54 protein-coding genes, 7 tRNA genes and 2 riboswitches (1 of these 63 only partly in view) are annotated in these 57,671 nt (G+C 32.3%); of the genes, 40 read left to right on the top strand and 21 right to left on the bottom strand.

Going from position 1 to position 57,671, the window contains the following annotated elements; genetic code table 11:
• A protein-coding gene (locus B4A23_RS15740) for a C40 family peptidase (protein WP_038334971.1) crosses the window boundary here: on the bottom strand, positions 1-415 show its 5' portion. Its footprint begins 218 nt before the window's first position; the window shows 415 of its 633 coding nt (coding positions 1-415); its start codon is at positions 413-415; the stop codon falls past the left edge of the window.
• Between the two features lie 218 nt (positions 416-633).
• On the opposite strand from B4A23_RS15740, the gene B4A23_RS15735 reads away from it, so the two are divergent.
• The 5 genes from B4A23_RS15735 to B4A23_RS15715 all read left to right on the top strand — a co-directional run bounded on the left by B4A23_RS15735 (position 634) and on the right by B4A23_RS15715 (position 1,665).
• A tRNA-Glu gene (locus tag B4A23_RS15735) sits at positions 634-705 on the top strand.
• A 94-nt stretch (positions 706-799) separates the two neighbouring features.
• Entirely contained in the window at positions 800-1,054 is a 255-nt protein-coding gene (rpsT, locus tag B4A23_RS15730; protein WP_038334974.1) for a 30S ribosomal protein S20, read from the top strand.
• Between the two features lie 12 nt (positions 1,055-1,066).
• Positions 1,067-1,138, top strand: a tRNA-Glu gene (locus B4A23_RS15725).
• Between the two features lie 286 nt (positions 1,139-1,424).
• A tRNA-Glu gene (locus B4A23_RS15720) sits at positions 1,425-1,496 on the top strand.
• 97 nt (positions 1,497-1,593) lie between these two features.
• A tRNA-Glu gene (locus B4A23_RS15715) sits at positions 1,594-1,665 on the top strand.
• Between the two features lie 130 nt (positions 1,666-1,795).
• Here the strand turns inward: B4A23_RS15715 and B4A23_RS15710 are convergent.
• Positions 1,796-3,532, bottom strand: coding sequence for an ABC transporter ATP-binding protein (locus tag B4A23_RS15710; RefSeq protein ID WP_291121526.1), 1,737 nt, complete (start codon positions 3,530-3,532; stop codon positions 1,796-1,798).
• A gap of 177 nt (positions 3,533-3,709) precedes the next feature.
• On the opposite strand from B4A23_RS15710, the gene B4A23_RS15705 reads away from it, so the two are divergent.
• A complete protein-coding gene (locus B4A23_RS15705; protein ID WP_180905690.1) occupies positions 3,710-5,131 on the top strand; it encodes a hemolysin family protein in 1,422 nt (473 codons plus the stop codon).
• Between the two features lie 50 nt (positions 5,132-5,181).
• Here the strand turns inward: B4A23_RS15705 and B4A23_RS15700 are convergent, their stop codons facing one another.
• Both B4A23_RS15700 and B4A23_RS15695 read right to left on the bottom strand, forming a co-directional pair.
• Complete coding sequence (locus B4A23_RS15700) at positions 5,182-5,889, bottom strand: 3'-5' exonuclease (protein WP_291121303.1); 708 nt, start codon at positions 5,887-5,889, stop codon at positions 5,182-5,184.
• Positions 5,864-7,069, bottom strand: coding sequence for a serine hydrolase domain-containing protein (locus tag B4A23_RS15695; RefSeq protein ID WP_291121301.1), 1,206 nt, complete (start codon positions 7,067-7,069; stop codon positions 5,864-5,866). The genes B4A23_RS15700 and B4A23_RS15695 overlap by 26 nt, the downstream gene beginning before the upstream one ends.
• Positions 7,070-7,204: 135 nt before the next feature.
• Here B4A23_RS15695 and B4A23_RS15690 point away from each other — a divergent pair, with 135 nt between their 5' ends.
• From B4A23_RS15690 to B4A23_RS15680, 3 genes are all read left to right on the top strand, one after another.
• Complete coding sequence (locus B4A23_RS15690; RefSeq protein WP_286501497.1) at positions 7,205-7,807, top strand: superoxide dismutase; 603 nt, start codon at positions 7,205-7,207, stop codon at positions 7,805-7,807.
• 69 nt (positions 7,808-7,876) lie between these two features.
• Positions 7,877-8,233: a dihydroneopterin aldolase gene (folB, locus tag B4A23_RS15685; RefSeq protein ID WP_286473837.1), complete on the top strand. Its 357-nt coding sequence runs from the start codon at positions 7,877-7,879 to the stop codon at positions 8,231-8,233.
• 52 nt (positions 8,234-8,285) lie between these two features.
• Positions 8,286-8,356: transfer RNA gene (locus B4A23_RS15680), tRNA-Cys, on the top strand.
• Positions 8,357-8,832: 476 nt separating this feature from the next.
• Here B4A23_RS15680 and B4A23_RS15675 read toward each other — a convergent pair.
• Together B4A23_RS15675 and B4A23_RS15670 are read right to left on the bottom strand one after the other, a co-directional pair.
• Complete coding sequence (locus tag B4A23_RS15675) at positions 8,833-9,231, bottom strand: DUF4296 domain-containing protein (RefSeq protein WP_286512826.1); 399 nt, start codon at positions 9,229-9,231, stop codon at positions 8,833-8,835.
• Positions 9,228-9,950, bottom strand: coding sequence for a polyprenol monophosphomannose synthase (locus tag B4A23_RS15670; RefSeq protein ID WP_286512825.1), 723 nt, complete (start codon positions 9,948-9,950; stop codon positions 9,228-9,230). Before B4A23_RS15670 ends, B4A23_RS15675 begins: the two co-directional genes overlap by 4 nt.
• Before the next feature lie 66 nt (positions 9,951-10,016).
• Between B4A23_RS15670 and B4A23_RS15665 the strand changes: the two genes are divergently transcribed.
• The 3 genes from B4A23_RS15665 to recJ are packed head-to-tail and all read left to right on the top strand — an operon-like array spanning position 10,017 to position 13,197.
• Positions 10,017-10,691: a DUF4271 domain-containing protein gene (locus tag B4A23_RS15665; RefSeq protein WP_180905712.1), complete on the top strand. Its 675-nt coding sequence runs from the start codon at positions 10,017-10,019 to the stop codon at positions 10,689-10,691.
• A 7-nt stretch (positions 10,692-10,698) separates the two neighbouring features.
• The gene (locus B4A23_RS15660) at positions 10,699-11,448 is read left to right on the top strand and encodes a uroporphyrinogen-III synthase (protein ID WP_019974792.1); all 750 of its coding nucleotides are present in this window, start codon (positions 10,699-10,701) and stop codon (positions 11,446-11,448) included.
• A gap of 48 nt (positions 11,449-11,496) precedes the next feature.
• Positions 11,497-13,197 (top strand): single-stranded-DNA-specific exonuclease RecJ, encoded by a 1,701-nt coding sequence (recJ, locus tag B4A23_RS15655; protein ID WP_114998194.1) that lies wholly within the window; start codon positions 11,497-11,499, stop codon positions 13,195-13,197.
• Here the strand turns inward: recJ and rsmI are convergent.
• The 4 genes from rsmI to B4A23_RS15635 form a co-directional block, all read right to left on the bottom strand.
• Positions 13,194-13,868 (bottom strand): 16S rRNA (cytidine(1402)-2'-O)-methyltransferase, encoded by a 675-nt coding sequence (gene rsmI / locus B4A23_RS15650; RefSeq protein ID WP_286486958.1) that lies wholly within the window; start codon positions 13,866-13,868, stop codon positions 13,194-13,196. The genes recJ and rsmI overlap by 4 nt on opposite strands.
• Positions 13,869-13,928: 60 nt before the next feature.
• On the bottom strand, positions 13,929-14,423 hold the full coding sequence (locus tag B4A23_RS15645; RefSeq protein WP_286486960.1) for a DUF4252 domain-containing protein: 495 nt from the start codon (positions 14,421-14,423) through the stop codon (positions 13,929-13,931).
• Between the two features lie 61 nt (positions 14,424-14,484).
• Entirely contained in the window at positions 14,485-14,757 is a 273-nt protein-coding gene (locus B4A23_RS15640; RefSeq protein ID WP_291121296.1) for a hypothetical protein, read from the bottom strand.
• Positions 14,757-16,493, bottom strand: coding sequence for a 1-deoxy-D-xylulose-5-phosphate synthase (locus B4A23_RS15635; RefSeq protein WP_291121294.1), 1,737 nt, complete (start codon positions 16,491-16,493; stop codon positions 14,757-14,759). The genes B4A23_RS15640 and B4A23_RS15635 overlap by 1 nt, the downstream gene beginning before the upstream one ends.
• Positions 16,494-16,564: 71 nt before the next feature.
• Here B4A23_RS15635 and B4A23_RS15630 point away from each other — a divergent pair, with 71 nt between their 5' ends.
• From B4A23_RS15630 to B4A23_RS15615, 4 genes are read left to right on the top strand one after another with little or no spacing between them, the layout of a single operon-like run.
• Positions 16,565-17,143 carry a DUF3109 family protein gene (locus B4A23_RS15630; RefSeq protein WP_038336749.1) on the top strand — a complete coding sequence of 193 codons (579 nt, stop codon included), beginning with the start codon at positions 16,565-16,567 and terminating at the stop codon, positions 17,141-17,143.
• A gap of 11 nt (positions 17,144-17,154) precedes the next feature.
• On the top strand, positions 17,155-18,816 hold the full coding sequence (locus tag B4A23_RS15625) for a DUF6909 family protein (protein WP_291121292.1): 1,662 nt from the start codon (positions 17,155-17,157) through the stop codon (positions 18,814-18,816).
• A 5-nt stretch (positions 18,817-18,821) separates the two neighbouring features.
• A complete protein-coding gene (locus B4A23_RS15620; protein ID WP_291121290.1) occupies positions 18,822-19,826 on the top strand; it encodes a Gfo/Idh/MocA family protein in 1,005 nt (334 codons plus the stop codon).
• Positions 19,807-20,202: an acyl-CoA thioesterase gene (locus tag B4A23_RS15615; RefSeq protein ID WP_038336752.1), complete on the top strand. Its 396-nt coding sequence runs from the start codon at positions 19,807-19,809 to the stop codon at positions 20,200-20,202. The genes B4A23_RS15620 and B4A23_RS15615 overlap by 20 nt, the downstream gene beginning before the upstream one ends.
• Positions 20,203-20,250: 48 nt before the next feature.
• On the opposite strand, the gene B4A23_RS15610 is transcribed toward B4A23_RS15615, so the two are convergent.
• Positions 20,251-20,772, bottom strand: a complete 522-nt coding sequence (locus B4A23_RS15610) for an acyl-CoA thioesterase (protein ID WP_038336756.1) — start codon at positions 20,770-20,772, stop codon at positions 20,251-20,253.
• A gap of 174 nt (positions 20,773-20,946) precedes the next feature.
• Between B4A23_RS15610 and B4A23_RS15605 the strand changes: the two genes are divergently transcribed.
• The 4 genes from B4A23_RS15605 (at position 20,947) to B4A23_RS15590 (ending at position 27,213) form a co-directional block, all read left to right on the top strand.
• Entirely contained in the window at positions 20,947-21,348 is a 402-nt protein-coding gene (locus B4A23_RS15605; protein ID WP_114998170.1) for a hypothetical protein, read from the top strand.
• 155 nt (positions 21,349-21,503) lie between these two features.
• Positions 21,504-22,586, top strand: a complete 1,083-nt coding sequence (locus tag B4A23_RS15600; protein ID WP_291121288.1) for an efflux RND transporter periplasmic adaptor subunit — start codon at positions 21,504-21,506, stop codon at positions 22,584-22,586.
• Positions 22,587-22,604: 18 nt separating this feature from the next.
• A complete protein-coding gene (locus B4A23_RS15595; RefSeq protein ID WP_291121286.1) occupies positions 22,605-25,772 on the top strand; it encodes an efflux RND transporter permease subunit in 3,168 nt (1,055 codons plus the stop codon).
• A complete protein-coding gene (locus tag B4A23_RS15590) occupies positions 25,765-27,213 on the top strand; it encodes a TolC family protein (protein ID WP_291121284.1) in 1,449 nt (482 codons plus the stop codon). Before B4A23_RS15595 ends, B4A23_RS15590 begins: the two co-directional genes overlap by 8 nt.
• A 79-nt stretch (positions 27,214-27,292) precedes the next feature.
• On the opposite strand, the gene B4A23_RS15585 is transcribed toward B4A23_RS15590, so the two are convergent.
• Positions 27,293-28,447, bottom strand: coding sequence for an SPOR domain-containing protein (locus tag B4A23_RS15585; RefSeq protein ID WP_286512814.1), 1,155 nt, complete (start codon positions 28,445-28,447; stop codon positions 27,293-27,295).
• Between the two features lie 88 nt (positions 28,448-28,535).
• Between B4A23_RS15585 and dprA the strand changes: the two genes are divergently transcribed.
• The 6 genes from dprA to B4A23_RS15555 all read left to right on the top strand — a co-directional run bounded on the left by dprA (position 28,536) and on the right by B4A23_RS15555 (position 35,089).
• Positions 28,536-29,633 (top strand): DNA-processing protein DprA, encoded by a 1,098-nt coding sequence (gene dprA, locus B4A23_RS15580; RefSeq protein ID WP_291121282.1) that lies wholly within the window; start codon positions 28,536-28,538, stop codon positions 29,631-29,633.
• Positions 29,634-29,691: 58 nt separating this feature from the next.
• Positions 29,692-31,959, top strand: a complete 2,268-nt coding sequence (locus B4A23_RS15575) for a two-component regulator propeller domain-containing protein (protein ID WP_291121280.1) — start codon at positions 29,692-29,694, stop codon at positions 31,957-31,959.
• Positions 31,959-32,678 (top strand): DNA repair protein RecO, encoded by a 720-nt coding sequence (recO, locus tag B4A23_RS15570; protein WP_038336765.1) that lies wholly within the window; start codon positions 31,959-31,961, stop codon positions 32,676-32,678. The genes B4A23_RS15575 and recO overlap by 1 nt, the downstream gene beginning before the upstream one ends.
• Positions 32,679-32,986: 308 nt before the next feature.
• Positions 32,987-34,138, top strand: a complete 1,152-nt coding sequence (locus tag B4A23_RS15565) for a cystathionine gamma-synthase (RefSeq protein WP_291121278.1) — start codon at positions 32,987-32,989, stop codon at positions 34,136-34,138.
• A 125-nt stretch (positions 34,139-34,263) separates the two neighbouring features.
• Positions 34,264-34,431 carry a hypothetical protein gene (locus tag B4A23_RS15560; protein WP_291121276.1) on the top strand — a complete coding sequence of 56 codons (168 nt, stop codon included), beginning with the start codon at positions 34,264-34,266 and terminating at the stop codon, positions 34,429-34,431.
• Positions 34,432-34,483: 52 nt separating this feature from the next.
• A complete protein-coding gene (locus tag B4A23_RS15555; RefSeq protein WP_291121274.1) occupies positions 34,484-35,089 on the top strand; it encodes a hypothetical protein in 606 nt (201 codons plus the stop codon).
• Between the two features lie 4 nt (positions 35,090-35,093).
• Here B4A23_RS15555 and B4A23_RS15550 read toward each other — a convergent pair whose 3' ends face one another.
• Positions 35,094-35,678, bottom strand: coding sequence for a hypothetical protein (locus tag B4A23_RS15550; RefSeq protein WP_291121272.1), 585 nt, complete (start codon positions 35,676-35,678; stop codon positions 35,094-35,096).
• 27 nt (positions 35,679-35,705) lie between these two features.
• Positions 35,706-36,185: a hypothetical protein gene (locus B4A23_RS15545; RefSeq protein ID WP_291121270.1), complete on the bottom strand. Its 480-nt coding sequence runs from the start codon at positions 36,183-36,185 to the stop codon at positions 35,706-35,708.
• A gap of 48 nt (positions 36,186-36,233) precedes the next feature.
• On the opposite strand from B4A23_RS15545, the gene B4A23_RS15540 reads away from it, so the two are divergent.
• Complete coding sequence (locus tag B4A23_RS15540) at positions 36,234-36,980, top strand: alpha/beta fold hydrolase (protein WP_291121268.1); 747 nt, start codon at positions 36,234-36,236, stop codon at positions 36,978-36,980.
• Here the strand turns inward: B4A23_RS15540 and B4A23_RS15535 are convergent.
• Positions 36,977-37,417 carry a nucleoside deaminase gene (locus tag B4A23_RS15535; RefSeq protein WP_286473803.1) on the bottom strand — a complete coding sequence of 147 codons (441 nt, stop codon included), beginning with the start codon at positions 37,415-37,417 and terminating at the stop codon, positions 36,977-36,979. The two genes, B4A23_RS15540 and B4A23_RS15535, sit on opposite strands and share 4 nt — an antisense overlap.
• A 77-nt stretch (positions 37,418-37,494) precedes the next feature.
• Here B4A23_RS15535 and B4A23_RS15530 point away from each other — a divergent pair, with 77 nt between their 5' ends.
• Positions 37,495-38,400 carry an EamA family transporter gene (locus tag B4A23_RS15530; protein WP_291121266.1) on the top strand — a complete coding sequence of 302 codons (906 nt, stop codon included), beginning with the start codon at positions 37,495-37,497 and terminating at the stop codon, positions 38,398-38,400.
• 36 nt (positions 38,401-38,436) lie between these two features.
• Here the strand turns inward: B4A23_RS15530 and B4A23_RS15525 are convergent, their stop codons facing one another.
• Positions 38,437-39,513, bottom strand: a complete 1,077-nt coding sequence (locus B4A23_RS15525; RefSeq protein WP_291121264.1) for a DUF5074 domain-containing protein — start codon at positions 39,511-39,513, stop codon at positions 38,437-38,439.
• Positions 39,514-39,519: 6 nt separating this feature from the next.
• Entirely contained in the window at positions 39,520-41,328 is a 1,809-nt protein-coding gene (locus B4A23_RS15520; protein WP_291121262.1) for a TonB-dependent receptor plug domain-containing protein, read from the bottom strand.
• A 34-nt stretch (positions 41,329-41,362) separates the two neighbouring features.
• A riboswitch (cobalamin riboswitch) is annotated at positions 41,363-41,505 on the bottom strand.
• Between the two features lie 175 nt (positions 41,506-41,680).
• On the opposite strand from B4A23_RS15520, the gene B4A23_RS15515 reads away from it, so the two are divergent.
• The 5 genes from B4A23_RS15515 to B4A23_RS15495 all read left to right on the top strand — a co-directional run bounded on the left by B4A23_RS15515 (position 41,681) and on the right by B4A23_RS15495 (position 47,757).
• Entirely contained in the window at positions 41,681-41,932 is a 252-nt protein-coding gene (locus B4A23_RS15515) for a TM2 domain-containing protein (RefSeq protein WP_291121260.1), read from the top strand.
• Positions 41,933-42,089: 157 nt separating this feature from the next.
• Complete coding sequence (locus B4A23_RS15510) at positions 42,090-43,067, top strand: pyruvate dehydrogenase complex E1 component subunit beta (RefSeq protein WP_114998120.1); 978 nt, start codon at positions 42,090-42,092, stop codon at positions 43,065-43,067.
• Positions 43,068-43,144: 77 nt separating this feature from the next.
• On the top strand, positions 43,145-45,682 hold the full coding sequence (locus B4A23_RS15505) for a DUF5686 family protein (protein WP_291121258.1): 2,538 nt from the start codon (positions 43,145-43,147) through the stop codon (positions 45,680-45,682).
• A 30-nt stretch (positions 45,683-45,712) separates the two neighbouring features.
• Positions 45,713-46,195 (top strand): inorganic diphosphatase, encoded by a 483-nt coding sequence (locus B4A23_RS15500; protein ID WP_038336778.1) that lies wholly within the window; start codon positions 45,713-45,715, stop codon positions 46,193-46,195.
• Positions 46,196-46,320: 125 nt separating this feature from the next.
• Positions 46,321-47,757, top strand: coding sequence for a M28 family peptidase (locus B4A23_RS15495; RefSeq protein ID WP_291121256.1), 1,437 nt, complete (start codon positions 46,321-46,323; stop codon positions 47,755-47,757).
• A 40-nt stretch (positions 47,758-47,797) separates the two neighbouring features.
• Here the strand turns inward: B4A23_RS15495 and B4A23_RS15490 are convergent, their stop codons facing one another.
• Entirely contained in the window at positions 47,798-49,174 is a 1,377-nt protein-coding gene (locus B4A23_RS15490) for a tryptophanase (RefSeq protein WP_291121253.1), read from the bottom strand.
• 119 nt (positions 49,175-49,293) lie between these two features.
• Positions 49,294-49,707, bottom strand: a complete 414-nt coding sequence (locus B4A23_RS15485) for an acyl-CoA thioesterase (protein WP_114998110.1) — start codon at positions 49,705-49,707, stop codon at positions 49,294-49,296.
• Between the two features lie 129 nt (positions 49,708-49,836).
• Positions 49,837-49,923: riboswitch (adenosylcobalamin-variant (AdoCbl-variant) riboswitch) on the bottom strand.
• 128 nt (positions 49,924-50,051) lie between these two features.
• Here B4A23_RS15485 and B4A23_RS15480 point away from each other — a divergent pair.
• The 5 genes from B4A23_RS15480 (at position 50,052) to trxA (ending at position 52,823) form a co-directional block, all read left to right on the top strand.
• Positions 50,052-51,203: an LOG family protein gene (locus B4A23_RS15480; RefSeq protein WP_291121251.1), complete on the top strand. Its 1,152-nt coding sequence runs from the start codon at positions 50,052-50,054 to the stop codon at positions 51,201-51,203.
• 157 nt (positions 51,204-51,360) lie between these two features.
• A tRNA-Met gene (locus B4A23_RS15475) sits at positions 51,361-51,433 on the top strand.
• A 6-nt stretch (positions 51,434-51,439) separates the two neighbouring features.
• Positions 51,440-51,512 (top strand) — tRNA-Met (locus B4A23_RS15470).
• Between the two features lie 84 nt (positions 51,513-51,596).
• Positions 51,597-52,232 (top strand): suppressor of fused domain protein, encoded by a 636-nt coding sequence (locus tag B4A23_RS15465; RefSeq protein ID WP_038337160.1) that lies wholly within the window; start codon positions 51,597-51,599, stop codon positions 52,230-52,232.
• Positions 52,233-52,466: 234 nt separating this feature from the next.
• Positions 52,467-52,823: a thioredoxin gene (gene trxA, locus B4A23_RS15460; protein WP_084106970.1), complete on the top strand. Its 357-nt coding sequence runs from the start codon at positions 52,467-52,469 to the stop codon at positions 52,821-52,823.
• Between the two features lie 62 nt (positions 52,824-52,885).
• Here trxA and B4A23_RS15455 read toward each other — a convergent pair whose 3' ends face one another.
• Positions 52,886-54,319: an amino acid permease gene (locus B4A23_RS15455; protein ID WP_291121523.1), complete on the bottom strand. Its 1,434-nt coding sequence runs from the start codon at positions 54,317-54,319 to the stop codon at positions 52,886-52,888.
• A gap of 190 nt (positions 54,320-54,509) precedes the next feature.
• On the opposite strand from B4A23_RS15455, the gene B4A23_RS15450 reads away from it, so the two are divergent.
• Entirely contained in the window at positions 54,510-55,664 is a 1,155-nt protein-coding gene (locus B4A23_RS15450; RefSeq protein WP_291121249.1) for a hypothetical protein, read from the top strand.
• An 89-nt stretch (positions 55,665-55,753) separates the two neighbouring features.
• Entirely contained in the window at positions 55,754-56,656 is a 903-nt protein-coding gene (locus B4A23_RS15445; protein ID WP_291121246.1) for a ketopantoate reductase family protein, read from the top strand.
• 37 nt (positions 56,657-56,693) lie between these two features.
• Here the strand turns inward: B4A23_RS15445 and B4A23_RS15440 are convergent, their stop codons facing one another.
• Positions 56,694-57,608 (bottom strand): hypothetical protein, encoded by a 915-nt coding sequence (locus B4A23_RS15440; RefSeq protein WP_291121244.1) that lies wholly within the window; start codon positions 57,606-57,608, stop codon positions 56,694-56,696.
• Between the last annotated feature and the right edge of the window lie 63 nt (positions 57,609-57,671).

Raw genomic sequence — 57,671 nt, 5'->3', positions numbered from 1 at the left:
CTTCTCTTGCCTGATCTGCAGATACACGAGGTAAATTTTTATTGAAAGTCTCGAAAACGTTTCTAACAAAGGCAGAACAATCAATACCACTTCTTGTTGTGCCTCCGTATCGGTAAGGTGTACCAATATACGTTTCTGCTTCTTTTAATAAAAATCCTGCAAACAATTCATTCGTTTCTTCTAAAACACTGTTTAACACAACCATAGATTTCGCTTCATCGTTAATTTCTATTGGTGTAACATCTAAATTGGCATGTTTATTGATTATTTTAGCTTGAGCTTCAATAGCTCTTGGTTTCGGTACGAAACTTCTCGAAGAATATTCTGTAGCTTCACTAACTGGGGTTAAAGATGAACATGATGTTATAAACATCGTGCAAACCACTGCAGCTACACCTAATATCGATGCTTTCATATATTGAGTATTCGTTTGTATAAATTTTAATAGCACCGCTAAAGTAATTGTTAAAAATATAACTCATTATATATAAGAGATGTTTTGACAAAATATTAACTTCCTTAACATTTTTTAACAAAAATCTATTCAAAAAAACTTTTAAATAAATTTGGAAGTTCAAAAAATAGTTCTACATTTGCACTCGCTTTTCACAACAAGTGGTTAAGCCGTCATGCGGCCCATTCGTCTAGTGGTTAGGACATCAGGTTTTCATCCTGGAAACAGGAGTTCGATTCTCCTATGGGCTACATAAAAGTGTTTTAGAAAATTATTAAATTAATTTGGCGAGATAAAATATTTGTTTATATCTTTGCCGAACTAAAATAGAAAGAGATTTAAGTTATGGCAAATCATAAGTCAGCATTAAAAAGAATTAGACAATCAGCGGTAAGACGCGATCGTAATAAATATTATCACAAATCAGCTCGTACAGCTATTAAAGCTTTAAGATCTGAATCTGATAAAAATGAAGCAGAAACAGTTTTTCCAAAAGTTTCTTCAATGATTGATAAGTTAGCAAAAAGAAACATTATTCACAAGAATAAAGCTTCAAACTTAAAATCAAAGTTAGCGAAACATATTGCGGGATTAGCTTAATAAAATAAAAGTGGTCCCTTCGTCTATCGGTTAGGACACTAGATTTTCATTCTAGAAAGAGGGGTTCGATTCCCCTAGGGACTACAAATTAATAGATGGATTGCATTATTGCAATCTTTTTTTTCCTTGTTCATAGTTGTTGATTTTTTAAACAACCAGTAGAATACTGTGTAAAGGAAATTGTTTTTTGTGTTTTGTTTGTAAAGGTTAATCATAATGTTTAGATGATTAATCGGGAATGAAAATGTCGCTGTATAATTCAACTTGGTTCAAATTATTAGAATTATACATCGACTTTTCTACAACTCCCAACACAAAATGACGTTCATTCAAAATAAAGAATATTCGAATTAATTAATTCATATTAAGTGGTCCCTTCGTCTATCGGTTAGGACACTAGATTTTCATTCTAGAAAGAGGGGTTCGATTCCCCTAGGGACTACAATTTGACTTGATTAAAAAAATAGTATAAAATTTTCGAAAATTGTTTGGTAATAAAAAATAAACGTTTATTTTTGCACCACAATAATACGAAAGGAGGTCCCTTCGTCTATCGGTTAGGACACTAGATTTTCATTCTAGAAAGAGGGGTTCGATTCCCCTAGGGACTACAAAAAAGCATTCAGATTTGAATGCTTTTTTATTTTGAAATAGTTTAGTTTATATTGATTTATTGCGATCAATAAAAAAGCGTTTGAGGAAATAAACTTCAAACGCTTTTTGCTTTTATACGGGTTCTTTTTATAGCTTTGGAATTGCTTCTATCAATTCTTTGGTATAGTTTGTTGTCGGATGCGCATAAACCTTGTCTGCATCGTCCAATTCTTTCATTTCTCCATGTTGCATCACCAATAATTGATCACTCATATATTTTACAACAGCCAAATCGTGCGAGATAAATATATAGGTAAAACCAAATTCGGTTTTCAAATCATTTAACAAATTCAAAACTTGCGCCTGAACAGAAACATCCAACGCAGAAACCGATTCATCACAAATGATAAATTTAGGATTTAAAGCCAAAGCACGAGCAATCCCGATACGTTGACGTTGCCCACCAGAAAATTCATGCGGATATTTGTTCAAATCTTGATCTGATAAACCTACTTTTTGTAAAAGAGATGAAGCCGTTTGTAATCGTTCCGATTTATTCTGACCAATTTTATGTACTTGCATTGGCTCCGTAATAATTTGCGCAACGGTTTGTCGAGGATTCAAACTTGAATATGGATCTTGGAAAATAATCTGAATTTCTCTTCTTAATTTACGAATTTCCTCTTTTTTCAGTTTCGTAATATCTATACCATTATAATATATTTCGCCAGCAGTTGGTTTTTCTAATAACAAAACCGTTCTACTCAAGGTTGTTTTTCCAGAACCCGACTCGCCAACCAAACCCATTGTTTCACCTGGATAAACTTTGAACGAAATATCATCGACAGCTTTTACATTCGGGATGATTGCATTTCCAAATAAAGTCGAAGGATAGAAGTATTTCTTCAAATTCTTAACCTCTAAAATTGGAGGATTTGCATAAATTTTTTCGTGAAAAGCTTTGCGCTCTTCTTCTGTATAAATTTCAGTTTCGAAATTTGGGTTTTCTAAGAAGTCTTTTACCGTAGGTAAACGTTTCGCGCGTTCATCCAATCGAGGTCGACAAGCAATTAATCCTTTTGTATAATTTTCTTTCGGATGATTAAAAATTGTTTCTACATTTCCTTGTTCCACAACATCACCACGAAACATCACCAAAACTTCTTCACAAACATTCGCAATCACGCCCAAATCGTGAGAAATAAACAACATGCTCATGTTATTTTTTTCTTGCAATTCTTTCAACAAATCTAACGTCGCTTTTTGTACCGTAACGTCCAAAGCAGTTGTTGGTTCATCTGCTATCAATAATTTTGGTTCGCAAGAAATCGCCATTGCAATCATTACACGTTGCTTTTGTCCACCAGATAATTCGTGCGGATAGGCTTTATAAATACGTTCGGGATTTGGTAATTTTACTTGTTCAAAAAGATGAAGAACTTTCTTTTTAGCTTCTTCTTTCGATAAATTTTGATGTAAACGAATCGCTTCCTCCACTTGTTCTCCGCAATGCAAACTTGGATTTAGAGAAGTCATTGGTTCTTGAAAAATCATTCCGATTTCATTTCCTCTTATTTCTTCCAGTTCTTTAGGCGAAAGTTTAAGCAAATCTATCATTTTATCATCTTGACGAAAAAGAATTTCACTTTCGGGATGAATTGTAGCATTAGGAGATAATAAACCCATAATAGCTAATGAAGTTAACGACTTTCCAGAGCCAGATTCTCCAACAATTCCTAATGTATCACCTTGTTCTACTTTGAAATTGATGTTATTCAGAACTTGTTTATCTCCAAAAGAAATTGATAAATTTTTGACTTCGATAATATAATGTAAATCTTGCTTTTGCATGGCAAATTGTTGCTTGGTAAATGAAGTGGAAATTTAGTGATTTTTTAGTCATTTTCTCGAATCAATAATTTCTAAGATTTTGTATTTATAAATTTTGTAATTTTGCTACGAATCAAAACGTTGTGATTTTTAATTTTTTTTATTAATTTAGATGTATTGATTTACTGACTTATAAAAACTTATAACAAGTCAGTCTTTTAAATTCGAAGAATGGATACATACTCCCAGATTTCGACATTGTTTTTAGTCGCTAATCACAATGTCGCCGATGAAATTTCTGTAGCAAAACTTTTGCTTACAATTTTCCTTGTTTTATTAAATGGTTTTTTCGTTGCAGCCGAGTTTGCAATTGTAAAAGTACGTTCGTCACAAATTGAAGTTAATCAAGATATTAACGAAAGAACTTCAAATGCTGCAAAACGAATCGTTAATCATTTAGACTCTTATCTTGCCGCAACACAGTTAGGTATTACATTAGCTTCGCTTGGTCTTGGTTGGGTTGGAGAAAGCTCTTTAACGCCTGTAATCGTAAAACTTTTTGAAGTAGTTGGTTTAACTTCTCCTTCATGGACAGCGATTGCGCATAATGTTGCGTTTCCAGCAGCTTTCGTTATCATTACTATTTTGCACATTGTTTTTGGTGAATTAGCACCAAAATCTATCGCAATTCAGTATCCAACGAAAACTACATTTACAGTAGCTTGGCCACTTCGAGCATTTTATTTTGTTTTCAAACCGCTTATTGTGTTAATGAATGGTTTGGCAAATGTAATTCTTCGTGCGATTGGAATTCATCCTATTCATGGAGGTGAAATTCACACAGAAGAAGAGTTGAAAATGATTATTACAGAGAGTTCTGAAGGTGGAGCTATTGAGGAGTCTGAGCGTAATTTAATTCAAAATGTGTTTGAGTTTGATGATCGTCGTGTGATGAATATTCAAACTTTACGAAAAAATGTTTCTGCAATTAATATTAATACTTCTGTAAAAGATGCATTAGATTATGCGATTAACGAAGGTTATTCGCGTTATCCAGTTTACGAAGAAGAATTTGATAATATAAAAGGTGTCATTTACGCAAAAGATTTAATCAAGCAATTGTTAGAAAATCCAAATCAAACTGAAATTGAAGGATTGTTGCGTGAGCCAATTTTTATTTCAGAAAATGCGTTGATTAAAAATGTAATGAAACAATTTCAGAAAAAACATATGCAAATTGCAATTGTAACAAATGAAGTTGGTGAAGTTGCAGGGATTGTTTCGATGGAAGATATCTTGGAGGAATTGGTTGGAGAAATTCAAGACGAATATGATAACGAAGATCCTATTGTTTCTCGTGTTTCTGAAGGTGTTTATAATATAAATGCACACAATGCAATAAGCGATATTAATCGTTTAGTGCCGTTTAGATTCGAAGAAAGCGAACATTATGATACGTTGGCTGGATTGATTTCTGAATGTTATCCTGATAAGGAATTAACGGAAGGAGATTTGATTGATTTGGAAGAATATACAGGAACAATTATCAAAATGTACCGAAACTCTGTTGAACAAGTACAATTGAAAGTGAAAGATGAATTGATTGAAAACTTCCGCGATGAACCAGATTCTGCGGAAGATGATGAAAATTAATCATTAAATATAAAAACAAAAAAATCCGCTTTATAGCGGATTTTTTGTTTTTATAAATCTTCTTTTCGTTGTAAAGGTTGATCGTAGCGCATTTTCCTGAAAACATTAATCAAGGTTACAACATCTTTTTCACAATAATCTTTGATGCGTTCTACATTGTTTTCATCGTAATATACACGCGCAACTTGCGAACCATCGATATCATCTTTCGGAGTAGGAATTTCGAAAACATTTGCCAATAAATCTAATGATGTAAAGTTCTTGTAATCACCAAATTTCCATAACTCCATTGTGTCTAAATGCTGAACTTCCCATGGTTTTTTACCAAATAATTGCAAAATAGCTGGAATTTCAATTTGATTAATCATCATTCGGCGAGCGATGTACGGAAAATCGAATTCTTTTCCGTTGTGCGCACATATAATATGATCAGGCTTGAAAAAGTTTTCAATTAACATTGAATTAAAATCTTCTAACAATTTTTTCTCATCATGTCCATAAAAACTTTTGATGTGAATAAAAGAATCTTTGACAACAATTCCGACCGAAATACAGACTATTTTCCCGAATTCAGCCATAATTCCAGCGCGTTCGTGGTAAAATTCTTCAGGAGAAACTTCATTATTATTGCGTTGATAAGCTGTTTTCTTTTCCCAAAGCGCTTGTGTTCTTTCAGACAAAAGATTCCAATCATCGGTTTGTGGAACCGTTTCGATGTCTAAAAATAATATTTTACTGTATGGAATTCGTTGGATCATTTTCTTTCACTTTTTGATTAATTCTCATCGCTTCGTCTACCAATCGATAAACATCACCATCTGCAATTGGACGATTATTTGGCTGATCATTATGCGTTTTTCCAGTTCGAACTACAACTAATTTTTCTGAAGGAATTACAATGATACGTTGTCCTAAATGTCCTAGCATCGCATAAAAAGGCGTTTTGTAATTGTAATCCATCCAAACTGAATAACCATAAATTTGCGGTTCATTTGGTCCGAATGCTTTTTTGTTTGGTAAAACCATTTTCTGAACAAATGTTGAATCCAAAATTTGTTTTCCGTACCAATTTCCATCATTCAATAATAATTGTCCAAGTTTGGCAAAATCTCGAGCTGTCGCATTGAAGCAACAATAGGTTTTCTCCATTCCTTTCGGATTATCTTTCGACCATTGCGCATCTAATTCCATACCCATAGGCTGCCAAAATTCTTCTTGAAAATATTGTGATAACGATTTACTTTTTAACGCGCGTTCAATCACAATTCCTAATAATTGAGTGTCACTCGATTGATATTTGAAATGTCCGCCAGGTTGAGAAACAAATTTTCGATCTAACATTTGTTTAACGATATCATCGCCGTAATACGCTTTTGCAGTAGGATTGAGCGGAAAATAATAATCTTCGTCCCAATCATAACCAGATGTCATAGCAGATAAATCACCAACTGTACATTCAGCTCCAAATTTATCATCTTTAAATTCGGGAATGAAATCTGTTATTTTTTGATCTAAACTTTTGATATAACCTTGCTCAATCGCTTTTCCTAACATCATTGTTGTGAATGTTTTCGCCATCGAAAAAGAATTGGTAATATCATTTTGCGCATATCCATTAAAATAATATTCGCTCAAAATTTGATTATCTTTTATAATAACCAATCCAGCAGTTCCGAAATCGTTCATCTCTTTTTCGAAATTAGCTGACAACGGAAATTGATTATAATCTAAATGTTGATGCCAAACTCGCGGTGCACCTGCCAAAATTACATTGTTATCAAAATCTTTGTAATCGTTGATATTTGCAGTGCTTTCACCTTTCATATAGGTTAATTTTACGCCACGAAAAATGTAGTCATTCCCTGTTGCATAAAGAATTAGGATTAATACACAAATGATTATGATGAACCATTTTATTATTTTCCAAAGTATTTTCATTTCAAAAATTTAGAATCTTTTACTAAAATAAGCTTTTACTATTAAATAATGTTAAAATTCTATCATTTCGGAATCATATTTGTTGAGTTATTGTGTATCTTTATACAAGAAAATTAAATCTAAAAAATAAATATTATGGCTTTTGAATTAGCAAAATTACCTTATGCATTTGATGCATTAGAACCTCATATTGACGCAAAAACAATGGAAATTCACCATGACAAACACCATGCTGCGTATACAAATAACTTGAATGCTGCTATTGAAGGAACTGATTTAGCAAACGCTACAATCGAAGAAATTTTAGCAAAAGGAACTGACAAACCAGCTGTTCGTAACAATGGTGGTGGTTTTTACAATCACAATTTATTCTGGGAAATTTTAACTCCAGGTGGTGCTAATCAACCAACTGCAGAAGTTTCTGATGCAATTAACGCTGCTTTTGGATCTTTTGAAGCTTTCAAAGATGAGTTTTCTAAAGCTGCTGCAACACGCTTTGGTTCAGGATGGGCTTGGTTAATCGTAAAAGATGGAAAATTAGTTGTAACATCAACTCCAAATCAAGATTCTACTTTGATGCCAGTTGCTGATGTACAGGGATTTCCAGTTTTAGGATTAGATGTTTGGGAACATGCTTATTACTTAAATTACCAAAACCGTCGTCCTGATTATATTGAGGCTTTCTTCTCTGTAATTAACTGGGATAAAGTTGCGGAAAGATTTGCATCTGCAAAATAATAAGGTTTAAAAAATTAAACAATACAAGACTTGTGTAGAAATACGCAAGTCTTTTTTTATCTTTGGACTATGGGAATAATTATTTTAGAAAATATAAAAATATATTCGAATCACGGATGTTTAGATGAAGAAGCACGCATTGGTTCTGATTATTTGGTTGATTTGGAAGCGCATGCTGACTTTACAAAAGCAACAGAATCGGATGAATTGGTTGATGCTTTGGATTATGTTTCGTTAAATAAAATTGTGAAGGAAGAAGTAGGTATTCGTTCAAAACTTTTGGAACATGTTTGTAAAAGAGTGTTAGATCGTATAGGTCAGGAACTTACGAGTGTTACGTATGCAAAAGTAAAATTATCAAAGCTGAATCCTCCTATTGGTGGGCATGTAGAAAAAGTGAGTGTTATTTTAGAAAAATCGTATTAAACTTTTTTTTTCTGAAATTATTGCTATATTTGCAGTCCAAAAGAACGGGAATGGTTCCTTGACCGAGAGGCTAGGTAGCGGTCTGCAAAACCGTCCACAGCGGTTCGAATCCGCTAGGAACCTCAAAAGCTCTAATCAAATTGATTAGAGCTTTTTTTATTTTTATTCATTTACTTTTCTACAAAAAAAGCCTCACAATAGTTATCGAAAGGCTTTTAAATCTATCAACTATTAACTACCTGTGAGTAGTTATTACCTTATGCAATATTGCGAAACTAAGATGATTTCCTTTAAGATAAATACAGGGATTTGTTCGTTAAGAATTCAAAAATATTAAGATGGTTAAAGCAGCTATTATAATTAAAATAGAAACGATAACGACGTCTTTATAATTGATTGTTTTCGAACCAAATCCAACTTTCTTTGATTTACTTATCTTTTTAGATTGCATCAGAAGGATTTTTTAGTTGATACAAATATAGATTATAAATTTAATTGATTAAGAAGTTTATAATTAAATAATTGTAAAAATTACAATATAATTATAAGGTAAATTATAACAAACAAAAAACCTCAAGCGATTCACTTGAGGTTTTTTGTTATTTTTCTGCTTCTATAGTATTATTTAAGCTATTCTTTTGATTTTTTTGACGCTCTTTTTCTTCATCAGATAATTTATCTTCAAGATTTTTTTTCACATCATTCAGCATTTCTTTGAATTTTTCGGGCTGCATCATATAATATTTGTAGCTCTCAGAAAATTGATGAAACGTGATATCATAACTTTTCATAATATCTACCGCATCATTTGCTAAATCTATACTTTGATCTTGGTTTTGAGTAGGAAACATCTGCAAACCTTGTTGACTGATATATAAATCAGTAAGAATATCAATCATTTCAGATTGATTGATGAGATCTTTTGGTTTGTCGTAATTTTTTGGTGCGCAACTAAAAATACTCAAAAAAATCAGTGATAAAAAGATCAAGTTTTTCATAATTTACCAAATATTTTTCTTAATCGTAACGAAATTACACCAAAAACGGCTTCTCCAATAATATCAGAACTAATTTTTGATTCGCCTAAAGTTCTGTCTGTAAAAATAATCGGAACTTCTTTTAGCTTAAATTTCTTAATCCACGTTTTATACTTCATTTCAATCTGAAAACCATACCCTTTGAACTGTATTTTATCCAAATCCAAAGATTTCAACACGTTTGCTCTATAACCAACAAATCCTGCTGTAGCATCATGAACAGGTAGTCGCGTGATGATGCTCACATATTTCGACGCAAAATAAGACAATAAAACCCTGTTCATTGGCCAATTCACAACATTTACACCGTTAGAATAGCGTGAGCCAATTGCTAAATCGGCACCATCTGCTAAGGCTTGGTATAAGCGAGGTAAATCATTTGGATTGTGTGAAAAATCGGCATCCATTTCGAAAATATATTCGTAATTATTTGCTAAAGCCCACTTAAATCCATGAACATAAGCGCGTCCTAAACCATCTTTTGTGGTACGAATCTCTAAATGCAAACGTCCATTACATTCAGGAATCAAACGTTTTACAATATCATTCGTTCCATCTGGAGAACTGTCGTCAACAATAAGCACATCAAATGCTCCGTCAACAGCCAAAGCTGCACGAATAATGGCTTCTATGTTTTCTTTTTCGTTGTAGGTCGGGATAATAACTAATTTGTCCGACATAAATATTATTTTGTGGGCATAAAGATAGTTATAAGATTGTTAGTCTTTTGTATTTTTGAAAAAATTATGAAAACAAACGATTTAATCTCGATAGGAAAAAATACACTTGGCAATGATACTGTTCTTATTGCTCTGACGGTGTGTTTGTTATTGGTTTGTGCAGCAAAATACTTGTTTGCGAAAAATTTCAAAACGCTAGATAATAAAACCGAATACATGAGTTTTACGGATGATAATACGACATTATTTAGTTTTATTGTCAATGGTGTGACGGTTTTGCTGATAAGTTTGTTGTTGGTTTCGTATTTTGATATTACATATAATCATATTCCAAATTTTAAGTTTTATTATCTTTCACGTGTCGGAATTACCTTTGGTGTAATTAGTTTGATTATGCTTTTTAGGTTGATGATTGAGGTAATTTTTTATCGTGTTTTCTACGAATCTAGTTCTGTTTCATATTTTATGAAAAGTTCGAGTTTTGTCAATGCAAAAAATGTTTTACTCTTACTTATTATTTGTTTTTTGTTTTTTTACACACAAATTAACAAAGATTACTTGATGGTGATTGGCTTTATTTTGTTGTTTTTGAATAGAATATTCGAAATTTATCATATATACGCAAAACAAATAAGTGACAATAAATCAGTTTGGTATTATAATATTTTGTACCTTTGCACCCTAGAAATTTTACCTATAATGGTATTAGCAAAACTATTAATTGTAGGTAAAGTAATCTAAAATTACTATGAAAGTTAAATCAATATTAGTATCTCAACCTAAGCCTCAGGCAGAAAACTCGCCATACTACGAGATTGAAAAAAGAAATAAAATCAAAATTGATTTTAGACCATTTATCCAAGTTGTCGGAATAGACGCTAAAGAAGTAAGACAACAAAAAATTGACTTTAGCAAAGTGACTGCTGTAATTTTTACAAGTAGAAACGCTATTGATCATTTTTTCCGTTTAGCAGAAGAAATGCGCTTTACTGTTCCTGACTCTATGAAATATTTTTGCGAATCAGAAGCAATTGCATTCTATTTACAGAAATACATTGTTTACAGAAAACGTAAAATTTATATTGGAGAAAAAGTTTTTGCGGATATGGTGCCTTTATTTAAAAAGCACAAAGACGAAAACTTTTTATTACCAGCATCTGATGTTTTAAAACCAAATGTTCCTACTTTACTAGATAGTTTAGGATTAACTTGGCAAAAAGCAACTTTGTTTAGAACTGTTTCGAGTGATTTATCTGATTTGTCTGATGTAAAATACGATATTTTAGTATTTTTTACACCTTCAGGAATCAAATCATTATTCGAAAATTTCCCAGATTTCGTGCAAGAAAATACAAGAATTGCCGTTTTCGGAAAATCGACAGTAGATCAAGCAAAAGAGATGGGATTACGTGTAGACATTGAGGTGCCAACACCACAAACGCCTTCAATGACAATGGCGTTAGATAAATACGTGAAAGAAGCAAATAAATCAAAATAATATTCGCTTTACCCTTCTCTCTAATTAAAAAATATGTAAATTAAAGAGATGGAAAAAAGATGGGAAATAAAAGAACAGCCCAATACTGAAGTTGTTAAGGATTTAAGAGAATCGCTTAACATTTCTGAGGTGCTTGCTATTTTATTAGCCCAACGTGGAATTACGAATTTTGCGCAAGCCAAATCGTATTTTAATCCATCCTTAGACGAATTGCATGATCCTTTCTTGATGAAAGGAATGTCTGATGCGGTTTCACGTATCAAAAATGCAATTGATGACGAAGAAAATATCTTAATATTTGGAGACTACGATGTAGATGGAACAACAGCCGTAACTTTGTTTTACGAATTTCTGACTTCTATCTACTCGAAAGTCTTTTTTTATATTCCTGACCGAAATAATGAAGGTTATGGAATCTCTCAACAAAGTATAGAATTCGCTGTACAAAACAATATTTCACTTGTAATTGCTTTAGACTGTGGAATAAAAGCACACGAAGAAATAAAATATGCCCAATCAAAAGGCATAGATTATATTATTTGTGATCACCATTTACCAGATCGTTCTGTGCCAAAAGCGTACGCTGTTTTAGATCCGAAACAAAAGGGTTGTCGTTATCCTTACAAAGATTTGAGCGGTTGTGGCGTTGGGTTTAAATTGGTGCAAGCTTATACAGAGAAATTTAATCTTCCGAAAGAAAATCTTTTACCACTTTTAGATTTAGTTGCAGTAAGTATTGCGGCTGATATTGTTCCGATTACAGGAGAAAATCGTGTGTTGGCTTATGCTGGCTTGAAACGATTAAATTCAGATCCTCGTTTGGCTTTTCAGCAATTAATTCCGACTAATATTAAAAATAATGTCAATATTTCGAATGTTGTTTTTTCTATTGCTCCAAAAATTAATGCTGCAGGTCGTATAAAACATGGTTCGGAAGCGGTTCGTTTTATGTTGAGTACAGATGAAGAGGATTGCCGTAAATATTTGAATGATATTAATTCATTAAATAATGAACGTAAAACCTTGGATCTTGATATGACGCATGATGCACTTTTTCAATTAGATCAAATCAATACCAAAGAAAAATATTCGACCATTGTTTACGATGCGTCTTGGAATAAAGGTGTAATCGGAATTGTAGCTTCTCGTTTGGTCGATTTGTATTATAAACCAACTATTGTTTGTACAAAGAATAATGAAGGCGAAATTGTAGGTTCGGCTCGCTCTATTCAAGAGTTCGATATACATTCGGCAATCGAAAAAAACAAAGATTTGCTAACACAGTTTGGTGGACATATGGCTGCAGCTGGTTTAGCAATGAAAGAAGAAAATTTCGAAGAATTCAAGATTAGATTTGATCAAACAGTGAAAGAAATGTCGAATGGAAAACATTTTACGCCATCAATTTTGATTGATAAAGAGATTTCTTTTAACGATATGACGCGTTCTTTCTTAGAATCGGTGATGCGAATGGCGCCTTTTGGACCAGATAATATGAATCCTGTTTTTATTTCGAAGGATTTATTGGCAACCGATTTCCGATTAGTTGGTAAAGAGCACGCACGTTTGTACGTACATCAGCGCGATACACGTATTACGTTTCCTGCGATTGGTTTCAAATTAGGGAAATTTGGACCAAAATTAGAGAAAGGACAATCATTTGATATGGTTTACACAATCGGAATGAATTATTGGCAAGGAAAAGGAACTTGGCAATTGAATATAAAAGATATTCGTTTCAACGATTAATGATTTCCTTCTACAACTAAAACCATTTCACCTTTCAAATTTCTTTTTTCGGCTATTTCGGCTAATTCAGTTAATGTTCCACGTAAAGTTTCTTCAAATTTTTTCGAGATTTCGCGTGATAAACTTGCTTTGCGTTCAGCTCCAAAAGTTTCGGCTAAATCTTTCAAAGTACGTCCAATTTTATGTGGAGATTCGTAGAAAATCATCGTTTTCTTTTCTTCTAACAATGAATCTAATTTAGATTTTCTTCCTTTTTTTACAGGTAAAAATCCAACAAAAGTGAATTCGTTATTTGGTAATCCAGAAACAACTAATGCAGGAACAAAAGCGGTTGCGCCTGGTAAACATTCGATCACAATATTATTTGCCACACATTCTTTGGCTAACAAATAACCTGGGTCAGAAATACCTGGAGTTCCGGCATCTGTAATAATTGAAATGATTTGTCCATCTTTTAACTGACGAATAATATCCTCAGTTGCTTGATGCTCATTGTGCATGTGATAGCTACGCATTGGAGTAGAAATTTCGAAATGTTTCAGTAAAATACCACTATTTCGCGTGTCTTCTGCCAAAATCACATCCGATTCTTTTAGCACATCAACCGCTCTAAATGTCATATCTCCCAAATTTCCGATTGGCGTCGGAACCAAATATAATTTTCCACTCATGCGACAAAGTTACAAAGTAATTTCAAAAGAAAAAGCCAGCAAATTAGCTGGCTTCTTATATTATTTCAAAATATCTGCTAAATCTGCAATATCTTCAGCTGAAACTTTATCCAAAATTTTATCTAAATCTGTTCTTGGAATATCTAATTTAGAATCGATAACCAATACATTTCGCAAACCGTTAATTCCAAAAATCATTTTCTTAACTCGTCCTCCATCTTCTTGTAATGAAATGTTCAAACGGCTATCTTTCGCTTTGAATTTTACTAAGTTTTCGTATTTTTCACCACGCATAGACGATTGCAAATCGTTCATGATTCTTTTTTGTTTTCCTTGTCCTGCATCTGAAACAACAAAAACTTTAGCCGATTTTAAATAATTAAATAAATCTGTTCCGCCAGCTTTTCCAGCTAATTTCAACGCAAAAGAAGGTAAAGGAATTACAGTAGATTGATTGTCATATTTTGTGTAGAATTCTTGCATATTTCTTGTTGTACCGCAAGATTGCAATGTTAACAATACTGCTATAAAAGATAAACCGATTATTTTTTTCATTGTTGTTGTGTTTATAAATTAGAGAAAGATATAACAACTCTCGTACCGAAAATTATGAAGTTTAAAAATATTCAATAATTCCTAAAATCAAATAAATAATAGAAGAAATTATAAGGAGAAATCCAATAATATATATTCCTTTAATTCTTGTGTTATTTATTCTTCTTAATTGTTCATTACTATATTCTAATCTTTCTTTTTCTTCTAAACCAAAACGAAAATCGGGGTTTATTTCTTTCTTTTTAAATGGATTGTGGAATAAGATTGAAAAAATAAAAGTTCCTAAACCAAATAAAAAAAGATCTAAAGCATTTTTGAAATATTCGTTTTCCATTATAAATAACTTTTTATCATTTCCAATATTGATGAATCATCTAAACCAACCATTTGTTCTAATTCAGAAATTGAAGCATGTTCAATAAATTCATCTAGATATCCATTAGTTGTGATATTTCCTTTGTAATGAAGAGTATTCAAAAACTCTAAAATTTCACTTCCGAAACCACCTTTTTTGATTCCATCTTCAAAAGTTAGAATGATAGAATATTTTAATGAAATAGCTTTTAAGCGAGATTCATCTAAAGGTTTGATAAACGGAAAATCAATCAAAGCGACTTTATCTTGAAGATGATTTTGGATGATAATTTCTTCGATTCGAGAACTTATCAATCCAGTTGAAAGAATCGCTAATTTATTTCCTTCAAAAATAATTTCAGATTGACCGATTTCTATTTTTTCGACTTTAGAATCATTTGTTTTGATATTATTTTTTGGATAACGAATCGCAAAAGGTTGAGTTGTAAATTGTGCTGTGTACAATAGATTTTTGAAATCTTTTTCGTTTCGAGGCGAAGACACAATCATATTCGGAATTTCGCGCAAATATGCAATATCAAAATAACCATGATGCGTCGCGCCATCTGTACCAACGAATCCTGCACGATCAATACAAAATACAACAGGTAGATTCTGCAAAGCTACATCGTGAATGACTTGGTCGTATGCACGTTGTAAAAATGTCGAATAAATCACACAATACGGAATGGTATTTTGCGTCGCCAGACCAGCTGCAAACGTCACCGCATGTTGTTCTGCAATCCCGACATCAAAAACACGTTCAGGAAAATCTTGATGACATTTCACCAAATTACTTCCTGTTAACATTGCAGGCGTTATCGCAACGATTTGTGAGTTATCTTCAAGTAATTGATGCATGGTTTCACCAAAAACATCTTGATACGATTTTTCTTTTTTCTTTGATTTTATTTCGCCCGTTTCTTTATCAAACAAACCTGGAGCATGCCATTTTACTTGATCGATTTCGGCTTGTTCGTAACCTTTTCCTTTTATTGTTTTGATGTGTAAAACTTTCGGACCTTTGATTGAATCAGCTTTATTGAAAGCATTCAATAATTCATCAAAATTGTGTCCATCAATTGTTCCAATAAAATTTAAACTGAAATTGGTAAAGATATTTTCGGATTGATTTTCTAATGATTTAAAATGTTTTTTCAAACCACCAACCGAAGGATCAATTCCGATATCATTATCATTCAGAATCACTAAAACATCCAAATCTGTCGATCCAAGATGATTCAAAGCTTCCAAACTCATTCCAGAAGTAATCGATGCATCACCAATAATCGCAATATGTTTTCTATTGATTTGATTAATTTTATCCGCAGTTGCCATCCCAACAATTGCTGAAATAGAGGTAGAAGAATGTCCTGTTCCGAATGTGTCAAACTCACTTTCTATACGCGTTGGAAAACCAGAAATACCATTTTTTTGACGTAACGAATCAAAAATTTTTTGACGACCTGTCAAAATTTTATGCGGATAACATTGATGACCTACATCCCAAATCAACAAATCTTTAGGTGTATTGTAGTGATAATGTAATGCAATCGTTAACTCAATCACACCCAAACTAGCACCTAGATGTCCTGGTTTTACACTCAAAGTATCCAAAATAAACTCGCGCATCTCGTGAGCTAAAGCAGTTAATTGAGACGCTTCAAAAGTCCTAAGTTCCTTAGGATGATTGATTTTTGAAAGTAGATTATCCATTATTCTTTTACAAAATTACATTTTTCTGAGGAATTTTCCGTACCTTTGCATGTTACAAAATTTAATGTAACATGTTCCAAATAGGAAAAACCCTTGTATCTGAAGAACTACTAAATGAAGATTTTGTTTGTAATCTGAACAAATGTAAAGGGATTTGTTGTGTAGAAGGTGACGCAGGAGCGCCTTTGAATGATGACGAACTAACTGTATTAGACGATATTTATGAAGATGTAAAACCTTATTTGCGTCCCGAAGGAATTGCGGTGATTGAGCAAGAAGGTAAGTACACAATGGATACTGATGGCGATTGGGTAACTCCATTAGTCAATAATCGCGAATGTGCTTATTTAGTTTTCGAAGAAAATGGTTTTTCAAAATGTGGAATTGAAAAAGCATACGAAGACGGAAAGGTCGATTACAAAAAACCGATTTCTTGTCATTTGTATCCAGTTCGTGTTAAGGAATATTCAAATTTCACTTCTGTTAACTATGATGTATGGGATATCTGCTCGGATGCTTGTACCTTAGGAAAAGAATTGAAAGTGAATGTTGCAACATTTGCAAAAGATTCGTTAGTCCGAAAATTTGGACAAGAATGGTACGATGAATTAATGGCCATTCAACAAGAATTAAACAACCAAAAAAAGTAAAAAAAATTATTATGTCAATAACAAGAGCAAGAAGATCTACTGACGCTATTGAAAGATTATATATCTCTATGCGTCATTTATTTCATAGAGGAGTGTACCGCCCATCTGGAGCACCTGGAAAAATATTAAGAAATTTATTATTCGAAATTAATCCAGAAATCTACGGATCAATGACAGATCCAAACAAAGTAGAATTAAGTGGATTAATGTATGTTTTAGATCGTTTACCAGAAGGAATCGTAGAAACACCTTATGTGTCTTTTACATCTGACGAAGGCTATGATCGTTCTATTTTTACACCAATTATTCCTGCAAAACGTCGTCGTTTTTGCTATAGAATTGATGATGATCAAATGAATATCGAAATATCTCGCGGTCGTTCTGATATCTATGATGTGTTGACCCACTTAACGTTTTTATACAATGAGGCGGATAAAATCAGAAATAGAGCATTCAGTAACGAAACACTTTCTAAAAGTAGAGCGTGGGAATTTATCGAAAATGTTGTATTCAATGAAGTTGAAATTTCTCGAAAAGAACGTGAAGTTGCTTTGATGCATTTATCGACTATTTTAGGAAGAACGTTTGAAGAAACACAAGAAATTCATCATTATTTCAGTAAAGCAGACGACAAAGATTATTTTTTCCGTGTAGTTTATTGGATGGGATACACAAGTCAACAAGATCGTATCGGAACTAAGAAACGTGAAATTACATTTACATCAACTTTACGTGAATCGATAGGTCACCATATGATTGGAGAAAAATGGGCGAATGAAATCAAACGTGTATTATTCGAAAATAATCTTCAAGATAAAAACATTCATATCATTTCTGCTAATATGCACAGTGTTTCGAACATGTTGTATGCATATGATGGATTGAAAAGAAAATACAAAAATGATGGAGTAGAAATTTACGAAGATTTAAGTGCGGCAAACAACAAAATGTTGCGCGATTCGTTAAATGAATACACTCAACAAAATGGTTTAGTTTATATCAAAGATCAATCAGGAACAAATATCGATGTTCAAATTATTGATTTATCTAAAGTAAACATTGCAAATTCAGCATTTTCTTACGCAAAAGATAAGAACAATGAGGTGATTATTGTGATGGATTATGCTTTTGGTGAGCAAGCATTTGAAGCGATGGATGAGTTGTTGAAACCATACAAAGTTGGAGATGTAAAATTCAAAATGAATGTAAAATCTGTTGCGATTATGGGTAAAGCCGGAATTTTAGAAGGAAATAAAGGTGATATTATGATTGCTACAGCGCATGTTTTCGAAGGAACTACAGATAATTATGTTTTTGATAACGAATTAACTGCTGCAGATTTCGAAGGTCAAGGTTTAGGTGTTTACGAAGGACCAATGATTTCGGTTTTAGGAACATCGTTGCAAAATAAAGACGTTTTAGAATATTTCAAAAATTCGTCTTTCCAAGCGATTGGATTAGAAATGGAAGGTGCGCATTACCAAAAAGCGATTCAGGTTGCGTCAAAAATTAGACATCACATCGATAAAGATGTTAAAGTAATGTACGCATATTACGCTTCAGATAATCCGTTAGAAACAGGAAGTACATTGGCTTCTGGAGGTTTAGGATTAACAGGTGTAAAACCAACATATCTAATCACTCAAAAGATATTAGAAAAAATTATTAAATAAATTCAATGAAGAATTTTTCCATTTTAGGCTACGGTCATATTGGACGTGTACATCAACAAGCGATAGAGGAAACGGAAAACGCGCAATTAATTTCGGTGATTGATTTCAATTTACCAGAAGATTTGCCTTTCAAAGGTTATTCAACACTTGAAAGTTTTCTGAACGAAGATCAAGAGACGGATGTTGTTGTGATTGCTACGCCAAATGGTTTGCACCGTGAACATGCGATTCGTTGCTTAAAAGCTGGAAAAAATGTTTTGATTGAAAAACCAATTGCATTAACAGTAGAAGATATTACTGAAATACTGAAAGTTGCCGACGAAAAGAAACTTAGAGTTTTTTCTTCAATGCAACTTCGTTTTTCTCCAGTTGTGCAATATGTAAAGAATTTGATTGACAATAATTCGTTAGGAAAAGTTTTCATGGTGAATATTAATTGCTATTGGAATCGTAATAAGAATTATTATAAGTTGCGTGAATGGCACGGAAACCAAAAAATGGACGGAGGTGTTTTATTTACTCAATTTTCACATTTTGTTGATATCATGAATTTTTGGTTTGATGAGGTAATTTGTACAAATTCAAAAAGTTTCAATTTTACACATCAAGAAGTGACAGAATTTGATGATTCGGGTTGTGTTGATTTTACTGCTGATGGAGCAATCGGACATATGATTTATACAACATCAGTTTTCAATAAAAATTTCGAAAGTAATATCACGCTTATTGGAGAAAAAGGAACAATTAAGATTGGAGATCAATATCTTAATCAAATGATTTATTCTGATTTAAAAAATGTGTGTTGTTCAAACAAAATTTCTACTGAACAAAAGAATTTTCATCCCAACGCCATTGCCGAAATTTCTGATGCGTTAATCCGTCATAATGAATCTTTGTTAGATGGAAAATATGCTGTAAATTTAGTCAAGTTTATTTCGGATGCGAATCATTTGGCAACAGAAAATAAACAAGAACTTAAAACAGAGAACTATGAAATTTCACACTCGTAAATGGGTAAAACCGGAAGATCTTAATCCAAATAAAACACTTTTTGGAGGAAAGCTTTTGGCTTGGATTGATGAAGAAGCGGCGTTATATAGCATTGTGCAATTAGAAAATTCGCATGTTGTAACCAAATATATGTCTGAAATCAACTTTATGGCTTCGGCTCGTGAAGGTGATATTGTGGAAATAGGAATTGAGGTGGTGAAATTTGGAACAACTTCATTGGTTTTACAATGTGAAGTACGTAACAAAATGACGCATGAAACCATTATTACAGTCGATCGAATTACAATGGTAAATTTAGACGCAGAAGGAAAACCTAAACCGCACGGGAAAACACAAATAGAATATGTGGTGGATCGTTTAGCAGGAAAAGGTTAAAAAATTATATCAATAAAAAAGTCGAAACATTGTTTCGACTTTTTTATTTTATTCTGCTATAAATAACGATTTCAATTCGTGTGCATCAGCAGGATTCATTCTTCCCGCCAAAATCAAACTTAATTGTTTACGACGCAAAGCAGCTTCATAACGTTCGATTTCTTGTTCAGATTCTGGAATTAATTCAGGAACTTGAACAGGTTTATTATCATTGTCAACGGCCACAAATGTGTAAATACCACTGTTTGTTTGGTTATAAACACAATTTTCGTAATCGTAAACGTAAACATCAACATAAACTTCCATCGATGATTTGAATGCGCGAGTTACCTTAGATTCTAACTTCACCGTACTTCCCATCGGAATCGGAATGTTAAACGCAACGTGATTAACACTTGCTGTTACAACCAAAAAACTTCCACCATGCATTTTCGCAGAAATAGAAGAAATTCTGTCCATAGAAGCCAATAATTCGCCTCCAAACATGTTTCCTAAATTGTTGGTTTCATTCGGTAAAACCAAGTTTGTCATTACTGCTAACGACTCTTTTGCTGTTTTTGCTTTCGCCATAAACTTTTGTTTGTTGGGTGCAAATTTCAACAAAATATTTGAGTTTTGAAACAGTTATTATCGTTGTGTTAAGTGTTTGTAATTGAGTTTTTTATTGAATTAATAAAATTTTATAGTTAAAAAATGTTAATATAGATTATTGTATTATTTCAAGTCTTACATTTGAACAGAATTATGAAAATGTTTATCACATACTTGCTATCTGCTTTATTTCTGCTATTTTTTGCGGAAACTAAAGTGTTTGCGGGTACTCAACATTTTCAAGGAAATTTAACTTCACAGACGGTTGTTAACGATAATACACATATTTATCACGCAAGTAAAATTGTTGAAACTAAATTTTCTAAAACTTCAAATTCAAATCAATTTCAAGAATTTAATCCAAGTATCGAAACGATTGATGATGATTTTCAGACATCAAACAAAATCGACTTAGAAACTTGTATCAAACTATTAAGTGTCGTTCTGGTTTTAAACTTTATAATTCAAGGTTTAAGAAAGAAACACATCTTCTACAATAAAACCATCAAATTTTCGAGTTGTAAGTACATTTTGTTACGTACAATCAGAATTTGATTGATTTCTTAAATTTTTAAAATACACCAAAAATTAGTGTTCAGTTCATGAATAGCTGAATGTTAGCCAATTTTTGTGTGTAATATTTTTTGGTAAAACTACTTCTGCCAAGAAATCCATTTAATCAAATTTTACATTTAATAGTTAGAAGAATTATGAAAAGAGTCGCATTATTTGTTGCTCTGAGTACTGTATTGTTGACAACAAGTTGTTCATCAAAAAAACAGGAAAAAGAAGAAATGAAAGATTATCCAATCACAACACCAATCAAAATGGATACGATTGTAGATAAGGATTATGTTGCCCAAATTCAGTCGGTACGAAACATCGAAATTCGTGCGCAAGAAAAAGGATATTTACAAAAAGTTTTTGTGGATGAAGGTCAACATGTACAAGCTGGTCAATTGTTGTTTCGCATTATGCCTTCGATGTATCAAGCCGAATATTTAAAATCGAAAGCTGAGGTAAAAGAGGCACAAATTGAGTTGCAAAATTCAGCAACTTTGGCTGATAATAATGTCGTTTCTAAGAACGAAAAAGCTATTGCGCAAGCACGATTAGAAAAATCGAAAGCAGAAATGCAATTGGCTCAATTACATTTATCATTTACAGACATTCGTGCACCATTTTCTGGTGTTATTGATAGAATTCCCATGAAATTGGGAAGCTTGATTGATGAAGGAATGTTATTAACAAATTTGTCTGATAACTCATCAATGTTTGCTTATTTCAACGTTTCTGAGCCTGAATATTTAGATTATCAAACAAATATTCAAGATAGAGCGAGTAAACAAGTTTCGTTGATTATGGCGAATAATAAACCTTTACCAGAAAAAGGTTTGGTAGAAACGATAGAAGGAGAATTTAACAACGAAACAGGAAATATTGCGTTTCGTGCGCGTTTTGCAAATCCAAATCATTTGTTGAGAAATGGTGAAACAGGAAAAGTAAAAATGACAGTTCCGTTACATGATGCTTTATTAATTCCACAAAAAGCAACTTACGAAATTCAAGATAAAACCTATGTTTTTGTAGTCGATAAAAATGGTGTTGTGAAATCGAGAAATATCACGATTGGTTTAGAAATGCCTGATGTTTATGTGGTAGAAAGCGGACTTTCGGAGAAAGATAATATTTTGTTAGAAGGTGTTCAGAAAGTGAAAGATGATGATAAAATCAAAACGAAATTTATTGCGCCAAGAAAAGTTCTTTCATCGTTAAAATTAAAATCAAACTAATCTAAAAAATTCAAAGTTATGTTTGATAAATTTATTCGAAGACCCGTTCTTTCGATTGTCATTTCGTTGATTATAGTTTTCTTAGGAATTCTATCATTAGTCAAATTACCTGTAACGCAATTCCCATCAATTTCGCCTCCAAAGGTGAATATTACAGCGGAATATCCCGGTGCGAATAATGAATTATTGATCAAGTCGGTTGTAATTCCATTAGAACGAGCACTAAATGGTGTTCCTGGAATGAAATATATTACATCTGATGCTGGGAATGATGGTGAAGCGTCTATTCAAGTGATTTTTGATTTAGGAACTGATCCCAATATTGCAGCTGTAAATGTGCAAAACCGTGTTTCTTCGGTTGTAAATAAACTTCCGCCTTTGGTAGTTCGCGAAGGTGTAAAAATCACACGCGAAGAATCAAACATGTTGATGTACATTAACTTGTACAGTAATGATCCAAAAGCTGATCAACAATTTTTATATAATTATGCAGATATCAATATTTTATCTGAGTTAAAACGTATTAATGGGGTTGGAGATGCAGATATTGTAGGAAACAGAGAATATGCGATGCGTGTATGGTTGAAACCAGATCGTATGCAAGCGTATAATATTTCTGCGGATGATGTTATGAAAGCATTGGATGAACAAAGTATTGAAGCTTCGCCTGGGAAAACTGGAGAAAGTTCAGGAAAACGTTCAGAAACATTCGAATATGTGTTAAAATATTCAGGTCGATATAACACAAAAGAACAATATGGAAATATCATTTTAAGAGCAAATCCTGATGGAGAAATATTGCGTTTAAAAGATGTTGCTAATATAGAATTCGGAAGTTCGATGTATGATATTTACTCAACACTGAACGGAAAACCTTCTGCCGCAATTGTGATAAAACAATCGTACGGAAGTAATGCGAGTGAAGTCATCAAAAACATCAAAGCGTTGATGGCAGATTTGAAAGAGAATAATTTGCCAAAAGGAATGGATTACGAGATTTCATATGATGTTTCTAAATTCTTAGATGCTTCGATGGAAAAAGTGGTACACACACTTTTTGAAGCTTTCGTTTTAGTTGGTATCGTGGTGTTTTTATTTTTAGGTGACTGGCGTTCTACATTGATTCCTGCGTTAGCGGTTCCTGTTTCTTTGGTCGGAACTTTTGCGTTGATGAGTTTCTTTGGAATTACATTAAACTTGATTTCCCTTTTTGCTTTAGTTATGGCGATTGGAGTCGTCGTCGATGATGCGATTGTGGTAATAGAAGCTGTTCACGCCAAGATGGAAGAGAAAAATCTCTCGCCTTTACGAGCGACGGAAGAAGCGATGCGCGAAATTAGTGGAGCAATTATCGCAATTACATTTGTAATGGCAGCTGTGTTTATTCCAGTTGCGTTTATGTCTGGACCTGTTGGTATTTTTTATCGTCAATTTTCGATTACGATGGCGACATCAATTATTTTATCAGGGATTGTAGCCTTAACGCTTACACCAGCTTTGTGTGCAATGATTTTGAAAAATAATCATGATCAACCAAGAAAGAAAACGATGTTAAATAAATTTTTGTTGAAGTTTAATAATTTATTCAACAAAGGTTCTTTTAAATATGAAAAAGTTTTAACCAAAACAGTTAACAAACGCACTGTTACATTCGGAATTTTATTAGCATTTTGTGCTGGAGTTTTCTTCTTGAATAATAGTTTGCCTTCTGGATTTATTCCAAACGAAGATCAAGGAATGTTTTATGCGATTATTCAAACACCTCCAGGTTCTACGTTAGAAAGAACGAATGAAGTTTCTCAAAAATTACAAAAAATAGCAGAAGGAATTGATGGCGTTTCATCAGTTTCGTCATTGGCTGGTTATGAGATTTTGACAGAAGGAACAGGGGCAAACTCTGGAACTTGTTTGATTAACTTGAAAAGTTGGGACGAACGTTCTAAATCTGCTGAAGAAATCATCAAAGAATTAGAAGAAAAAGCTGGGAATATTAATGGTGCAAATATCGAATATTTTCAACCACCATCTGTTCCAGGATATGGTGCTGCAGGAGGTTTCGAGTTGAGATTGTTGGATAAAGCAGGTAGTGGAGATTATCATAAAATGGAAGAAGTGAGCCGTGATTTTGTAAAAGAATTAACTCGTCGTCCAGAATTGAGTTCTGTATTTACATTTTATAGTGCTTCGTTTCCTCAATATGTCTTGAAAATTGACAATGATATTGCCGAACAAAAAGGAGTTTCTATCGAAAATGCGATGGATAATTTATCAACATTAGTTGGTTCTAATTACGAAACAAGTTTCATCAAATTTGACCGACCTTATAAAGTGATGGTGCAAGCTTCGCCAGAATATCGTGCATTACCAGAGGATTTATTGAAATTGTATGTTAAAAATGATCAAGGTGAAATGGTTCCATATTCAGCTTTCATGAAAATTGAAAAAGTGTATGGATTATCAGAAATTACGCGTCACAATATGTACAATGCAGCAGAAATTAGTGGTACGCCAGCGCCAGGTTATAGTAGTGGACAAGCGATTGCAGCGATTAATGAAGTTGCTAAAAATACATTGCCTCGTGGTTTTGGAATTGATTGGGCAGGAATTTCGAAAGATGAGGTTTCTCGTGGAAATGAAGCGGTGATTATTTTCGCTATCTGTTTAATTTTCGTTTACATGATTTTATCAGCACAATACGAAAGTTTCATTTTGCCTTTACCAGTTATCATTTCATTACCAACAGGGATTTTCGGAGCATTTTTCTTCTTGAAATTATTAGGATTAGAAAACAACATTTATGCACAAGTAGCAATGGTAATGTTGATTGGACTTCTCGGTAAAAATGCGGTGTTGATTATTGAGTTTGCTGTGCAGAAACATAACGAAGGTTTATCAATTGTAAAATCAGCGATTGAAGGTGCAGGAGTTCGTTTCCGTCCAATTTTGATGACATCATTTGCGTTTATTGCAGGTCTTATTCCGTTGGTTATTGCTTCTGGTCCAGGAGCAGTAGGAAATAGAACAATTGGTACTGCTGCTGCGGGCGGAATGTTGTTCGGAACTATTTTCGGGTTGTTTATTGTGCCCGGTTTATATGTTGCGTTTGGCGCCTTGGCGGATAAAATGCAATTGGTGAAATACGAAGATGAGAATCCTTTAACAGAAGAAATTACGGAAGATGAATAAAAATAGTTTAAAAAATATAATTACAATAAGTCTTTTTGGAACAATGATTTGGAGCTGTAAAGCTCCTGCGGTAAGTAAAGAGATAGAAAATCATCAAGCACCAAAAATTCCAGAAGCTTATCAAAATGTGCAAAATGATGATGCACCAAGTTCTGGACTAACGCCTTGGAAACAATTTTTTACTGATCCAAATTTGGTTGTTTTGATTGAAGAAGCGTTAAAAAATAACCAAGAATTGATGATCACACTTCAAGAAATTGAGATTTCTAAAAATGAAGTGTTGTACAAAAACGGAAAATTATCTCCTACCGTAGCTGCAACTGCTGGAGTTGGCGTGGAGAAAGTTGGTCGTTACACAAGTCAAGGTGCAGGTGACGCTTCGACTGAGATAAAACCTGGGAAAGAAATGCCTGATCCTTTGATGGATTATGCGATTGGGTTGAGCGCTGATTGGGAAGTTGATATTTGGAAAAAATTACGTAATTCGAAAGATGCTTCGATTGCTCGCTATTTATCAACGGTGGAAGGAAAGAATTTTGTTTTGACAAATTTAATTTCTGAAATCGCTTCGTCTTATTATGAATTATTGTCTTTGGATAGTCAATTAGATTTAATTCATCGAAATATTGAGTTGCAAAAAGAATCACTACGTGTGGTGAAAATTCAGAAAGAAGCTGCTCGTGAAACTGAATTAGCGGTGAAAAAATTTGAAGCAGAGCTATTAAAATCAGAAAGTGAAGAGTTTAATATTAAACAAGATATCACAGAAACTGAGAATAGAATTAATGCATTATTGGGTAGATATCCGCAAACGATAAAACGTGATGGTTCGTCATTTATGGATTTGATTCCGCAAACAATGCATGCAGGAATTCCGTCTGAATTATTATCAAATCGTCCTGATATCAAGCAAGCAGAACTAGAATTGAAAGCTTCTGCATTGGATGTAAAAGTAGCTCGTGCAGAGTTTTATCCGTCGCTTAATATTTCTGCGGCTTTAGGACTAAATGCCTTCAAACCATCTTATTTGGTAAAAATGCCAGAGTCTATTTTGTATTCATTGGCTGGAGAATTAGCAGCGCCGTTAATTAATAAAAGTGCGATAAAAGCGGAGTTCAATACTGCAAATGCTCATCAAATACAAGCGTTGTACGAATATGATAAAACAATTTTAAATGCTTATTTAGAAGTGTCAAATCAAATGTCGAAGATTAATAATTTAGAACAAAGTTATTCTTACAAAGACAAACAAGCGAAAGCACTTGTAGAATCTATTGATATTGCGAATCAGTTGTTCAAAAATAATCGTGCAGATTATTTAGAAGTGTTAACAACTCAACGTGATTTATTGGATGCAAAAATGGAATTAATCGAAACAAAAGAAAAACAATTAAGTACAGTTGTCGCTATTTACAAAAGTTTAGGCGGAGGCTGGAAGTAGTTTTCATATTCATTCTAACAAAGAAATAAGCTGCCTTTTGGGCAGCTTATTTCGATTTATATTGTATTAAAATGATGAATTAATTTTCAGTTCTAACCCAAGTTCCAGGAGACTTTTTATTTACATCATTCATATATTTTTGCGCATCTTCTATGTTATTGAAGCTGCTATATGTAACATAATAATAGCGACCTTTTACATAAGAAACTCCAGCATCTTTGTAACCTTGTTTTTTCAATTCTCCAACCAAACGATCAGCATCTTCTTGACGTTTTAACGAAGCCGCAATTACTTGATATTTTTTATTGCTAGATTTTGCAGTTGTTTTAGGTGCAATTTCTTTTTTGTCCTCAACTTTCTTTTCAGCTGTTTTAGGAGCTTCAACTTTCGTTAATTTTTTTGTTTCTGTTTTTACAACTTCTTTTGTCGAAGGTTTTTCCTTTACAATTGCCGTAATCTCCTTTTCAGTTTCATTCAGTTTCGTTTCCTTTACAACTGTAATTTCAACTTTTTTAGGCGTTTCAATTGTATCTGTTTTCGTTACGGTTTCGGCGATTTGATATTCAACCAAAGAAGGTTCAGCAATCGTTTGTGGCATATTATACACATCGTATTGCACTGTAGGTTTTTCAGTTTTGGTTGCGTCATCTTTACCAATCATTGGCAAAACCAAACCGCTCCATTGCTCCGTTACGAATTCTTGCACGGGTTGCGGCGTATTAAAATATAGGAAGCCACCAACAATAATGGGAATTAATGAGGCTGCGGCTAAAAATTTTGACATGTGTTTGTTAGAGGTTTTAGTTTTAGACGAATCTAAAATGTAATTGGCTTGTAAATTTGAAAGACCGTAAGCGGCGATGAAATAATTTTGAGCATTTTCTGGTTTGAAGTCAATTTTTCCAGCGTCATTAAATTGTAATGATCCGATATTTTGTAAGGTTAAAACTTTTCCATTTTTCAAATGTTCTTGCCAAAAATAAACTTGTTCATTCAAAAATGTTTGCGCATTTTCAAAAGACATTGGCTCATCTTCTACAATTTTATTCACCAAAACACCATCACTTTTTGTTAAAGTTGTATTGAAAGAAAGCTCTTTTCTTGGTGGAATAAATGTGTTTGTTTGCTCGTCAAACGCCACATTAGCAGTGTTTGAGATAAACGCACCAAAGTTTGGAACGATTACACAATCGTGCTGAAATAATAATTGACTAATATGCTCTTCTAACCTCATACTACGAAATTAACATTTTTTTTAGATTTAGCAAAAAATAAATACTTAAAATTCTGCTTAGTTGGTTTAATATTAATAATTTAACAAAATGCAAACCGATTTACCATATATTTTAGCACTTTCTTTTCAGAAAGGAATTGGCGATATCACAGCACGAAAAATTATTCAATTTTTTGGTTCGGCAGAGGCTGCTTGGAATTGTAAACCAAAAGATTTGATGCAAATTTCGGGAATTGGACAGCAAATAAGCAAAGATTTTGGAAATAAAAAATGGTTAGATTTAGCTTTTAACGAAATAGAATATTGTAAAAATAATCAAATCAATATTTTAACTTTTTATGATGAGGTTTATCCACAATTGTTAAAAGAATGTATTGATGCACCTTTGGTGATTTTTTGTAAAGGAAATTTAGAATTTAATCAATTCAATAACAAAAAGATTTCGATTGTTGGTACGCGAAAAATGACTAATTATGGACGAAATTTTATTACTGAATTAATCGAAGGTTTAGCAGATTTTGATGTGACGATTGTAAGCGGATTAGCGTATGGTTGCGATATCGAAGCGCATACAAATGCGCTCAAAAATAATGTTGCAACGTGGTCGGTAATGGGAACAAGTTTTGAACGAATTTATCCTGCATCTCATAAAAAAGTTGCTGTTGAGATGTTACAAAAAGGCGGTTGGATTACAGAACAGCCAAGTTTTAAAGCGGTCGTTCCCGAAGCTTTTTTGCAACGAAATCGGATTATTGCAGGATTGTCAGATATTACAATTGTCGTAGAATCGGCTTTTAAAGGAGGAAGTTTGGTGACCGCAAAGTTTGCAAATGAATATAATCGAGAAGTATTTGCTTTACCAGGAAAATCAACGGATACGTTGAGTATTGGGTGCAATTATTTGATAAAATCTCATCAAGCTTATTTAGTCGAAAATTCGAAAGATATTATTGATTATTTTAATTTCAATTCGAAGAAGAAACCAAAACAAATAGATTTGTTTATTGAGTTTTCTGATGATGAAAATTTAATTGTAAATTATCTCAAAACCAACGGAAAACAACACATTGATAAAATGTCTTTTGACTTAAATTTGAAATCCTACGAATTGATGCCAACCTTATTAGATTTGGAATTAAAGCAAATAATTTCGACACTTCCAGGCAAATTTTATGATTTATTGTAACAAGCAATACAATTTTTAGCAAGTTATTTTGTTATAAATTACAGTATTTTTGTGCATTATGAAGACAAAACTGTTCATTTTCATCACCATGATTTTCACAAGTTTAAACGCTCAAAATGATAAAGTGCGTTGGACTGATCTTTTTTCTTACAATAATGTGAAATTGTTGGAAGAAGTAAATGGTGTGATTTATTGTGGAACTGAAAACGGAATTTTCTTGTTCAATCCTCAAAACTCAACAAGTGATTGGATTAAGCTAAATAAAACCAATTTTTTGAACAATGTTGGGGTTTCAGCAATGGCTTATGACAAAGATTCTGATTCGTTTTTAGTTGGTTATGAAAATGGAGGTTTAGATTTATTGAAATCTGGAGAATCGACAATGGTTTTGGATATCAAATGGAATGGTTTTTCAGGAGATAAAAAAGTCAATCATATTTTTATAAACGATGGAATTGCGTTTATTTCTGGTGCTTTTGGAATTGTTTCTTATGATCTAAAAGAGGAAGAATTTAAAGAAACAACACGTACAAATACAGCTGTTGTAAATGATGCAGCAATTTTGAATAATAAACTATATATCGCAACTTCAAACGGAATTTATTCAAGTGAATTAACTTCAAAGAAATTAAATAATCCAAATATTAATTCTTGGATGCAGCCAACATTTAATCAAAATGTTACCAATATAGAATTATTTGAAAATGAGATTTATTATTCGGTAAACAATGAATTGAAAACTCTAAATGGATTTTCAACAACATATAATTTAATAGAAGAATTAAAATCGTCTAACGGACAATTAATTGTTACTCAAAACAATCAAGTTTCTATTTTGAATGGACTAGATTATCCTATAATTGATGAAGATGGAAATGAAATAAATTTCAATTCTGGAATTTTTATTAACAATATTTATTTTGGAGGATCTGTAAATCATGGAATTATTAATTTATCTAATCATAAAGAATTTTATCCACAAGGTCCGTATAGTAATAAATCATTTTCAGTTTCTACGTCGAAAGGTAAAGTTTGGATTGCTCCTGGAGGAATGGAATCTTTTAATAATTTAACTTTTAATGCAGATGGTTTTTCATATTATGATACAAAGAATTGGACACACTATAGCTCTGACAAAGACCTTAATGGAGCAAAAGATATTATAAAAATTGCTGTAGACCCCACAAATGATTCACATTTTATGGTAATTCCTTATGCAGAAGTAACAGGTTGGGGAGGTACTCAAATTGGTATTTTTGAATTTTCATCCAATAAAATAAAACCAAATCATATCACAAGCCCATTACCTCAAATTTATCGTTTTGGAGGAGGAAATTTTGATGACTTAGGAAATTTTTATTTATCTGAAAGCTGGTATTGTGATGCCGCTTGTATGGCAAGTGGAACACCAAACTATTCTTTGTTAAAAGATAATGTAAATTCAATTTCTGTTAGAAATGCATCAGGAAGCTGGATGTCAGAACAAAGGACAAATCAGAATTCTTCAAATGCTTTATCTCCAATTATTGATAATAAATATATTTATATTCCTCAAGCTCGTTTAGGAGGCGTAGCTGTTTTGAGAAAAGGTAGTAACGAAACTGTTGGAAGTATTTTGAGAAGTGGGGAACAAACTTTACCAAGTAATGATGTTTGGTCAGCTGCTTTAGATAAGTCTGGTAATTTATGGATTGGTACAGGACAAGGTTTAGCAGTGACGTATGGAATAGAATCGGCAATAGATAACAAAAACCTTACAGCCGAACCAATTGTAATCATTCAAGATGGAATTCCAGAAGCTTTGTTAACAGATGTTGGGATTTATGCGATAAAAGTGGATAATGCAAACAATAAATGGATTGCTACAAATGGGGCAGGAGCTTATTATGTTTCGGATAGTGGAGAGTCGACAAAATTGCATTTTACATCTAAAAATTCACCTTTACCTTCGGATATTGTATACGATGTTTCCATAGACGAATCTACAGGTAAAGTATATTTTGCAACGGAAAAAGGTGTGGTTTCATATAATAGAGATGTGTCGACAGAAGCGAATAATTTTAACAATGCAATTGCGTATCCAAATCCTTATCGAACAGAATATAAAGGGAATGTTACGATAAAAAATCTTCCAAATCGTGCGTTGGTTAAGATTACAGATATTGTTGGAAATTTACTTTTTGAGAAAAAAGCCGAAGGAGGAATTGTAGAATGGAATACAAATAATGCAAAAGGAAAGCCTGTAGCTTCTGGAATTTACTTAGTTTTGATGACAAATGCAGATGGTACAGAAACCAAAACATTGAAAATTGCAGTTGTCCGTTAATGAAAATTTTAGAAACCAAAGCCATTGTACTTTCGAGCTTAAAATATGGTGACACGAGTTTAATTATTCGTTGTTATACACAAGATTTTGGCTTAAAATCATTTATAGCAAAAGGAGTTTTCTCCAAAAAAAAGCGAAATACTTCGTTGTATTTTCCGCTAGCAGAAATAGATTTGAGCTTTCAACCGAAATCAAATGAACAACAATTGGTTTTCTTAAAATCAGCTCAGACGTCGCATTATTACGAATCATTGCATTTTCATCCAATCAAATCGGCTATTGTTTTTTTCTTAGCTGAGATTTTGAACTTAGTTTTAAAAGAAGAATCAGATAATCCTGAATTATATTTTTACATCGAACATTCGCTAAAAGAATTTGATCAAAAGAAAGACGATTTTGCAGATTTTCATTTGATTTTTTTGATTCAATTATCTCATTTTCTTGGTTTTTATCCAAATTTAGAAATTGACGGAAATCTATTCGATTTAGAAAATGGATTTTTTACCAATTCGAATTCATCTATCAATATGTTGAAAGCAGATGAAACTGTTTTGTTCAAAAAATTGTTAGAATTACACTTTTCCGAAGATTCAAAAAATACATTCAATCAATCACAACGTTCTCTCTTACTCGAAATTCTAGTGAAGTATTATCAAATTCATACTAATAATTTCAAGAAGCCAAAATCACTTCAAGTTTTACATGAATTGTTTAGTTAATGGGAAGAAAGAATAAAAAATCAAAAAAGGAAGATATAGAAGAAGTGGAGATTATTATAAGCTGAAAGTTAATTTTAAAGGAAAAGAAGAGACAATAGATTTAGATGAAAATTTATACCAAAAGCTTGAAAAAGTTAGTTTGACAGAAAATAATGCAATTATAAAAGTTAGACCTTCTATTTTTAATATTTATGTAGTGGAGAATGTTCTAATTGAATCTAAAAATCACCCTAAATAAATTCTAACAAATCTTTAAAACAAAGAATAAATAAAACTCCATATATTTGCTATAGTTAAAAGCATTCACAATGAAATTCAATACAAAAACTATACACGGAGGTCAACAACACGACCCTTCTACTGGAGCCGTAATGACTCCAATTTACCAAACATCAACATTCGCGCAAAGATCACCAGGAGATTACAAAGGATACGAGTATTCTCGTGGCGCAAATCCAACAAGAACAGCTTTAGAAAATGCATTAGCATCTATCGAAGGTGGAGTTGCAGGTTTTGCATTTGGTTCTGGCTTAGCTGCAATCGATGGTGTATTAAAATTGTTCAAACCTGGTGATGAAATCATCGCGATGGACGATTTATACGGAGGTTCTTACCGTTTGTTTACACGTGTTTATGAAAAATTTGGTTTGAAATTCCATTTTGTAGACATGACAAATGTTGAGGCTGTTGTAGCTTTAATCAATGAAAACACAAAAATGGTTTGGGTTGAAACGCCTACAAATCCATTGATGAAAGTGGTTGATATTAAAGCTGTAAATGATGCTGTAAAATCAAAAAAAGCAGATATTTTAGTTGCTGTTGATAATACATTTGCTTCACCATATTTACAACGTCCAATTGAGTTGGGAGCAGATATCGTAATGCATTCGGCTACGAAATATTTAGGAGGTCACTCAGATTTAGTTGCTGGAGCAATTGTGGTTAATTCGGAGCAATTGGCAACTGATGTTCACTTCAATTTATTTGCAACAGGAGGAATTTTAGGACCACAAGATTCTTACTTAGTTTTACGTGGAATCAAAACTTTGGCTGTTCGTATGGATCGTCACTGTTCAAACGGAATGAAGATCGCACAATTTTTAGAGGCTCATCCAAAAGTTGCGCACACGTATTATCCAGGTTTAGAAAATCATCCACAACACGAAATTGCGAAAAAACAAATGAAAGATTTCGGAGGAATGGTAACGTTTACGTTGACTTCTGGGAAGAAAGAAGATGCTTTCAAAATTTTAGAAAACTTAAAAGTTTTCACTTTGGCTGAGTCTTTAGGTGGTGTTGAATCATTAGCAAATCACCCAGCTACGATGACACATGCGTCTATTCCTGCTGAGAAACGTGCTGAAATTGGTATTACAGATGATTTAATTCGTTTGTCTGTTGGTATCGAAGATATAGATGATTTATTAGAAGATTTAGAACAAGTTTTGAACTTGATTTAATCGAATAATTATAAGAAAAAAAGGCCTGAATCATTGGATTTGGGTTTTTTTTATGGATTGATTTTTCGTCTTAGTTCTCGATACGATTCTTAACAGAATCACTCTAGCTGACGAAAAAAAGAATTATGATTTGTCACTTCGAGTATTTGAAATATTCGTTAGAATTTTTCAAATGTATCGAGAAGTTAGACGAATATATTCTTCGACAGACTCAAAATGACAATCGAAAAAATGTCATTCCGACGAAAAATGAATTCAAAAGTCATCCTGAATTTATTTCAGGATCACATTAAGTATGAGAAGCTGAAACGAGTTCAACTTGACAAAAAACAATATATTTACTTTATGAAATTCCTAATTCTCTTTTTACTTTCAGTGATGAGTTTTGCTCAAAAATTGGATACGATTAATCTCAATCAAGTTGAGGTTATGAATTATTCAAACTACAAACAATTTCGTCCAAAGTTCAAGAAAGTTGAAAGATTAACGGACAACACAAGTTTTGGACTCAAAATATTTTCGAATCTATTGCTTCCAAACGAGAAAGAAATTGAAATTGTAGCAATCGAAATTTTGTTCGAATCAAAAGTGAAGAAGAAAAATTATTGCAATGAATATTATTATTTCAAACCGATAATTTTAAAATCAATTGAGGATAAACAAAGTTTAATCGACGAAAAATGGTTTGAAGTAGACAAAGATTATCAAGGAAAATATATTTTTCCTATTCATTTAAAACTTAAACCTTCTGAAGCCAAAAACTATTTTATTGGTTTAGAAACGTCTTACGAAAATCCTTTTTGTCCCGAAGGAAATGGCTATTTTGATTTGATAAATACATCGAAAAAATCAGATGTTTTTGTTCATTACAATGATAATCGAAATTCAGGGTTTCGTAAACAAGAATTATTTGGTAATTATGCTTTGAATTACAAAATCTACTACAAATAGAAATTTATTTCCACAATAATTTCAATTCCACTTTATATTTCCCAGCGTATGGTTTTGGGTTTGTTGGTTTTTCCGAAATCGAGAATTGATACACGCCACGCGCAGGCAATTCGAAGATGGTTTCTTTACCAAAAGGTCCACCTTTTATAGAATCCACAGGGCCTTTGATGTGATTAATTCGGATATTTGCTGTAGAATCTTGAGCAGAAATTTTGATCCAAACTTTTTTAGCAGAATCTGCATTAAAGGTAAACGTATTTGTTTGTCCTGCTATTTTAGTAGGTTCTGCTTTAGCTTTAGCATAACTTACTTCAAGATTTTCGGTAGTATTATTAGCACTTAACGGAATAATTTTATCTATGTTAGACACAATTTTTTGTTGAGGTTTTGCAGTAACCTTTTTCTGATGTGAAGTTGTTTTCACGACTTCCTCTTTCATTACATCTTCTGTTGTTGGCTTATCTTTTTTTACCAAATCTTTGTACGCAGAATCAACTCCAATCTTGCTTGGATAAATGGTTGGCGTAGATTTATCTTCGCAACTATAAAGCGTAATCAATGTAATAAAAGCGATAAAAGTCCATTTCATAACAGAAAAATTCTTCTGTAAAAGTAACTATTTTAACTGCAATTTCAAGGTATATTTTCCTTCAAATGGATCACCTTGCATCAAACTTTCGCCAATTCGGATTTGATATAAGCCTTTTTCGGTTAAATCATAATTGATTTCTTGTCCAAAAGGACCATCTTTTTCATTATTTGGAGAGATAAGTTGATTAATTCTGATGTTTCCGAGTTTATTTTTAGGAATAATTTGAATATAAACAGAGGAAGAAGAATCATTTCTAAAACTAAAAGTTTGTTGTTCTTTCGCTTCTTTTTCAATCACAAATTCACCTTTTCCATGAATTAATTTCAATTCAGAATTATTCGTAATCTTTGGTGTAGCCAAAGCAATTTCTTGAAAAGAAGAATCTTTTTTGACTACTTTTTGAGTCGTTTCTCCTATTGATATTGTCTGATTACTTGTCATACAATAAATGATAATAGCACCAATAGCTATTGATAGTATTATTATGGGACTATATTTTTTCATTATTGTAAATTTGTACATTAGTTAATTACAAATTCTGAACCAAACTATATGTTGTTTTACGAAAATACAGGAAACGGTAAACCCTTGGTGTTTTTACACGGTTTCTTAGAGAGTCATTTAATTTGGAATAATTTACGAAAAAATCTTGAGAAAGAAGTGCAAATTATTACAATTGATTTGCCTGGGCATGGAAATTCTGAAAATTCGCAAGAGGTGAATACGATGGAAGAAATGGCTGAAAAAGTGATTGCGGTTTTGGATGAATTAAATCTAGAAAAAGCAACTTTTGTTGGACATTCGATGGGTGGTTATGTGACGTGCGCGTTGGCTGAACTTTTTCCAGAGCGTGTAGAAAATATTGTTTTGATCAACTCTTCGACTTTGCCAGATGATGAAGCGAAGAAAAATCAACGTTTGAAAGCGTGTGAAACAGCTCGTAAAAATTTCAATGCGTTGGTGAGTTTTAGCATGCCTACTTTATTTGCGGCGCATCATCGTGAGCAATTCAAAGATGAGTTGAAGTTTGTAAAAGAAATTGCTTTGAAAACTCCAATCGAAGGCGTTTGTGCAGCTTTGAAAGGAATGCGTGAGCGTCCAGATCGTTCGTCGATTTTGTATGATTTCAAAGGTGGAATTTATATCATTGTTGGACTGAATGATGAAACGGTTAATCCTGAATTATTTTTAACCTTAATTCCAGATTTACCTAACATTCATTTGTACAAATTTGATGGTGGACACATGGCTTTTATAGAAAATTATGACGAAGTTTTATCGATATTGAAATCGATTTAACGTTTGCGTTGGAAAAATTCTTTCATCAATTGACCGCATTCATCTTCCATAATTCCCGAAACAATTTCAGTTTTTGGATGTAATTCGCCAATTTTTGCCTTAAAACCGCGTTTTTCATCCGAAGCACCATAAACCACTTTCGAGATTTGGCTCCAATACAATGCTCCGCCGCACATCACACAAGGTTCTAAAGTTACATACAATGTACAATCTTGTAAGTATTTTCCACCCAAATAATTTGCTGCTGACGTAATCGCTTGCATTTCAGCGTGCGCTGTAACATCAGTCAATGTTTCCGTTAGATTATGTGCTTTCGCGATAATTTTGTTGTTGCAAACAATCACAGCTCCAACTGGAATTTCGTCTCGCTCGAAAGCTGTAACCGCTTCGTTAAAGGCGATTCGCATAAAATATTCGTCTGTAAAAAGATTTTCCATTTCTATAAAATTTAAGGCAAAAATAATCATTTCCAAATTGGATATTCGATACATTTGTACAAATTGACGCCTCTTTTATGAATCAATCAAAATATATCATTGCAGCCATTATAACCTACTTTATGTGGGGATTTTTTAGTTTCGGATTGAAACCGATCGCCGGTTATCCACCTTTGGATATTTTATTTTTCAGATTGTATGTTTCCGTTTTCTTTTTAGTGGTCATTAATGTTGGATTTCGACGTAATAAGATGAAAGCTGATTATGATTTATTCAAATCATTTGATAAAAAGAAACAGAAAAAATTAGGAAGTTTAATTGTTGGCGGATCATTGATTTTGATGACAAATTGGTTGATGTTTATTATCGTAATGAATCATATTAGTGTGCAAGCCGCATCGCTCTCTTACTTAGTTTGTCCGATTATTACAACTGTTTTGGCTTTCATTATTCTGAAAGAACATTTAACCAAAATAAAATGGATTGCAGTTGGTATTAGTCTTTTAGCATGTTTGGTTATTTGTATAGGTCATCTTATAGACTTGGTTTATAGTTTGATTGTTGCGTGTACATTTGCACTGTATATCATTATTCAGAGAAGCTTGAATGTTTTTGATAGTTTCAATTTATTGATGACGCAATTATTAATTGTAGCTATTCTGATGTTGCCATTGGTTTTCATCTTTTCGGGACCAATTCCGACCGAAACAATTTTCTATCAATGTATTATGATGATTGTGATTTTGTTCACTATCATTCCAATGTTCTTAAACAATTTTGCTTTAAAAGGAATTGACTCTTCAACCGTTGGAATTTTAATTTATTTGAATCCAATTATGAATTTTGTTTTGGCAATTTTCTATTACAAAGAAGCCGTTTCGCCAATGCAAATGATCGGTTATAGTTTGATTTTACTCGCGATTGTTGTGTTTAATTCACAAACCATTTTCAAAATAAAGAACATAAAAAAATCTGAAGTCTAAACTTCAGATTTTTTTATGTTGATTTTTCAGGAAATATTATTTGATGTAAACAGAATTTGGTGAAACTCCAGTTGTAATTGCTGGATTTTTAAGACCTCCTTGTGCATTCTGAATTAATAATCGTCCATTAGAATTGTAATCTTTTGCGTCTAAAACATAAAAAGTATCACCTTTTACATAAAAACCATATACATTATCAGCTCCTGTTATGTAATCTGCTTTTGTAGGCAAAGCTGTCGCATTTGTAGCCATAGAATAAACAGAATTATTAACGATGTAATACAATTTACTATTCTCTGCAACTAAGAAATTTGGATGTTGTCCATCAGGAAAATTCATTTCTAATTTATCTTCTGAAGTTAAATTATAACGAACCAATTTTCCTTTTGTAGTAGTTCCCCAATTAACACCTTGCGAAAGGACAAATAAATTTCCGTTTTGAATTGTTAAATCCGTCGGAACATCACCAACATTTATACTTTTTTTATCATTTGTTTTAAGGTCAATAATTGTAACTGTTTTACCTGTTCCCCAACCTCCTTTTTGTGCAATATAAAGTTTGTTATTGTCAAGAATCATTTTTTCTGGACCTTCGTCAACCTTATATTTTTCTACGAAAGTTAAATCACTGATTTTGTATTTTGCAATAAAATCGTCTGTCGTAACATTAGGATCTCCCCAGTTTGAGATATACAAAAATTGATCATCAGAAACGATATAACGAGGGTTGCTCATATTATCTGATGATGGAATTGTACTAATTTTTTTGAAAGTTGTGTTGTCAACAACTTCTACTTTATTAGAAACATTAAGAACAATATAAGCTTTGTTTCCTTTGAAATACATACTTTGTCCTACAGAACCCAATTGCGCACCAGCGTTCGCAGTCTTGAAAATTTCTTGAATAGGATTTGTTGTACTTACATCTTTTGTTGGATCAAAATAAGTGATTTCTGCGTTAGCTGAATTGAAACCTCCTTCATTCAAAATAAAAACTCCTTTCGAATAATTTCCTTTTTCAGGATCATTGTTTGGTCCATCATCGTCATTTGAGCAAGATTGTAAAAATACTCCTGCCAAGGCTATAAGTGCGATTGATTTAAATTTAATCATAGTTTTTTAAAATTTTATTTGTATTTGTATGTTATAATTTGTGCCTGGTTGCCAACGATTTTCTTGTGTTTGATATTCTTGGTTAAACACATTATTCACTCTCATAGAAACGCTATAAAGTGGTGAAATCGTATAATTTAAACCTAAATTCGTTAGCCAAAAACTATCAAGTGTTCTTTCTTCTTTCGAATCGGTAAAAACTTTACTTGTATAAATATTTTGTACAAAAGCAGATAAACGTTTGTAAGTGTACTGAGCGCTCGCCGTCCATTTATGGTTTGGGGAATACATCAATTCCTTATTTTTAAATTTATCTTTTGTTTTGGTATATGCATAAACTGTATTGAAAATTAATGCATTCCATTTGTAATTCCCAATCATTTCAAAACCATAGGTTTCTGCCTTGTTGATATTCACAGGAACCCAATAAGAACTGTTTTGCGAGCTCGGAATCCATTGAATCATATCACTCAACTTATTATAAAAAATATTGGTTTGAATGTTTAAATTTTTGCTGATAAAATCATTTCCTAATTCAAATTGATAAGCTGATTCTGATTTCAAATCTGGATTTCCGCCAGTTTTCCAAAATAAATCATTGTACGTTGGATTTCTGAAATTTTTCGAAACATTTCCTCTCAATTGATACGAATGTATTGGACGATAATTAAAACCTAACGAATAAATAAAAGGATTTTGGTATGTATCAGAAAAGTCTTGGCGAATACTCGCTTCGTATTCCAAAACATCTGATAATTTATGCTTCGCGATTAAGGCAAAATTGATAGAATTTTGATCACTTTTGGTCAAATTATTTCCATTCCCTTGATTATAATTGGCTTCAGATAAAAGTGAAAGCTCAAAATTATTCGTGATTTGATGATTCAGATAATATTTTAAAATATAATTATCAACCTGTAAATCGTCCGAATAAGATTTGTGAATATTGTTGAAATAACTGCTTTCTTCTCGGATATAAGCCAATTTTAGTTGCGATTGCCACTTTTCATTTGGATTGAAATTCCATTCTGTCATCAAACGATAATCCTGGTTTTCGTATCCAGAAGGCGTTGAACCAATATCAACCAAAGGAAATTCGCGCTTTCCAAAATTGAACATCGAATAAAGTTTCAATTCATTTTTAGGGTCGATTTTATAACCAAAATTTCCATTAATTGTATTGAAATAATATTTTCCGTTCAAATTCTTCTTCATATGATTCGGAATTTTATAGTCATTATCAGATTGATTTCGTTCGTAATCGATTGAAGAACTAAATTGTTCTGTACTATATTTCAACTGATATTTTCCCGACCATGTATCGTAACTTCCGTATCCTAAATTGATTTTTTGCTGTAAACCTTTCTCATACTCAAATTTATTCAGTAAATGAATTGTACCGCCGATAGAACCTGTTCCGTACGCAATACTTCCTCCGCCTGGTTTTACCAAAATTCCATCGAACGAATTACTTGCAAATAAATTAAAATCAGTTTGCCCTGTTGTTTGCGAATTGACATTTATTCCGTTCCAAATTACCGCTGTGTGCGAAGCCAAAGTTCCACGAAACGAAGGCGAAGAAACCATTCCTCTACCATTTTCTTTAAAATAAATTGGCGTTTGCGCTTGTAAAACTTGCGTCAGTTGATTAGGGTTTTGTTCCAAAATACTATCATTAAGTTTGATAATACTTTGAGATTTGTAATGATTTTTAAGAAAAGCATCATTCAAAATCAAAGGTTTCAAATTGATGGTATCCGTCTGTGCAAAAGCAATTCCAGCGATAAGATTAAAACAAAGAAAAAGTTTTTTCATATTAAAATCTGTTTTTCCTCCGAAAACATTTTCTATTAATTTGTTAGCAATGGCAGGTTTCCTGACTTATTCTTTTACAAAAAGTATGTTAGAATTTACAGTTGCGGGGACAGTTTTGGAATTGAACCAAATTCCCTTTTAACTCACTCGTTGAGCACCATTTTGTGCAAATGTAAATAAAAGGAATTGATTTTATAAAAAGTAGATTGTTAAATCGTTAACCTTAAATTAAGATCAGATTTATTTTATTTGTACAATATTCAAAATCATTATATCTAGTGATTTTTAAGAAAGATGGACAAATTAAATTTGTAACCAACAAAAACAATTATTTATTTAAACTTTAAAAACTATGGAAAACAATCAACCGTACAAATCAGAGAAAAAAATCATTGCCGGAATTTTAGGAATTTTAGTAGGATATTTAGGAATTCATAAATTCTATTTAGGCTATACAAAAGAAGGTATTATTCAAATTATTGCAACTTTTGTAACATTTGGATTTGCTGGACTTATTGGATTTATTGAAGGAATTATTTATTTAACAAAATCTGATGAAGAGTTTGATAAAACATATGTAGAAGGTCACAAAGGCTGGTTCTAAAATATAGATTACATTCTTTTTCAACTATTTTTCGATCCCAAAATACTTTAGATTATTTTGGGATTTTTTTATTGAATGAATTCGTTTTAAATAATTCGCAAGTTTTTTATTACATTTGCTTTAGGAAAAAATATAATAAAGAACGAAATCGCATAAAATGGCTATAAAAACATTTAGAGAAGTAATCGCAGAGGCAATGAGTGAAGAAATGCGTCGCGATGAATCTATATTTTTAATTGGAGAAGAAGTAGCAGAATACAACGGAGCGTACAAAGCTTCGAAAGGAATGTTAGACGAATTTGGAGCAGAACGTGTAATTGATGCACCAATCGCAGAGGCTGGTTTTTCAGGAATCGCAATTGGATCTACAATGACGGGATGTCGCCCAATCGTAGAATACATGACATTCAATTTCTCATTAGTGTCTATTGACCAAATTATCAATAACGCTGCAAAAATTTATCAAATGTCAGGAGGACAATTCAACTGTCCAATTGTATTTAGAGGACCTACTGCTTCTGCAGGACAATTAGGTGCAACACACTCACAAGCTTTTGAGAATTGGTATGCAAATGTACCAGGTCTTAAAGTAATTGTTCCTTCAAACCCTTATGATGCAAAAGGTTTATTAAAATCTGCAATTCGTGATAACGATCCAGTAATTTTCATGGAATCTGAACAGATGTATGGAGATAAAATGGAAATGCCAGATGAAGAATACACAATCGAAATTGGTAAAGCAGAAATCAAACGTGAAGGTACAGATGTAACGTTAGTTTCTTTCGGGAAAATTATTAAGCAAGCTTACATCGCTGCTGATGAATTAGCAAAAGAAGGAATTTCTGTTGAAGTAATTGACTTACGTACAGTTCGTCCGTTAGATTATGATACAATTTTCAAATCTGTTAAGAAAACAAATCGTTTAGTAGTTTTAGAAGAAGCTTGGCCTTTCGCTTCAGTTGCTTCAGAAATTACGTATATGGTTCAACAAAAAGCATTTGATTATTTAGATGCACCAATCAAACGTATCACAACAAAAGATACATCAGCACCTTATGCTCCAAACTTGTATGAGACTTGGATTCCTAATGCAAAAGATGTAGTTGAAGCTGTAAAAGCTGTGATGTATAAATAATTAAGATTTATAAACTATATTTGTAAAGTCTAGCATACATTTTGCTAGACTTTATTTTTTTTAACCAAATCTTATTGATGAAAAGTTATATAACAGCTTTTTTTATAGTTGTTCTAGCGTCTGTGCACGCGCAAGTAAAAATCCAAGGAAAGGTCATCGATTCTGAAACTCAGAAGCCTATTCCTTACGCAGATATTCGTTTACCAGAACTTAAAGTAAGTGCAACATCAAACTCTGATGGTACTTTTTATATCGAATCTAGTTCGAATGCAAATAAAATTGTCGTATCAAAAAATGGATACGAAACTTCTGATTATGTAATCGAAAATAAAATCGATTATAATTTTATTGCTCAATTATTTTTAGCAGAAGAAGACACGAAAGTAGAAGATAACGGAACGGTAGATTTAGAAACAGCAGTTGTTTCGGCAAAGAAAAAACGTCTTAAAAAGAAAGAAAATCCAGCTTATGCTATTTTGCGTGAAGTATGGAAGCGTAAAAAGAAAAATGGGCTAAAATTAGCTCCTCATTATCAGTACGACGAATACGAAAAGTTGCAATTTGATATTAGTAATATCGATTCAACTTTTATGAAACGTAAGATTTTTAAAGGAATGGAGTTTGTTTTCGAGAAAGTAGATACATCTTCTATCAACGGAAAAACATATTTACCAGCTTTCTTGAATGAGTCAATTTACAATGTTGCGGGAATTAATAAACCTTCAACAAAAGAGCGTCGCGAATTAATTGCGAATAAAACATCAGGTTTCGAGAAAAATGAAGTGGTTGCTTCTACGGTAAAAAATCTTTTCCGTGATATTGATATTTATGATAATCGTATAAATATTTTAGACATCAAATTTGTGAGTCCAATTGCAACAGATGGTTTCGCAGTTTATGATTACGAATTGAAAGATACAGTTGATGTAGATGGAATAGAATCTTATCGAATCAAATATTATCCGCGTCGCGAAGGCGAATTGACATTTAAAGGAGAATTATATATTTCGAAAGATGCTTATGCGGTGAAAGAGGTTGTGATGGAAACAACGAAAGAAATGAACGTGAATTTTGTACGTAATATTTTCATGAATCTAGAATATGATATTCCAAACGATTCTATTTTCTATCCAAAGAAAGAATACGCGATGTTGGATATGTCGTTGTTGAGTAAAAAAGAAAGTGCGAAAGGAATTTTTGCGCATAAAACGGTGAATTATTACAATTACGATTTCGATACAACACATCCCGAAGCTTTTTATTACGAGAAATTAGATCCAGCAAAAGCAGCGCTTAACGAAAAAGATAATCAGTTTTGGGCAGAAAATCGTCCTGAAGCTTTAACGAAAGATCAAGAAGGTATTTACGAAACATTAGAGCAATTAAATAAAGTACCAAAATTCAATAATATTGTGAAAGCAATCGAGATTTTTGGTTCTGGATATTACAATGTCGGAAATGCAATTGATATCGGGAATTTATATTCATCTTTTGGATACAACCAAATCGAAGGTTTCCGTTTGAGAGCTGGAGCTCGTACATATTTTTCGCAAAATGATATGTGGCGTGCGCAAGGTTTCTTGGCATATGGTTTTCGAGATGATAAATTCAAATATGGAGCAGATTTTCGTTACATGTTCAATAAATATAATCGTTTTCAAGTCGGTATCGGAACAAAACGTGATGTAGAACAATTGGCTGCAACGTTAACGGCTTCTGACGGAATTATGACGCGTAGTTTTGCTTCGTCATCAATCATCAATCAAGGAGATAATACATTTTTGAGTAATAATAATTTGACAAATGTGTATGCGTCGATAGAACCTTGGAAAAATGTAACGTTTCGTGTTGATGGAAATTATCAATTAATTAAACCAGCAGATGCAGAACATTTCTCGATTGGATATGAAAAAAATGGTCAGATTAAAGAAACTTTAACAAATTCAAGTGTAAGTGTTTCGGTAATTGCTCGTCCAGGTGCAAAATATTCGCAATATGGAATTGATCGTTACGAAATGACAACACTTGCTCCAACATTAATGTTGCGTTATACAAAAGGATTGAAAGGTGTAATTAATTCAGATTTTGAATATGATAAATTACAATTTTTATATACACAACCAATTTTGATTGGATCTTTTGGTAAATCATTGGTAACTGTAGAAGCAGGAAAAACATTTCAAGGTGTTCCTTTATCATTAATGAGTGCGTTACCTGGAAATGAGAGTTACGGACAAGTTTATGGTACATTTTCACAATTAGATTATTATGAATTTGTAACAGATGAATATGTAACGATGAACTGGGAACATCATTTTAACGGTTGGATTTTGAATAAAGTTCCGTTAATCAAAAAATTAAAATTAAGAGAAGTAGGATTCTTGAGAGCGGCTTACGGAGACATTTCGGAGAAAAGTAAAGCTATTAATCGTTCGACGATACAATATTTTGCACCAAATCAACAAATATACTACGAATACGGGTTTGGGATCGAAAACATTGGTTTTGGAAACATTAGACCAATACGTGTTGATTTTAATTGGCGCGGAAATTATAATAATTTGCCAGATGTTCGTAAATTTGGCATCACAATCGGTTTAGATTGGAATTTTTAGAAAATAAATAATAAAAAAAAGAATATTACAATGACTTTTGATGCAATCATCGAAATCCCAAGAGGATCTCGCAACAAATACGAAATGGATCACGAAACAGGAAGAATCCGTTTTGATCGTGTTTTATACTCTCCAATGTTCTACCCAGCTGATTACGGTTTCGTAGAAAATACATTAGGATTAGACGGAGATCCAATTGACGTATTAGTTTTCTTAACAGAACCTACTGTTCCTGGATGTGTAATCGAAGTAAAAACAATCGGTGTTCTTAAAATGTCTGATGACAAAGGACAAGATGAAAAATTAATTTGTGTACCAGTTGCTGATCCAACATGGAACCAATTAGAAAACATCACTGATATGAATCCTCATACATTGAAAGAAGTTGAGCACTTTTTCAGAGTTTATAAAGACTTAGAAAATAAAACAACAACAATTGAAGGGTACGGTGATAAAGCAGAAGCAGAACAATTATTGCAAGATGCAAGAGAGCGTTTCGTACCAGCTCACTAAGAAATAATTTATAATTTCATATAAATAGTCCTCATTTTTTGAGGACTATTTTTTTTAAGTAAATTTTCCTCCCATTCTATCAACTATTTCCAAAAACATTTTTAAGTTTATAGAAATACTCACACATGAAATCGAAATTTTTATTAACACTAGGTTTAATCTCTACAACCATGAGTTTATCTGCTCAAACTAATCAACAAGTTTTAGACTTGATTAACAAAGAAGTACAACAAAATTCTGAAGCTTATCAACAATTAAGAAAAGCAACCGAAACATTTGGACATCGAGCTACAGGAACAGAAAATGGACGAATAGCAGAAGAATATGCAGCAAATTTGTTGCGTTCGTATGGTTATGATGTGTCTTTTCAAGAGTTTACATTTAGCGGTTGGAATCGTAAAAGTTTAGATTTAAAAATCAATAATCAATCTATAAAAGCCGTTGCTTTGGCGCATTCGCCAGCAAATGTTAGTCTTTCGGGAGAATTAATTGATTTAGGAAATGGACTTGAAGAAGATTACAAAAAGATTGGTGATAAAGTAAAAGGAAAGATTGTTTTTGCTGCGCTTGGTTTGTTGGATGGAACGCCAAAAGAAATCGAAAATCTACATCGTTCCGAAAAAACAGCTTTAGCAGAAAAGTACGGAGCGAAAGGAATTATCTTGTTTAATCGTCCTGCTGGAGGAATTCTATTGACAGGAACGGCCTCTGTAACGGGAGAAATTATTAAAATTCCTGCAATTAACATCAGTTTAGAAGATGGATTGAAAATCAAAGAAGATCTACTATCAAAAGGAAAAGAAATTGCTAAAATCGAAATGAAAAATGATGTTGGACAAATGAAAGGTCGCAACATTATTGCAAAGAAAATCGGTTCTAAATTTCCAAACGAAAAAATAGTTCTTGGGGGACATTTAGATAGTTGGGATTTGGCTACAGGAGCAATTGATAACGGCGTTGGAAGTTTTTCTGTAATGGATATTGCGAGAACATATAAAAAGTTAAATCTTCAAAATGATCGAACAATAGAATTTGTTTTATTTATGGGCGAAGAAGTTGGTTTGATAGGTTCTAAATATTACGTTAATCAAGCGCTGAAAGACGGTTCTATCAATCAAATCAAAGCAATGTCGAATATGGATATGACAACAAATCCAAAGTCGTATTATTCGACAATGGAAAGTAATTTGCCTATTTTAACTGATTATGCGAATGATGTGCAAAAAGTGATTCCAGATTTTAAATTGAAAACATTTGCGAGTGTAGATTTACATTCAGATCATCAACCGTTTATGTTGCAAGGTGTGCCTATTATTGGGCTTTCGGATAGTCAATTTACAAAAGGAGCGTTAAATTGTTACCACGCAAATTGCGATACATTTGATTATGTAGAAGAAATTGGTTTGAAAAATAATGTGATTTTGGAAACCTATTTGTTGTATCGTTTGAGTAATTTGAAAGAAATTCCTTCAAAACGTTGGAACGAACAAGAAATTAAGGAAGCCTTAATCAAAGGAAATTTAGAAACTCCACTTCGTATTTCGGGCGATTGGAGATGGTAATATCAAAAAAATCCTTCAGATTATCTGAAGGATTTTTTATTTATTTCTTTTTCAATTTTACAGTGAAATGTCTTAAAATTTCAGATTCCCACGAAATTTCATAACCTGAATTAATCTCATTTCGTCGATCAAAAATATTTTTCAAAGCTACTGCAATATAATCCATATGACTTTGGAAATAAGTTCTTCTAGGAATAGCTAAACGCAATAATTCTAATTTTGGATAACGATTTTCTCTCGTTTCAGGATCACGATCAGCCAAAATAGTTCCGATTTCTACACCACGAATTCCAGCTTCTTTGTACAATTCGATTCCCAAAGTTTGTGCAGGAAATTCTTCACGTGTTACATTTGGTAAAAATTTTACTGCATCAACAAAAATAGCATGTCCACCGATTGGTTGCTGAATTGGAATTCCAAATTCAATTAATTTATTCCCTAAATATTCAATTTGTTTGATACGCGATTGTAAATAAGAATATTCTGTCGATTCTTGCAAACCTTGTGCTAAAGCTGCTAAATCACGTCCAGCTAAACCACCATAACTTAAATATCCTTCGTAAATAATTCCGAAATTTCCGCAAATTTTATATAGCTCTTCATTATTCAGTGCAATAAATCCACCAATATTTACCAAACCATCTTTTTTCGCAGACATTGTCATTCCATCACCGTAAGAAAACATTTCTAAAACAATTTCTTTAATCGTTTTTGTCTTGAATTCTTCTTCTCTTTCTTTGATGAAATAAGCATTTTCTGCAAAACGAGCGCCATCAAAAAAGACTGGAATTCCATATTGATTAGACAATTCACGAACTTGACGAATATTTTCGATTGACACAGGTTGACCGCCAGAAGAATTGCACGTAACAGTGATTAATGTAAATGGAATTTGTTCTTTTCCGTATTCTTTGTAGATATTTTCTAACTTTTGTAAATCGATATTTCCTTTGAAAGGATGAATCAATTCGCTGTCAAAAGCCTCATCAATAGTACAATCAATCGCGTGCGCTTTTCTAAATTCGATATGACCTTTTGTTGTATCAAAATGCGAGTTCCCAGGAACAACATGACCTTCTTTTACAAGAGCTGAAAACAATACATTTTCCGCTGCACGACCTTGATGCGTAGGTAAAAGAAACTCAAATCCAGTAATGGTGTTAATGGTTTCTTTCAGTTTTAAGAAAGATTGAGAACCAGCATAGCTTTCGTCTCCAGTCATCATTGCAGACCACTGTTTGTCGGACATTGCTCCAGTTCCCGAATCAGTTAATAAATCAATAAATACTTTGTGGCTTTCTAGGTTAAATAGGTTGTAATCTTTTTCTTCGATCCACTTTTCGCGTTCCTCTCTAGTAGATTGATAAATTTCTTCGACCATTTTTATGCGAAATGGTTCGGCAAAAGGTAATTCCATTTTTCTTGTGTTTAATGTAAAACTAAGAAACCTTTAGAATATTATCAATTATTAATTGAAAATCATAAAAAAATCCTCTATCAAAAAGATAAAGGATTAAAAATTTTCTATAGCTCGTGTTAGTCAATAACAGGAACTGGTCGTTTGTTTTCGTTAATTGCAACTAATGTAAACGTTCCCGAAATCGCTTTATCACGTCCGTCACGATACATACTTTCGATAAAAACATCAATTTGTACATCCAAACTTGAGCGTCCTACACGTACCACTTTCCCTACCATTTCTACGATAGTTCCTGCAGGAATTGAGTGTTTAAAATCAATTTTGTCACTACTTACTGTAACAATAGGTTTGCGACAAAAACGAGTTGCTGTCATAAAAGCAATTTCATCCATCAAATACATTACTGAACCTCCAAACATTGTGTTGTGGTGGTTTGTATCTCCAGGAAAAACAGCTTTAAAAATGCGAGTTTCAGAATTGATGATGCGTTGTTCAATCAACTCTTCTCTTGGTGTTTTTTCCACTTCCATTATCATATATTTACACGTTACTTTTCTTAATTAATTTTTGAGTTGATAATGTTTTTTTGTGGTGGTTTGATGATTTCATAGAACATAATTTTTACTTTTTTCGCGAAAGTTTTTGGTTAATTATTAACTCAATTTAGTGGCATTCTGACTTGTCAAAAATATTGATTTACAGTTGCGCGACAGTTCGTGATTTGCACACGATTCCCCATTAAGATGAGCACGAATTTGATGCAAATATAAATTAGAAAAATGAAAATTTGCAGATTTATTGTGCCGAATTCGTTGGTTTGGAATAATTCGTGTAAATTCATTTTTCCGAATTTTTAATGAAGTAAGAAATAAGAATGAAAATAAAACCAATCAAAGATTTAGTTCATAATCTATCAGAATGGAATGAATTAGTTTCTCAAACCAAAGATTTAACCGATAAAGTAGTTCAAGATGTTAATTTTTTGCGTCAAGAAATCAATTGGGAAGAGTATAATTTATGTAATACATCGTTTTTGGGTTGTAAGTTTAAACAACATGAAGCAATCTATTTAATCGAAAAAGGAGCATTCGTTTATCCAAAATTTGAATCAGTTCCCTATAATCCATATCGTGGAAAATTGTATACTTGGCAAGAGTTGATGGAAGGTTATGATCCGGATAATGACCAAAGTATAGATCTTAAAATTTATAAACATTTCAAAAAACATAAATATAATCCGTCTGTTTCAGAAGCTTTGGCGCAACGTTTACACGATTTGTCTATTGATGATGGTTTGCGTCGAATTTTGGAATATAATGATAATGGAATGACGAAGAAAAAAGTGGTTGGCTTTATGGGCGGACATTCTACTGCGCGAAATTCGGAGTTTTATAATGAAACTGCAAAAGCGGCGAAATTGGCTACTGAAAAAGGTTATTTTGTTGTTTCTGGTGGAGGTCCTGGAATTATGGAAGCTGCTAATTTAGGAGCTTATATGGCAAATTATTCGGATGAAGATTTGATGAATGCGATTAGTATTTTGGCTGATTTAGACTTTATTGATGAAGATAAAACTGAATATTTGGCGAAGAATTTTATGACGAATGCTAAAAAAGTTTTAGAAATCTATCCAAATGGTGCTGAAAGTTTAGCAATTCCAACATGGTTTTATGGTCACGAACCGAGTAATTTATTTGCAACGAATATTGCGAAATATTTTTCTAATAGTATTCGAGAAGATATGTTGCTAACAATTAGTTTGTTCGGGTTGGTTTATGCGCCTGGAAGTGCTGGAACAACACAAGAAATTTTTCAGGAAGCAGCGCAAAATCATTATGGAACTTCAGGATATTACAGTCCAATGATTTTTTTGAGTAAGAAAAGATATGTAGAAGATACGGCGATTTATTCGGTTTTGCATCAATTAGCAATAGGAAAAGCATATAAGGAGTTACTATTTTTAACAGATAGTGCTGATTTAGCAATCGATTTTATCGAAAATCATCCACCAATTAAAGTTAATTAAAAAATAATTTAAAATATTTTAAATATTTAAAATCACATAAATCACTTTATTACAGTAGTTTACATGGTTTTTATTTGTTTTTTGTCAGAATAAAATAAAATAATTTCGAATAATGTTTGGTATTTTAAATAATGAACGTATATTTGCAGTCCAATAACGCGAGATGGAGCAGTAGGTAGCTCGTCGGGCTCATAACCCGAAGGTCACAGGTTCGAGTCCTGTTCTCGCTACTAAATCGCGAGGTGGAGCAGTAGGTAGCTCGTCGGGCTCATAACCCGAAGGTCATCGGTTCGAGTCCGGTCCTCGCTACTACAAAAGAGAGTTTCTAACAAGAAGCTCTCTTTTTTTATGTCTTTAACTGAGAATTAAGATTGGATAAACTATTTTTGCATCATGAATTTAGAAGAATACAAAAAACAATATAAATCAGATCAAGCGGTTGGTGCAATTGCGATTGAAAATCGCTTAAAAGAAGTTTATGGGACTTTAGAACCGCGTTTTTATTCGCCGCAGGTGATGTCTTTTCAAGGAGGTGATGATCCAATTGATGGAGTTGCGGTTTTTGATGTTAATGGTTATTATCATTTGGTGAGTTACGGAATGTCACATTTGTACTATTCGGAAGAGAGCGTAGGTGCAGATTTTAGTAAGTGGGGATTTGAGTTTTCTTTCCGTGTGAAACCTGTTAAAGATGATAATGGTGAAGATCCTTTTTGGGTGGTTCAATTAATGAATAATTTGGGACGTTTTGTGAATGAAACAAAAGTTTGGTTTGATGAATACCAATTTTTGCCTTTAGGCGGTCCAATTCGTACAGATTCGGAAACGGACATTGTTGGTTTGGCTTTTATCAAGGATGATGATTTAGATGAAATTGATACGCCGCATGGAAAAGTTACATTTATACAAATGATTGGTTTGAATTCGGAACAATTGAAAAGATTGGAAGATAATTCAACCAAAGAAGAAATAATGTCAGTGATAGCTGAAATAAAGTCAGTTAATCCAAAATTTGTGTGTGAATTATAGTAGAATTTCTAAAATAAAACATATTTGCGTTAACCTATTTCTTAAATTATGTTAAATATAAAAAACAGATTGTCAGTATTTTAAACTTGGTATTTGTTTTGATTATATCTAAATGTTAGTAGCACTAACAGTAGAATAAATTTTTCATAGGTTAGGTTAATAATTAGTAAAGCTAATTATGAAGCACTTCTTCGGAAGTGCTTTTTTTAGTATATTTAAGAAGAAAAAATAAAGATGTTTAAAAATTTATTCAACCGAAATAAAAATCAATCAAATAACAAAGAAGAATCAAAAACAATGACTTTCGAAGAAATTATTAATTCAGATAAACCAGTTTTGTTAGATTTTTTTGCAACTTGGTGTGGTCCTTGTCAAATGATGGGTCCAGTTTTGCAACAAGTGAAAGAAGAATTGGGAGATGATGTCAAAATCCTAAAAGTGGATGTTGATAAATATCAAGATTTAGCTGCACGATATCAAGTGCAAGGAGTTCCGACTTTTGCCATTTTCAAAAATGGTGAATTATTATGGAAACAAAGTGGAGCGCGACCAAAAGAACAATTGGTTACAGAAATCAAAAAATATATTTAAAAATAGGTTTGCTTTGCAACCAAAGTCGATTAAAAAATCCGCTCATTGAGCGGATTTTTTGTTTACTTATTTAAAGAATTTTTCTTTTTATTTTCTTTTACAATTCGATAAGCGATGTAAAGGAAGACCAACCAAACTGGAATTAATTCCACTGAAATTTTAAGTCCTGTAAACCACATAATTACTAAAATTCCAAATAAGAAAATTAGACAAATGTAATTACTGATAGGATACAAGAAAGATGGAAATAATGTTTTTGTGTTCTCTAAATTCTTTTGTTTTCTGTATTTAAGATGTGTTATCGAAATCATAATCCAGTTAATTACCAACGAAGAAACCACTAAAGACATCAATACATGGAAGGCGTTTTCTGGAATTATTTTATTAATCAAAATACAAATTGCAGCGAAAAAAGATGAAACTAAAATCGCCATAACAGGCACGTGATTTTTGTTTAATTTTTTCAAGAATTTAGGTGCATTTCCTTGCTCTGCCAAACCATACAACATTCTACTATTACTGTAAACAGAGCTGTTGTAAACTGATAAAGCCGCTGTCAAAACGATAATATTTAGTGCGTTTGCAATTAATTTTGAAAAATCAATCGTGTTACCAAAAATATTTAGTTTCAAATGATTCAAATTCTCAAAAACCATCACAAAAGGACTACTTTTATCCGTGATCGTTTCCCAAGGAGCTAACGAAAATAAGATAATTAATGCTCCTACATAGAAGATTAAAATTCTATAAATTACTTGATTGGTTGCTTTCGGAATTGTTTTTTCTGGATTTTTAGCTTCAGCAGCTGTGATTCCAATTAATTCTAAACCTCCAAAAGAGAACATAATAAGAGCCATTGCGGCAAATAATCCGCTAAAACCACCTTCACTATTACCAGATAACCAACCTTTAGGGAAAAAACCTCCATTGTTCCAAAGGTTTTGTATTGTTGCTTGTTCACCTCCAGTTCCGCTTATTAACAGATAAGCCCCAAAAATAATCATTGCAATAATCGCAATTACTTTGATGATAGAAAACCAAAATTCAGCTTCACCAAACATTTTTACAGATCCTAAATTCAAAGCATTAATCACAATAAAAAAGAACAAACTTGAAGCCCATAAAGGAATATCAGGCCACCAAAATTGTACATAAATTCCGATTGCAGTCAACTCAGACATACTTACCAAAACATAAAGAATCCAATAATTCCAACCAGAAGCAAATCCAGCAAAAGATCCCCAATATTTATATGCAAAATGACTAAAACTTCCTGAAACAGGTTCGTTTACAACCATTTCTCCTAATTGACGCATGATGAAGAAGGCTATGATTCCTGCAATTGCATAACCTAAAATAACAGATGGTCCAGCTAAAACAGCAGCGGGTCCAATTCCTAAAAACAAACCAGTTCCAATCGCGCCACCTAAAGCAATCAATTGAATATGTCGGTTTGTAAGACCTCTTTGCAATTCTTTTTCCTCGGTATTTTTTATTTGACTCACGTGTGATGTATTAATTTGTTAAATATATGTAAAAACTATTTTTAAAAAGAACAATTTGAAGAATTGTCTTGTTTGAATTAATATTAAGAAAATGATTTGTAACGCTTTTTTATTCATGTTAAATCATCTAAAACTTAAAAAAATATTCAATAAAATTTCTAATTTTATAAAAATCAACCTTATGAAAAAACTACTTTTTACTTTTCTATTGACTCTATTTACCTCTGTTCAACTTTTTGCAGATGGTCCTTTTTTATATTCTTTGCCTTTTGGTTCGAGGGCTTATCCTGATGATACGATTTTAGAAAAAACGAAAGAAAAAGGAATTGATTATTCTACTTTCGAAAAATATTTGTTGGATAATAATATCGAATTAGGTAAGAAAGTTGGACTTCTTTCTGAACTCGAAGTTTATTTTGTGTTGAATGATAATCAAAAATCATATTTTGTTGACTATAAAGAGAAATTTAAAAAATCTGTTGGAAAGAAATTTGGAACGAAAACTCCACTTAACGAACGATTTTTAATTGCGTTGATGGATGATTGCGATACAGAATCTCCTAAAGTAGAAGTATATCAAAAATTTGTTGATGAAAATCCACAAAGTAAAACGATGCAATTTGTGAATGTTTTTGCTTATAATTTTAATCTTATTTGGGATGATGATAAAAAAGATTATTCTTCTATGAATGATTTTAAAGAAAAATATCAAGATAATTGTTTGCAAAATTTTGAGAGTTTCAACAATGATACTTCTGCCGATATTTTTTCTGAACTTGAGGAGATAATTACGTTAGGATATAATTGCGATTATGCTTTGAAATGTCTTGCTCCAGCAAATAATCGATTGGATGTTTTGAATCAAAAAACAGAATTTACATTAAATAAAATTGCAAATGCAGAACCAATTCCAAGAATGGTTGTAACGCAAAATGCTTCTCAAATTGGATTGTCGGCTTATGAATGGTTGGGCGAGGAAATGAAGTTAATTTCTAGTTTGAAAATTTCGGATGAAGAGAAAACTCTTCTGAATTATTTTGCCGTAAATGAAACATACAATTATATCAATCATGTCAACAATCTATATGTTTTATTTGAAGTGATTCAGAAAACGCCCTCACAATTAGCAAAATCGACGAATAACAAATCTGTTGAAAAAATTGCTGCAAAAGATGATTGGAAGAAAATAAATCAATTGTATGATGTATTGAAAAAGAATTTTCAAAAAGACAATGAAATAGCTGTAGATTCTAGCTCAAATCTTGATGATTTGCGTAATTTGATTTATTATTTGTATCTCAATCCAAAAGAATTGTCAAAAGTTTATCAAAACTAATTATAACCGAAATATTAAATTTTTTCAAAGACTTAAATTCGTAAATGTTGTAGATTTTATTTTAAATTTATCTTCTAAATAACAAAAAAATGAAATCAATTTATTTTCTTGGATTGGGAGCTTTAGGAGCAAAATATGCAGCGAGTTTTTATGAATATAATCCAGAAATTGTAAGTGTAATTGTAGATGAAGAGCGAAAAAATCGATACGAAGAATCTCAAATTTTTGTGAATGATAAAGCGTATGATTTTAATTATGTGACAAAAATCGAGGATAATAATTATCCAGATTATATATTTTTAGTCGTTAAAAGTTCTCATTTACAGCAAGCGATAGAAGATATGAAGCCTTTTGTTGGTGAAAACACAATGATTGTAAGTTTGATGAACGGAATTTCTTCTGAACGTGTTTTGGCAGATCATTTTGGATGGGATCGTGTGGTGAATGCAGTTGCGTACATGGATGCGGTAAAAGTTGATAATCGCGTGACGTTTTCGAGTATAGGAAAAATTATTTTTGGGAAAATGGATTCAATTAATCATGATAAATTAGTCGATTTACATGAATTGATGAATGTTGCTGAAATTCCAAATCAATTATCGGATGATATTCAGAAAGCGCAGTGGGGGAAATATTTGGTAAATGTTGTCGGAAATCAATTGACATTTTTGTTGGAGTTTCTATATGGACAATTTCGTACCAATCAATATCTCGAGGTTTTAATGGATATGATTTCTAATGAAGTTCTTGCGGTTGGGAATGCGCATGGAGTTGCAATTGGTCAAGAAGAAGTGGATCGAATGAAATCTACGATGAAAATTGTGGATGAATTTGGTAAAACTTCGATGTTACAAGATCGCGAAGCAAAACGATATTCGGAAGTGGATGAATTTGCAGGCGAAATTATCAGTTTAGGAAAACAATATAATATTCCGACACCTTACAATGAGTTCATTTATAATATGGTAAAATCAATCGAAGAAACATATTAAAAATAGCTACAAAGTCATTCAAGTTTGGATGACTTTTTTATTTGAAATCAATCGCTTTTGGATAAGCAACTTTCTGAATAATATAAATCGATAGCATAAAAAATATACTCATGATTAATGTTGCAACAGGTAAATATTTTATCGAGTCAGAAGGTAAAATCATTGGTAAAATAACCATTGCAAAAGCAGGAGGTAAGCGTAAATCTGTTAATTTCAAAATAAACATTACGACAATCAAATCGATTAAGCCAATAATTATCCAATTATCAAGATAATGCATTGTCAAACAACCAGCCATTGTAACCATAAACATCACAAGAATACGTTTTAAACGTACAGTTAATTTTAATGTTGGATTATTTAAAGATTCAAAAGAAATTACGATAATAGGAGGAATAGCAGAGAAGTGTGCAAATCCACTAAAATAACAAGCTGCAAACCAAACTATACATAATCCAATTAACCATCTGTTGTGGCTTGTGTAAATCATTGGAACTGCATTTTCAGTTGGTTTTAGTTTGAATATTTTTATTGATAGAAAAAGTAAAAAGACAAATAGAAATATGGCATATAGAAATACAAAAGATTCTGCATTTGTAACAATTGGTAATAATCCTGTAGCTAATGCTGGCGCAAGTTGACTTTTAAAAATTTTCAAGACAATTAACATCGCAACTAATACCAATGCTAATTTGAATGATAATATAATTGGTAAAAAATTAATTCCAAATCCTAAAATAGCTGTAATTGACGGAAGTAAAAAAATATGAAATGGTCGTTGTAGCCATTTATTTTCTCGAAACGTTAAAATTCCGACAGATAAAGCAGCAACTTCTGGTAAAATGATTTCTTTATCACTATAAATCATTGCCGCTCCAATCATGATTAAAATAAATAGAAAAGCAACGGAGTATGAGACAAAAGATTCTTTATTACCTAAGATAGATTTCATGAAATAAATGTATAAAAAAAACCTTTGTAAATATACAAAGGTTTTTGTCGGGGTGGCAGGATT

Origin of the sequence: Empedobacter sp. UBA7248, assembly GCF_002472945.1 — a bacterium.
Classification (GTDB): domain Bacteria; phylum Bacteroidota; class Bacteroidia; order Flavobacteriales; family Weeksellaceae; genus Empedobacter; species Empedobacter falsenii_C.
The sequence above is the reverse complement of the archived record's forward strand: the minus strand, read 5'-3'. Positions and strand labels throughout refer to the sequence as shown.

Coding starts and splice junctions, on each gene's coding strand:
- recO (WP_038336765.1), top strand. CDS start 31,959: ATGAAAATTTTAGAAACCAAAGCCATTGTACTTTCGAGCTTAAAATAT.
- B4A23_RS15565 (WP_291121278.1), top strand. CDS start 32,987: ATGAAATTCAATACAAAAACTATACACGGAGGTCAACAACACGACCCT.
- B4A23_RS15510 (WP_114998120.1), top strand. CDS start 42,090: ATGGCTATAAAAACATTTAGAGAAGTAATCGCAGAGGCAATGAGTGAA.
- B4A23_RS15630 (WP_038336749.1), top strand. CDS start 16,565: ATGTTCCAAATAGGAAAAACCCTTGTATCTGAAGAACTACTAAATGAA.
- B4A23_RS15440 (WP_291121244.1), bottom strand. CDS start 57,608: ATGAAATCTATCTTAGGTAATAAAGAATCTTTTGTCTCATACTCCGTT.
- B4A23_RS15450 (WP_291121249.1), top strand. CDS start 54,510: ATGAAAAAACTACTTTTTACTTTTCTATTGACTCTATTTACCTCTGTT.
- B4A23_RS15535 (WP_286473803.1), bottom strand. CDS start 37,417: ATGGAAAATCTTTTTACAGACGAATATTTTATGCGAATCGCCTTTAAC.
- B4A23_RS15595 (WP_291121286.1), top strand. CDS start 22,605: ATGTTTGATAAATTTATTCGAAGACCCGTTCTTTCGATTGTCATTTCG.
- B4A23_RS15495 (WP_291121256.1), top strand. CDS start 46,321: ATGAAATCGAAATTTTTATTAACACTAGGTTTAATCTCTACAACCATG.
- B4A23_RS15700 (WP_291121303.1), bottom strand. CDS start 5,889: ATGATCCAACGAATTCCATACAGTAAAATATTATTTTTAGACATCGAA.
- B4A23_RS15465 (WP_038337160.1), top strand. CDS start 51,597: ATGAATTTAGAAGAATACAAAAAACAATATAAATCAGATCAAGCGGTT.
- B4A23_RS15550 (WP_291121272.1), bottom strand. CDS start 35,678: ATGAAATGGACTTTTATCGCTTTTATTACATTGATTACGCTTTATAGT.
- B4A23_RS15555 (WP_291121274.1), top strand. CDS start 34,484: ATGAAATTCCTAATTCTCTTTTTACTTTCAGTGATGAGTTTTGCTCAA.
- B4A23_RS15505 (WP_291121258.1), top strand. CDS start 43,145: ATGAAAAGTTATATAACAGCTTTTTTTATAGTTGTTCTAGCGTCTGTG.
- B4A23_RS15520 (WP_291121262.1), bottom strand. CDS start 41,328: ATGAAAAAACTTTTTCTTTGTTTTAATCTTATCGCTGGAATTGCTTTT.
- B4A23_RS15560 (WP_291121276.1), top strand. CDS start 34,264: ATGATTTGTCACTTCGAGTATTTGAAATATTCGTTAGAATTTTTCAAA.
- B4A23_RS15545 (WP_291121270.1), bottom strand. CDS start 36,185: ATGAAAAAATATAGTCCCATAATAATACTATCAATAGCTATTGGTGCT.
- B4A23_RS15480 (WP_291121251.1), top strand. CDS start 50,052: ATGAAAATAAAACCAATCAAAGATTTAGTTCATAATCTATCAGAATGG.
- trxA (WP_084106970.1), top strand. CDS start 52,467: ATGTTTAAAAATTTATTCAACCGAAATAAAAATCAATCAAATAACAAA.
- B4A23_RS15690 (WP_286501497.1), top strand. CDS start 7,205: ATGGCTTTTGAATTAGCAAAATTACCTTATGCATTTGATGCATTAGAA.
- rsmI (WP_286486958.1), bottom strand. CDS start 13,868: ATGAGTGGAAAATTATATTTGGTTCCGACGCCAATCGGAAATTTGGGA.
- B4A23_RS15675 (WP_286512826.1), bottom strand. CDS start 9,231: ATGAAAAACTTGATCTTTTTATCACTGATTTTTTTGAGTATTTTTAGT.
- B4A23_RS15665 (WP_180905712.1), top strand. CDS start 10,017: ATGAAAACAAACGATTTAATCTCGATAGGAAAAAATACACTTGGCAAT.
- B4A23_RS15515 (WP_291121260.1), top strand. CDS start 41,681: ATGGAAAACAATCAACCGTACAAATCAGAGAAAAAAATCATTGCCGGA.
- B4A23_RS15600 (WP_291121288.1), top strand. CDS start 21,504: ATGAAAAGAGTCGCATTATTTGTTGCTCTGAGTACTGTATTGTTGACA.
- B4A23_RS15490 (WP_291121253.1), bottom strand. CDS start 49,174: ATGGAATTACCTTTTGCCGAACCATTTCGCATAAAAATGGTCGAAGAA.
- B4A23_RS15485 (WP_114998110.1), bottom strand. CDS start 49,707: ATGGAAGTGGAAAAAACACCAAGAGAAGAGTTGATTGAACAACGCATC.
- B4A23_RS15625 (WP_291121292.1), top strand. CDS start 17,155: ATGTCAATAACAAGAGCAAGAAGATCTACTGACGCTATTGAAAGATTA.
- B4A23_RS15645 (WP_286486960.1), bottom strand. CDS start 14,423: ATGAAAAAAATAATCGGTTTATCTTTTATAGCAGTATTGTTAACATTG.
- B4A23_RS15660 (WP_019974792.1), top strand. CDS start 10,699: ATGAAAGTTAAATCAATATTAGTATCTCAACCTAAGCCTCAGGCAGAA.
- B4A23_RS15705 (WP_180905690.1), top strand. CDS start 3,710: ATGGATACATACTCCCAGATTTCGACATTGTTTTTAGTCGCTAATCAC.
- B4A23_RS15500 (WP_038336778.1), top strand. CDS start 45,713: ATGACTTTTGATGCAATCATCGAAATCCCAAGAGGATCTCGCAACAAA.
- folB (WP_286473837.1), top strand. CDS start 7,877: ATGGGAATAATTATTTTAGAAAATATAAAAATATATTCGAATCACGGA.
- B4A23_RS15445 (WP_291121246.1), top strand. CDS start 55,754: ATGAAATCAATTTATTTTCTTGGATTGGGAGCTTTAGGAGCAAAATAT.
- B4A23_RS15635 (WP_291121294.1), bottom strand. CDS start 16,493: ATGGATAATCTACTTTCAAAAATCAATCATCCTAAGGAACTTAGGACT.
- recJ (WP_114998194.1), top strand. CDS start 11,497: ATGGAAAAAAGATGGGAAATAAAAGAACAGCCCAATACTGAAGTTGTT.
- B4A23_RS15605 (WP_114998170.1), top strand. CDS start 20,947: ATGAAAATGTTTATCACATACTTGCTATCTGCTTTATTTCTGCTATTT.
- B4A23_RS15585 (WP_286512814.1), bottom strand. CDS start 28,447: ATGAGGTTAGAAGAGCATATTAGTCAATTATTATTTCAGCACGATTGT.
- dprA (WP_291121282.1), top strand. CDS start 28,536: ATGCAAACCGATTTACCATATATTTTAGCACTTTCTTTTCAGAAAGGA.
- B4A23_RS15610 (WP_038336756.1), bottom strand. CDS start 20,772: ATGGCGAAAGCAAAAACAGCAAAAGAGTCGTTAGCAGTAATGACAAAC.
- B4A23_RS15640 (WP_291121296.1), bottom strand. CDS start 14,757: ATGGAAAACGAATATTTCAAAAATGCTTTAGATCTTTTTTTATTTGGT.
- B4A23_RS15620 (WP_291121290.1), top strand. CDS start 18,822: ATGAAGAATTTTTCCATTTTAGGCTACGGTCATATTGGACGTGTACAT.
- rpsT (WP_038334974.1), top strand. CDS start 800: ATGGCAAATCATAAGTCAGCATTAAAAAGAATTAGACAATCAGCGGTA.
- B4A23_RS15575 (WP_291121280.1), top strand. CDS start 29,692: ATGAAGACAAAACTGTTCATTTTCATCACCATGATTTTCACAAGTTTA.
- B4A23_RS15670 (WP_286512825.1), bottom strand. CDS start 9,950: ATGTCGGACAAATTAGTTATTATCCCGACCTACAACGAAAAAGAAAAC.
- B4A23_RS15590 (WP_291121284.1), top strand. CDS start 25,765: ATGAATAAAAATAGTTTAAAAAATATAATTACAATAAGTCTTTTTGGA.
- B4A23_RS15695 (WP_291121301.1), bottom strand. CDS start 7,069: ATGAAAATACTTTGGAAAATAATAAAATGGTTCATCATAATCATTTGT.
- B4A23_RS15540 (WP_291121268.1), top strand. CDS start 36,234: ATGTTGTTTTACGAAAATACAGGAAACGGTAAACCCTTGGTGTTTTTA.
- B4A23_RS15525 (WP_291121264.1), bottom strand. CDS start 39,513: ATGATTAAATTTAAATCAATCGCACTTATAGCCTTGGCAGGAGTATTT.
- B4A23_RS15615 (WP_038336752.1), top strand. CDS start 19,807: ATGAAATTTCACACTCGTAAATGGGTAAAACCGGAAGATCTTAATCCA.
- B4A23_RS15530 (WP_291121266.1), top strand. CDS start 37,495: ATGAATCAATCAAAATATATCATTGCAGCCATTATAACCTACTTTATG.